The sequence below is a fragment of the Streptomyces sp. NPDC052101 genome (assembly GCF_040680235.1).
In the GTDB taxonomy this organism is placed as follows: Bacteria; Actinomycetota; Actinomycetes; order Streptomycetales; family Streptomycetaceae; genus Streptomyces.
The window spans coordinates 226,719-282,426 of the sequence record NZ_JBFAWH010000005.1 but is presented as its reverse complement, the minus strand read 5'-3'; the positions used below and the strand labels follow the sequence as shown (position 1 = coordinate 282,426).

At 72.0% G+C, this 55,708-nt stretch carries 53 protein-coding genes, 2 pseudogenes and 1 riboswitch (2 of these 56 only partly in view); of the genes and pseudogenes, 31 read left to right on the top strand and 24 right to left on the bottom strand.

The genetic code is table 11. The features are described 5' to 3' along the window. A protein-coding gene (locus tag AB0L75_RS13060) for a class II aldolase/adducin family protein (RefSeq protein ID WP_365179644.1) crosses the window boundary here: on the bottom strand, positions 1 to 332 show its 5' portion. 331 nt of this gene lie to the left of the window's left edge; only the first 332 of its 663 coding nucleotides appear in the window; its start codon is at positions 330 to 332; its stop codon lies beyond the left edge, outside the window. A gap of 189 nt (positions 333 to 521) precedes the next feature. Between AB0L75_RS13060 and AB0L75_RS13055 the strand changes: the two genes are divergently transcribed. From AB0L75_RS13055 to cobI, 10 genes are all read left to right on the top strand, one after another. Further along, positions 522 to 1,277, top strand: a complete 756-nt coding sequence (locus tag AB0L75_RS13055; RefSeq protein WP_365179641.1) for a lysozyme — start codon at positions 522 to 524, stop codon at positions 1,275 to 1,277. A gap of 154 nt (positions 1,278 to 1,431) precedes the next feature. Beyond that, positions 1,432 to 2,682: an inorganic phosphate transporter gene (locus AB0L75_RS13050; protein ID WP_365179638.1), complete on the top strand. Its 1,251-nt coding sequence runs from the start codon at positions 1,432 to 1,434 to the stop codon at positions 2,680 to 2,682. 31 nt (positions 2,683 to 2,713) lie between these two features. After that, a complete protein-coding gene (locus tag AB0L75_RS13045) occupies positions 2,714 to 2,941 on the top strand; it encodes a hypothetical protein (RefSeq protein WP_365179635.1) in 228 nt (75 codons plus the stop codon). A gap of 156 nt (positions 2,942 to 3,097) precedes the next feature. After that, positions 3,098 to 3,239: riboswitch (cobalamin riboswitch) on the top strand. Between the two features lie 97 nt (positions 3,240 to 3,336). Beyond that, the gene (locus tag AB0L75_RS13040) at positions 3,337 to 4,299 is read left to right on the top strand and encodes a cobalamin biosynthesis protein (RefSeq protein WP_365179632.1); all 963 of its coding nucleotides are present in this window, start codon (positions 3,337 to 3,339) and stop codon (positions 4,297 to 4,299) included. Beyond that, a complete protein-coding gene (locus AB0L75_RS13035) occupies positions 4,296 to 5,828 on the top strand; it encodes a cobyric acid synthase (RefSeq protein ID WP_365179629.1) in 1,533 nt (510 codons plus the stop codon). Before AB0L75_RS13040 ends, AB0L75_RS13035 begins: the two co-directional genes overlap by 4 nt. Further along, positions 5,825 to 9,493 carry a cobaltochelatase subunit CobN gene (cobN, locus tag AB0L75_RS13030; protein WP_365179626.1) on the top strand — a complete coding sequence of 1,223 codons (3,669 nt, stop codon included), beginning with the start codon at positions 5,825 to 5,827 and terminating at the stop codon, positions 9,491 to 9,493. Before AB0L75_RS13035 ends, cobN begins: the two co-directional genes overlap by 4 nt. Next, positions 9,490 to 11,496 (top strand): putative cobaltochelatase, encoded by a 2,007-nt coding sequence (locus tag AB0L75_RS13025; RefSeq protein WP_365179623.1) that lies wholly within the window; start codon positions 9,490 to 9,492, stop codon positions 11,494 to 11,496. The genes cobN and AB0L75_RS13025 overlap by 4 nt, the downstream gene beginning before the upstream one ends. Continuing rightward, the gene (gene cobO / locus AB0L75_RS13020) at positions 11,496 to 12,095 is read left to right on the top strand and encodes a cob(I)yrinic acid a,c-diamide adenosyltransferase (protein WP_365179620.1); all 600 of its coding nucleotides are present in this window, start codon (positions 11,496 to 11,498) and stop codon (positions 12,093 to 12,095) included. Before AB0L75_RS13025 ends, cobO begins: the two co-directional genes overlap by 1 nt. Next, positions 12,089 to 13,441, top strand: coding sequence for a cobyrinate a,c-diamide synthase (locus AB0L75_RS13015; RefSeq protein ID WP_365179617.1), 1,353 nt, complete (start codon positions 12,089 to 12,091; stop codon positions 13,439 to 13,441). The genes cobO and AB0L75_RS13015 overlap by 7 nt, the downstream gene beginning before the upstream one ends. Further along, positions 13,438 to 14,169 carry a precorrin-2 C(20)-methyltransferase gene (gene cobI / locus AB0L75_RS13010; protein WP_365179614.1) on the top strand — a complete coding sequence of 244 codons (732 nt, stop codon included), beginning with the start codon at positions 13,438 to 13,440 and terminating at the stop codon, positions 14,167 to 14,169. The genes AB0L75_RS13015 and cobI overlap by 4 nt, the downstream gene beginning before the upstream one ends. Positions 14,170 to 14,183: 14 nt before the next feature. On the opposite strand, the gene AB0L75_RS13005 is transcribed toward cobI, so the two are convergent. Next, entirely contained in the window at positions 14,184 to 14,918 is a 735-nt protein-coding gene (locus tag AB0L75_RS13005) for a ZIP family metal transporter (RefSeq protein WP_365179611.1), read from the bottom strand. Positions 14,919 to 15,079: 161 nt separating this feature from the next. Between AB0L75_RS13005 and cobM the strand changes: the two genes are divergently transcribed. Genes cobM through cobC form a run of 6 tightly spaced genes read left to right on the top strand, consistent with a single transcriptional unit; the run spans position 15,080 to position 21,394 of the window. Continuing rightward, entirely contained in the window at positions 15,080 to 15,898 is an 819-nt protein-coding gene (gene cobM / locus AB0L75_RS13000; protein ID WP_365179608.1) for a precorrin-4 C(11)-methyltransferase, read from the top strand. Next, positions 15,895 to 17,130 carry a precorrin-6y C5,15-methyltransferase (decarboxylating) subunit CbiE gene (cbiE, locus tag AB0L75_RS12995; RefSeq protein WP_365179605.1) on the top strand — a complete coding sequence of 412 codons (1,236 nt, stop codon included), beginning with the start codon at positions 15,895 to 15,897 and terminating at the stop codon, positions 17,128 to 17,130. Before cobM ends, cbiE begins: the two co-directional genes overlap by 4 nt. Further along, positions 17,127 to 18,818, top strand: a complete 1,692-nt coding sequence (cobJ, locus tag AB0L75_RS12990; RefSeq protein ID WP_365179603.1) for a precorrin-3B C(17)-methyltransferase — start codon at positions 17,127 to 17,129, stop codon at positions 18,816 to 18,818. Before cbiE ends, cobJ begins: the two co-directional genes overlap by 4 nt. Further along, positions 18,815 to 19,402 carry a precorrin-8X methylmutase gene (locus tag AB0L75_RS12985; protein ID WP_365179600.1) on the top strand — a complete coding sequence of 196 codons (588 nt, stop codon included), beginning with the start codon at positions 18,815 to 18,817 and terminating at the stop codon, positions 19,400 to 19,402. Before cobJ ends, AB0L75_RS12985 begins: the two co-directional genes overlap by 4 nt. Further along, entirely contained in the window at positions 19,399 to 20,340 is a 942-nt protein-coding gene (locus tag AB0L75_RS12980; RefSeq protein WP_365179598.1) for a sirohydrochlorin chelatase, read from the top strand. Before AB0L75_RS12985 ends, AB0L75_RS12980 begins: the two co-directional genes overlap by 4 nt. Beyond that, positions 20,330 to 21,394, top strand: a complete 1,065-nt coding sequence (cobC, locus tag AB0L75_RS12975) for an Rv2231c family pyridoxal phosphate-dependent protein CobC (RefSeq protein WP_365179595.1) — start codon at positions 20,330 to 20,332, stop codon at positions 21,392 to 21,394. The genes AB0L75_RS12980 and cobC overlap by 11 nt, the downstream gene beginning before the upstream one ends. Positions 21,395 to 21,488: 94 nt before the next feature. Here cobC and AB0L75_RS12970 read toward each other — a convergent pair whose 3' ends face one another. From AB0L75_RS12970 to AB0L75_RS12950, 5 genes are all read right to left on the bottom strand, one after another. After that, complete coding sequence (locus tag AB0L75_RS12970) at positions 21,489 to 22,391, bottom strand: SCO1860 family LAETG-anchored protein (protein ID WP_365179593.1); 903 nt, start codon at positions 22,389 to 22,391, stop codon at positions 21,489 to 21,491. 157 nt (positions 22,392 to 22,548) lie between these two features. Next, a complete protein-coding gene (locus tag AB0L75_RS12965; protein WP_365179590.1) occupies positions 22,549 to 23,640 on the bottom strand; it encodes an amidohydrolase family protein in 1,092 nt (363 codons plus the stop codon). 18 nt (positions 23,641 to 23,658) lie between these two features. Then, positions 23,659 to 24,453, bottom strand: coding sequence for an amino acid ABC transporter ATP-binding protein (locus tag AB0L75_RS12960; protein ID WP_365179588.1), 795 nt, complete (start codon positions 24,451 to 24,453; stop codon positions 23,659 to 23,661). Then, entirely contained in the window at positions 24,450 to 25,283 is an 834-nt protein-coding gene (locus tag AB0L75_RS12955) for an amino acid ABC transporter permease (RefSeq protein WP_365179586.1), read from the bottom strand. Before AB0L75_RS12955 ends, AB0L75_RS12960 begins: the two co-directional genes overlap by 4 nt. A 4-nt stretch (positions 25,284 to 25,287) precedes the next feature. Continuing rightward, on the bottom strand, positions 25,288 to 26,127 hold the full coding sequence (locus tag AB0L75_RS12950) for a transporter substrate-binding domain-containing protein (RefSeq protein WP_365179583.1): 840 nt from the start codon (positions 26,125 to 26,127) through the stop codon (positions 25,288 to 25,290). Between the two features lie 154 nt (positions 26,128 to 26,281). On the opposite strand from AB0L75_RS12950, the gene AB0L75_RS12945 reads away from it, so the two are divergent. The 6 genes from AB0L75_RS12945 to thpD all read left to right on the top strand — a co-directional run bounded on the left by AB0L75_RS12945 (position 26,282) and on the right by thpD (position 31,322). Then, entirely contained in the window at positions 26,282 to 27,331 is a 1,050-nt protein-coding gene (locus AB0L75_RS12945) for an aminotransferase class V-fold PLP-dependent enzyme (RefSeq protein WP_365179580.1), read from the top strand. A 60-nt stretch (positions 27,332 to 27,391) separates the two neighbouring features. After that, positions 27,392 to 27,919, top strand: a complete 528-nt coding sequence (locus AB0L75_RS12940; RefSeq protein ID WP_365179577.1) for a DinB family protein — start codon at positions 27,392 to 27,394, stop codon at positions 27,917 to 27,919. Positions 27,920 to 28,184: 265 nt separating this feature from the next. Next, positions 28,185 to 28,703 carry a diaminobutyrate acetyltransferase gene (gene ectA / locus AB0L75_RS12935; RefSeq protein WP_365179574.1) on the top strand — a complete coding sequence of 173 codons (519 nt, stop codon included), beginning with the start codon at positions 28,185 to 28,187 and terminating at the stop codon, positions 28,701 to 28,703. A gap of 13 nt (positions 28,704 to 28,716) precedes the next feature. Then, positions 28,717 to 29,988, top strand: a complete 1,272-nt coding sequence (gene ectB, locus AB0L75_RS12930; RefSeq protein ID WP_365179571.1) for a diaminobutyrate--2-oxoglutarate transaminase — start codon at positions 28,717 to 28,719, stop codon at positions 29,986 to 29,988. A gap of 29 nt (positions 29,989 to 30,017) precedes the next feature. After that, positions 30,018 to 30,422, top strand: a complete 405-nt coding sequence (locus AB0L75_RS12925; protein ID WP_365179568.1) for an ectoine synthase — start codon at positions 30,018 to 30,020, stop codon at positions 30,420 to 30,422. Between the two features lie 6 nt (positions 30,423 to 30,428). Continuing rightward, complete coding sequence (gene thpD / locus AB0L75_RS12920) at positions 30,429 to 31,322, top strand: ectoine hydroxylase (protein WP_365179565.1); 894 nt, start codon at positions 30,429 to 30,431, stop codon at positions 31,320 to 31,322. Positions 31,323 to 31,402: 80 nt separating this feature from the next. Here the strand turns inward: thpD and AB0L75_RS12915 are convergent, their stop codons facing one another. Then, complete coding sequence (locus AB0L75_RS12915) at positions 31,403 to 32,464, bottom strand: alkene reductase (RefSeq protein WP_365179562.1); 1,062 nt, start codon at positions 32,462 to 32,464, stop codon at positions 31,403 to 31,405. Positions 32,465 to 32,628: 164 nt separating this feature from the next. Between AB0L75_RS12915 and AB0L75_RS12910 the strand changes: the two genes are divergently transcribed. Next, on the top strand, positions 32,629 to 33,132 hold the full coding sequence (locus tag AB0L75_RS12910; protein ID WP_365179559.1) for a MarR family transcriptional regulator: 504 nt from the start codon (positions 32,629 to 32,631) through the stop codon (positions 33,130 to 33,132). A gap of 6 nt (positions 33,133 to 33,138) precedes the next feature. Here the strand turns inward: AB0L75_RS12910 and AB0L75_RS12905 are convergent, their stop codons facing one another. The 5 genes from AB0L75_RS12905 to AB0L75_RS12885 all read right to left on the bottom strand — a co-directional run bounded on the left by AB0L75_RS12905 (position 33,139) and on the right by AB0L75_RS12885 (position 37,791). Continuing rightward, positions 33,139 to 34,200 carry an aminotransferase class V-fold PLP-dependent enzyme gene (locus AB0L75_RS12905; protein ID WP_365179556.1) on the bottom strand — a complete coding sequence of 354 codons (1,062 nt, stop codon included), beginning with the start codon at positions 34,198 to 34,200 and terminating at the stop codon, positions 33,139 to 33,141. Positions 34,201 to 34,295: 95 nt separating this feature from the next. Beyond that, the gene (locus tag AB0L75_RS12900) at positions 34,296 to 35,009 is read right to left on the bottom strand and encodes a DsbA family oxidoreductase (protein WP_365179553.1); all 714 of its coding nucleotides are present in this window, start codon (positions 35,007 to 35,009) and stop codon (positions 34,296 to 34,298) included. Between the two features lie 77 nt (positions 35,010 to 35,086). Continuing rightward, on the bottom strand, positions 35,087 to 35,590 hold the full coding sequence (locus tag AB0L75_RS12895; protein WP_365179550.1) for a GNAT family N-acetyltransferase: 504 nt from the start codon (positions 35,588 to 35,590) through the stop codon (positions 35,087 to 35,089). A 69-nt stretch (positions 35,591 to 35,659) separates the two neighbouring features. Continuing rightward, entirely contained in the window at positions 35,660 to 36,262 is a 603-nt protein-coding gene (locus tag AB0L75_RS12890) for a DUF1349 domain-containing protein (RefSeq protein ID WP_365179547.1), read from the bottom strand. After that, positions 36,262 to 37,791 carry an aldehyde dehydrogenase (NADP(+)) gene (locus AB0L75_RS12885; protein WP_365179544.1) on the bottom strand — a complete coding sequence of 510 codons (1,530 nt, stop codon included), beginning with the start codon at positions 37,789 to 37,791 and terminating at the stop codon, positions 36,262 to 36,264. Before AB0L75_RS12885 ends, AB0L75_RS12890 begins: the two co-directional genes overlap by 1 nt. 121 nt (positions 37,792 to 37,912) lie before the next feature. Between AB0L75_RS12885 and AB0L75_RS12880 the strand changes: the two genes are divergently transcribed. The 7 genes from AB0L75_RS12880 (at position 37,913) to AB0L75_RS12850 (ending at position 44,382) form a co-directional block, all read left to right on the top strand. Beyond that, on the top strand, positions 37,913 to 38,686 hold the full coding sequence (locus tag AB0L75_RS12880) for an IclR family transcriptional regulator (RefSeq protein WP_365179541.1): 774 nt from the start codon (positions 37,913 to 37,915) through the stop codon (positions 38,684 to 38,686). 50 nt (positions 38,687 to 38,736) lie between these two features. Further along, complete coding sequence (locus AB0L75_RS12875) at positions 38,737 to 39,207, top strand: GNAT family N-acetyltransferase (RefSeq protein WP_365179538.1); 471 nt, start codon at positions 38,737 to 38,739, stop codon at positions 39,205 to 39,207. 181 nt (positions 39,208 to 39,388) lie between these two features. Continuing rightward, on the top strand, positions 39,389 to 40,678 hold the full coding sequence (locus tag AB0L75_RS12870) for a histidine kinase (RefSeq protein ID WP_365179535.1): 1,290 nt from the start codon (positions 39,389 to 39,391) through the stop codon (positions 40,676 to 40,678). After that, positions 40,675 to 41,334 (top strand): response regulator transcription factor, encoded by a 660-nt coding sequence (locus AB0L75_RS12865; protein ID WP_365179532.1) that lies wholly within the window; start codon positions 40,675 to 40,677, stop codon positions 41,332 to 41,334. Before AB0L75_RS12870 ends, AB0L75_RS12865 begins: the two co-directional genes overlap by 4 nt. A 54-nt stretch (positions 41,335 to 41,388) precedes the next feature. Continuing rightward, positions 41,389 to 42,843, top strand: a complete 1,455-nt coding sequence (locus AB0L75_RS12860; RefSeq protein WP_365179529.1) for a penicillin-binding transpeptidase domain-containing protein — start codon at positions 41,389 to 41,391, stop codon at positions 42,841 to 42,843. Positions 42,844 to 42,964: 121 nt separating this feature from the next. Further along, entirely contained in the window at positions 42,965 to 43,534 is a 570-nt protein-coding gene (locus AB0L75_RS12855) for a SigE family RNA polymerase sigma factor (RefSeq protein WP_365179526.1), read from the top strand. Then, the gene (locus tag AB0L75_RS12850; RefSeq protein WP_365179523.1) at positions 43,531 to 44,382 is read left to right on the top strand and encodes a hypothetical protein; all 852 of its coding nucleotides are present in this window, start codon (positions 43,531 to 43,533) and stop codon (positions 44,380 to 44,382) included. The genes AB0L75_RS12855 and AB0L75_RS12850 overlap by 4 nt, the downstream gene beginning before the upstream one ends. A 5-nt stretch (positions 44,383 to 44,387) precedes the next feature. Here the strand turns inward: AB0L75_RS12850 and AB0L75_RS12845 are convergent. Both AB0L75_RS12845 and AB0L75_RS12840 read right to left on the bottom strand, forming a co-directional pair. Beyond that, a pseudogene (locus tag AB0L75_RS12845) lies at positions 44,388 to 44,510 on the bottom strand (pectate lyase); the annotation flags it as partial. Between the two features lie 237 nt (positions 44,511 to 44,747). Continuing rightward, positions 44,748 to 45,545, bottom strand: coding sequence for an HAD family acid phosphatase (locus AB0L75_RS12840; RefSeq protein WP_365179520.1), 798 nt, complete (start codon positions 45,543 to 45,545; stop codon positions 44,748 to 44,750). A 310-nt stretch (positions 45,546 to 45,855) separates the two neighbouring features. Between AB0L75_RS12840 and AB0L75_RS12835 the strand changes: the two are divergent. Further along, positions 45,856 to 46,050 (top strand): annotated as a pseudogene (locus AB0L75_RS12835) (hypothetical protein); the annotation flags it as partial. A gap of 144 nt (positions 46,051 to 46,194) precedes the next feature. Here AB0L75_RS12835 and AB0L75_RS12830 read toward each other — a convergent pair. From AB0L75_RS12830 to araD, 9 genes are all read right to left on the bottom strand, one after another. Beyond that, on the bottom strand, positions 46,195 to 47,511 hold the full coding sequence (locus AB0L75_RS12830) for a pectate lyase (protein ID WP_365179517.1): 1,317 nt from the start codon (positions 47,509 to 47,511) through the stop codon (positions 46,195 to 46,197). A gap of 93 nt (positions 47,512 to 47,604) precedes the next feature. Further along, on the bottom strand, positions 47,605 to 48,288 hold the full coding sequence (locus tag AB0L75_RS12825; RefSeq protein ID WP_365179514.1) for a rhamnogalacturonan acetylesterase: 684 nt from the start codon (positions 48,286 to 48,288) through the stop codon (positions 47,605 to 47,607). Continuing rightward, positions 48,288 to 49,625: a sugar ABC transporter substrate-binding protein gene (locus AB0L75_RS12820; protein WP_365179511.1), complete on the bottom strand. Its 1,338-nt coding sequence runs from the start codon at positions 49,623 to 49,625 to the stop codon at positions 48,288 to 48,290. The genes AB0L75_RS12825 and AB0L75_RS12820 overlap by 1 nt, the downstream gene beginning before the upstream one ends. 37 nt (positions 49,626 to 49,662) lie before the next feature. Then, positions 49,663 to 51,165: a family 43 glycosylhydrolase gene (locus AB0L75_RS12815; RefSeq protein ID WP_365179508.1), complete on the bottom strand. Its 1,503-nt coding sequence runs from the start codon at positions 51,163 to 51,165 to the stop codon at positions 49,663 to 49,665. Continuing rightward, on the bottom strand, positions 51,162 to 52,043 hold the full coding sequence (locus AB0L75_RS12810) for a PmoA family protein (protein WP_365179505.1): 882 nt from the start codon (positions 52,041 to 52,043) through the stop codon (positions 51,162 to 51,164). The genes AB0L75_RS12815 and AB0L75_RS12810 overlap by 4 nt, the downstream gene beginning before the upstream one ends. Then, entirely contained in the window at positions 52,040 to 53,218 is a 1,179-nt protein-coding gene (locus tag AB0L75_RS12805) for a Gfo/Idh/MocA family oxidoreductase (protein WP_365179502.1), read from the bottom strand. The genes AB0L75_RS12810 and AB0L75_RS12805 overlap by 4 nt, the downstream gene beginning before the upstream one ends. An 11-nt stretch (positions 53,219 to 53,229) precedes the next feature. After that, complete coding sequence (locus AB0L75_RS12800) at positions 53,230 to 54,114, bottom strand: carbohydrate ABC transporter permease (protein ID WP_365179499.1); 885 nt, start codon at positions 54,112 to 54,114, stop codon at positions 53,230 to 53,232. Continuing rightward, positions 54,111 to 55,046 carry a sugar ABC transporter permease gene (locus AB0L75_RS12795; protein WP_365179496.1) on the bottom strand — a complete coding sequence of 312 codons (936 nt, stop codon included), beginning with the start codon at positions 55,044 to 55,046 and terminating at the stop codon, positions 54,111 to 54,113. Before AB0L75_RS12795 ends, AB0L75_RS12800 begins: the two co-directional genes overlap by 4 nt. 80 nt (positions 55,047 to 55,126) lie before the next feature. Next, positions 55,127 to 55,708: the 3' portion of an L-arabinonate dehydratase gene (gene araD / locus AB0L75_RS12790; RefSeq protein ID WP_365179493.1), read on the bottom strand. Its footprint extends 1,149 nt past the window's final position; the window shows 582 of its 1,731 coding nt (coding positions 1,150–1,731); its start codon lies off the right edge, out of view; its stop codon occupies positions 55,127 to 55,129.

Here is a 55,708-nt window from a genome sequence, read left to right as displayed (position 1 = left end):
AGCGTGGAGACCGCCGTCGCGTGCACGGCGTGGGTGTGGACGATCGCGCGGGCGTCGGTGGTGCGGTAGACGGCGAGGTGCATGGGCAGTTCGCTGGTCGGCACCAGCGTGCCGAGCACCTGGCGTCCGGTGAGGTCGACGCCGGTGATGTCGTCCGGGCCGAGCCGGTCGTACGGTACGCCCGACGGGGTGACCAGCACGAGGTCCCCGGCGCGTGCCGAGACATTGCCCGAGGTGCCGACCACCAGTCCGTCGGTTACGGTCCGCCGTGCCGTGGCGACCAGTTCCGCCCAGATGCGTTCCGGTTCCGCTTCCCGTCGCTGTTCAGCCATGCCGTGATCCTGCCAGCCGTGTTCTCGGACAGGGGGCGGACGGGAGCTTCCGGCCGGAAGTGCGTACCCCCGAATGGGCGGAAGTAGGGGTGAATCGCCGCAAATGGGCGTCGATTCGATGATCTTCAGGCCTTCAATGGACCCCCTTGCCCGCCGGACGATCCTCCGTCCGCCGACCCGGGGAGACACATGGCCCGTGTACGCACTCGTCCCCGTCGCCGCGCCGGTGTCCTCGTGGCGGCCACGGCGGCGCTCGCCCTCGCGAGCACCGGCACCGCGGCGGCCGGAACTCCGGCGCCGGCCACGGGCAAGCCCCGCGGCCACGACGTCTCGTCGCACCAGAAGCGCGTCGGCTGGCCGGCCGCCCGGTCCAAGGGCGCGCGGTTCGTCTACGTCAAGGCGACCGAGTCGACGAGCTACCGCAACCCCTATTTCGCGCAGCAGTACAACGGTGCCCGGAAGGTGGGCCTGGTCCGGGGCGCCTACCACTTCGCGCTGCCGGACAAGTCCTCCGGCGCCAAGCAGGCCGCGTACTTCGTGCGGCACGGCGGCGGCTGGCGGGCGGACGGCTGGACGCTGCCGCCCGCGCTCGACATCGAGTACAACCCGTACAACAAGAAGCACAAATGCTACGGGATGAGCAAGAAGCGGATGGTCCGCTGGGTCCGGTCCTTCAGCGACGAGGTCAAGCGGAAGACCGGCCGCCGCCCGGTCATCTACACGACGACCCAGTGGTGGAAGCTGTGCACCGGCAACAGCCACGCGTTCTCGAAGAGCAACCCGCTGTGGATCGCCCGCCACAGCACCAAGCGGCCGGGGACGCTGCCGGGCGGCTGGCAGTACTGGACCTTCTGGCAGCACAAGTCCCGCGGCCGGCTGCCGGGTGACCAGGATCTCTTCAACGGGTCCGCGAGCCGGCTGCGGGTCTTCGCGCGTAGCCGATAGCCAAGGGGCACCTGGGGCGCCGGTGCCGAACCGGAGGGAAACGGAACATCAACCCCTCCCCTCAGACACCCCCACGCCCGCCTCAGTTCACCTTCCGTTCATCCAGGTTGCCTACGGTCCAACAGCCAATGACCTCGAACGATTGCCTGGGTAAATGGAAAACTTCTCGCTGATCCTCGCGATTGTGGTGGTAACCGCACTCGCGTTTGATTTCACGAACGGTTTCCACGACACCGCCAACGCGATGGCCACGACCATCTCGACCGGTGCACTCAAGCCCAAGGTCGCGGTGGCCATGTCGGCCGCCCTCAACCTTGTGGGAGCTTTCCTCTCCGTGGAGGTCGCCAACACGATCTCCAAAGGTCTCGTCGACGAGCACGGCATACGTCCCGAGGTCATCTTCGCCGCCCTGGTCGGCGCGATCCTCTGGAACCTCGTGACCTGGCTGGTGGGCCTGCCCTCCAGCTCCTCGCACGCCCTGATGGGCGGTCTGATCGGCGCCACCGTCGCCTCCGCCGGCCTCGGTGCCGTGCACGGTGACGTCCTGGTCACCAAGGTGCTGCTCCCGGCCGTCGCCGCGCCGGTCGTGGCGGGCGCCGCGTCGATGCTGGCCACCCGCTTCTCCTACGGCATCGGCGGCAAGGCCGAGGGCGAGGCCACCCGCAAGGGCTACCGCGCCGGCCAGATCGCCTCCGCCGGCCTGGTCTCCCTCGCCCACGGCACCAACGACGCCCAGAAGACGATGGGCATCATCACCCTCGCGCTGATCGCGGGCGGTGCCATCTCCCCCGGCTCCAACCCGCCGGTCTGGGTCATCCTCTCCGCCGGTCTGGCCATCGCGCTCGGCACCTACATCGGCGGCTGGCGCATCATCCGCACCATGGGCACGGGCCTGACCGAGCTGGAGCCGCGCCAGGGCTTCGCCGCCCAGACCAGCGCCGCCACCGCCATCCTGGCCTCCTCCCACCTGGGCTTCTCCCTCTCCACCACGCATGTCGTCTCCGGCTCGGTGATGGGTGCGGGCCTCGGCCGCAAGGGCGGGGTGGTCCGCTGGTCCACCGCGACCCGTATGGCCGTCGCCTGGGTGCTCACCCTGCCGGCCGCCGCACTGGTCGGCGCGGGCGCCGAGTCCGTCACGGACCTGGGCGACTGGGGCACCGCCGCCGTCGCCGTCTTCCTGGTCGCCGCGAGCGCCGCGATCTGGAAGTACTCCCGCCGTGAGGTCGTCGACCACACCAACGTCGTCGCCGAGCCCACGGAGCCGGCCGGCGTGGTGACCACCGCCATCGCCGCCGTGACCCCGCCCCCGGCGGGCACGATCAGCGAGGGCCTGACGGCCACGATCGCCTCCCCGGCCGCCGCCGAGCCCGCGCCCCAGGCCGCCCCGCCGGCCGCCACCGTCTGACCCCGGCCACCCGGTTACCGAAGGAAGCATCATGAAGATCGACTGGGCGGCCCTCGGCTCCGTCTTCGGCGTCAGCCTCGTGTTCACCGTGGCCCTGGTGGCCCTGTTCACCCTCGGCGTCAACGGTCTGGCACGACGCGAGAAGGCCGCCGCGCAGGGCGGCTCCGCCAACCTCGCCGTCACCGGCGCCTACGTCTGCTTCGCCGCGTGCGCGGCGGCGGTGGCGTACGGCATCTACCTGATCGTCGCCAAGGCCTGACGGCCCGCCACGCATCACCCCCTGCGGACCAAGCGTCCCGAAGGCTCCCCTCCAGGCATCACGGAGGGGAGCCTTCGCCGTGCTCAAGAGCCTCGGGCGCCCCGCGATGTGGGGATCGGCACACTCTCCCCGTGCAGGTCAACGGCAAGTTGACGGCCGTTCCGGGCGCGTGGTGGACTGCCCACGCCATGTACGGCGGCAGGAGAGGAAGCCGGTGCGAATCCGGCGCGGTCCCGCCACTGTCACCGGGGAAGAACCCCGGAAGCCAGGAACTCTCACCGCCGAATCTCGTCGAACCAGGGCGCGGACACCCTGAGTGAGGACCCAGATCGCCATGCTCGGCTGCCGAAGGACCCCTGCCAGGCCTGCTCCTGTTCCCACGGCCGGCTGAACCGATGGGTGCCGATCGCACTTACGCGTACGGCGCCGCCGCCGGCCTTCTCGGCGACCTGCTCCTCGGCGATCCGCGCCGCGGGCATCCGGTCGCCGCGTTCGGTCGTGCGGCCGCTGCCGTGGACCGCGCGTTGTGGCACGACCACCGCGGCTGGGGCGCCCTGCACACCGTGGTGTGCGCCGGCGGCGCCGTCGCACTCGGCACGGCCGCCATACGCGCCGTACGCCCCTGCCCCGCCGCCTCCGTCGCACTGACCGCCGCCGCCACCTGGACTGTCGTCGGCGGTACGTCGCTCGCCCGCGAGGCCCGCACCATCGCAGGCGCCCTGGAACGCGGGGACGTCGAGGCGGCGCGGGCGCGGCTGCCGCATCTGTGCGGCCGGGACCCGCAGGCGCTGGACGCCGACGGGATCGCCCGCGCCGTGGTCGAGTCGGTCGCCGAGAACACCTCCGACGCCGTGGTGGGCGCGCTGGTGTGGGGCGCGGTGGCCGGAGTGCCCGGACTGCTCGGCTTCCGGGCGGTCAACACACTGGACGCGATGGTGGGTCACAAGTCGCCCCGGTACCGGCGTTACGGCTGGGCCTCGGCCCGGCTCGACGACCTGGCCGGCTGGCCGGGGGCCCGGCTGACCGCCGTACTCGCCGCCGCGGCCGGACCCGACCCGCGCGGTGCCCTGCGCGCCTGGCGGGCCGACGCCCACCGGCACCCGAGCCCCAACGCCGGCCCCGTCGAAGCGTCGTTCGCGGGCGCGCTGGGGGTACGCCTGGGCGGCACGTTGTCGTACGGCAGCCGGGTCGAGCACCGCCCGGTGCTCAACGGGGAGGCCGGACGCGCCGTTCGGCCCACCGACGTCGACCGCGCCGTACGGCTCTCCCGCCGCGTCGGTCTGCTCGCGCTCGGCACCACGGTCGCCGCGCGCCTGATGGTCAAGAGCGTCAAAGGTCTGAAGGGACGTGGGAAGTGAACGGGGGACTCCTCGTCGCAGGCACCACCTCCGACGCAGGCAAGAGCGTCGTGACGGCAGGGATCTGCCGGTGGCTGGTGCGCCAGGGAGTGAAGGTCGCGCCGTTCAAGGCGCAGAACATGTCGCTCAACTCCTTCGTGACCCGCCAGGGCGCGGAGATCGGACGGGCCCAGGCCATGCAGGCCCAGGCCTGCCGGATCGAGCCGACCGCGCTGATGAACCCGGTGCTGCTCAAGCCGGGCGGCGAGCAGAGCAGCCAGGTCGTGCTGATGGGCAGGCCGGTGGGCGAGCTGAGCGCGCGCGGCTATCACGGCGGGCGGCAGCAGAAGCTGCTCGGCACGGTGCTGGACTGCCTGGCCGAGTTGCGGGGCACGTATGACGCGGTGATCTGTGAGGGTGCGGGCAGCCCGGCCGAGATCAATCTGCGCCGGACCGACATCGTGAACATGGGGATCGCGCGGAACGCGCGGCTGCCCGTGCTGGTGGTGGGGGACATCGACCGCGGAGGCGTCTTCGCCTCCTTCTTCGGGACCGTCGCCCTGCTCTCGCCCGAGGACCAGGAGCTGGTCGCCGGGTTCCTGGTGAACAAGTTCCGCGGCGATGTGAGCCTGCTGGAGCCCGGGTTGGAGATGCTCCAGGGCCTCACCGGGCGGCGCACCTACGGCGTCCTGCCGTTCCGGCACGGGCTCGGCATCGACGAGGAGGACGGGCTCAGGGTCTCGCTGCGCGGCACCGTGCGGGAGTCGACCGTGACGCCCCCGGTCGGCGAGGACGTGCTGCGGGTCGCCGTGTGCGCGATCCCGCTGATGTCCAACTTCACGGACGTGGACGCGCTGGCCGCCGAACCGGGCGTCGTGGTGCGGTTCGTGGACCGCTCGGAGGAGCTGGCGGACGCGGACCTGGTGGTGATCCCAGGCACCCGGGGCACGGTGCGCGCGCTGGAGTGGCTGCGGGAGCGCGGGCTCACCGACGCCCTGGTGCGCAGGGCCGCCGAAGGCCGCCCCGTCCTCGGCATCTGCGGCGGCTTCCAGATCCTCGGCGAGCACATCGAGGACGAGGTCGAATCGCGCGCCGGCGCGGTCGACGGGCTCGGGATGCTGCCCGTGCGGGTGCGGTTCGCCCGCGAGAAGACCCTGACCCGGCCGGCCGGGAAGGCCCTCGGCGAGCGGGTCGAGGGGTACGAGATCCACCACGGCGTCGCCTCCGTAGAGGCAGGGGACGCGTTCATCTCCGACGACGAGGGACACAGCCTGGACGGCTGCCGGGTCGGCCAGACCTGGGGCACGCACTGGCACGGCTCGCTGGAGTCGGACGGCTTCCGCCGGGCCTTCCTGCGCGAGGTGGCCGCCGCCGCGGGCCGCCGCTTCGTGCCGGCGCCGGACACCTCTTTCGCCGCGCTGCGCGAGGAGCAGCTCGACCGGCTCGGCGACCTGATCGAACAGCACGCGGACACGGACGCGCTCTGGCGGCTCATCGAGTCGGGCGCGCCGCAAGGACTGCCTTTCATCGCACCGGGAGCGCCCGCATGAGCACAGTGTTGTTGTTGTCGACTGCCGACACGGATCTGCTGGCGGCCCGGGCCTCCGGCGCGGACTACCGTATCGGCAACCCGACCCGGGTGGACGTCACCGCGGAGCTGCCGGCGCTGCTCGACGGCGCGGACCTCGCCGTCGTACGGCTGCTGGGCGGCAAGCGAGCCTGGGAGGAGGGGCTGGCCGCGCTGAAGGCGGCCGGGATCCCGACCGTGCTGCTGGGCGGCGAGGCCGTACCGGACGCCGAGCTGATGGCCGAGTCGTCGGTGCCGGCCGGTGTGGTCGCGGAGGCGCTGAAGTACCTGGTCGAGGGCGGGCCCGCGAACCTGCTGGAGCTGTCCCGGTTCCTGTCGGACACCGTGCTGCTGACCGGCGAGGGCTTCGAGGAGCCGCGGAAGATGCCGGAGTACGGCGTCCACGGCTCGTACGAGATCCGGGACGGCCGTCCGACCGTGGGCGTGCTCTTCTACCGGGCGCACGAGCTGAGCGGGAACACCGCCTTCGTGGACACCCTGTGCGCGGCCATCGAGGCGCAGGGCGCCAATGCCCTGCCCGTGTACTGCGGTTCGCTGCGCGGTGCGGACGCCGGGCTGTACGAGCTGCTGGGGAGGGCCGACGCGCTGGTCGCGACCGTGCTCGCGGCCGGCGGTACACACGCCTCGCAGGCCTCGGCGGGCGGCGACGAGGAGTCCTGGGACATCGGTGCGCTCGCGGATCTCGACATCCCGGTGCTGCAAGGACTCTGCCTCACCTCCTCGCGGTCCGCGTGGGACGAGTCGGACGCCGCCCTCTCCCCCATGGACGCGGCGATGCAGGTCGCGATCCCCGAGTTCGACGGCCGGCTGATCACCGTGCCGTTCTCCTTCAAGGAGCAGGGCCCGGACGACGTCCCGGTGTACGTGGCCGATCCGGAGCGGGCCGCACGGGTGGCCGGAATCGCCCTGCGCCACGCCCGGTTGAAGCACAAGCCGAACGCGGAGAAGCGCATCGCGCTGGTCTTCACGGCGTACCCGACGAAGCACTCACGGGTCGGCAACGCGGTCGGCCTGGACACGCCCGCTTCGGCGGTGCGGGTGCTGGACGCGCTGCGGGACGCCGGCTACGCGCTCACCGAATACCCCTCCGGCGGCGACGAGCTGATCCACCGGCTGATCGAGGCCGGCGGCCACGACGTGGAGTGGCTGACCGAGGAGCAGCTGGCGGCGGCGCCCGCGCGGGTGCCGCTGGCGGACTACCGGGCGTGGTTCGAGAGGCTGGACCCGCAGCTGCGGGACGCGATGACCGAGGCGTGGGGCGAGCCGCCGGGCGGCCTGTACGTCGACGGCGAGGACATCGTGCTGGCCAGCCTCCAGTTCGGCAACGTCGTGGTGATGATCCAGCCGCCGCGCGGCTTCGGCGAGAACCCGATCGCGATCTACCACGACCCCGACATGCCGCCCTCGCACCACTACATGGCGGCGTACCGGTGGCTGGAGGCCGCACCATCGGAGGGGGGCTTCGGCGCGGACGCGATCGTGCACATGGGCAAGCACGGCACGATGGAGTGGCTGCCGGGCAAGGGGCTGGGCCTGTCGCGCGGGTGCGCCCCTGACGCCGTCCTCGGGGACCTCCCTCTCGTCTACCCGTTCATCGTCAACGACCCCGGCGAGGGCACCCAGGCCAAGCGGCGCGGGCATGCCACGGTGGTCGACCACCTGGTGCCGCCGATGGCCCGCGCCGACACCTATGGCGACCTGGCCAAGCTGGAGCAGCTGCTGGACGAGTACGCGCTCGTCTCCGACCTGGACCCGGCGAAGGCCCCGGCGGTCCGCGCCCAGATCTGGACCCTGGTCAAGGCGGCCGAGCTGCACCACGACCTGCATGTGGACGAGCAGCCGGGCGACGACGACTTCGACGAGTTCGTCATGCACATCGACGGCTATCTGTGCGAGATCAAGGACGTGCAGATCCGCGACGGCCTGCACATCCTGGGCGGCGGCCCGGTCGGCGAGCCGCGCGTGAACCTGGTGCTGGCCGTGCTGCGCGCGTCCCAGGTGTGGGGCGGTCAGGCGAACGCGCTGCCGGGACTCAGGGCCTGCCTCGCCGCCCATTTCGGGCTGGTCGAGAAGGAGCTGCTCGCCGAGCCGGGCGCCCCGGTGAAGGTGCCGGTGGAGCTGACGGACCTGGTGGACGGCCCGTCCCGTACGGCCTCCGACGCGATCGACCTGCTGGAGCAGCTGTGCCGGCGGATCGCGGAGGGCCTGGAGGAGCGGTCCTGGGAGCGGACGGCCGTACTCACCGTCCTGCGGGACGCGCTAGGCACCGAACTCCCCGATGCCGTCGCCGTGTTGGAGTTCGCGTGTGACGAGGTCGTACCCCGGCTGGCGAGGACCACGGACGAGATCGGGCACATCCTGCGGGCGCTCGCCGGCGGTTACGTCCCGGCGGGTCCGTCGGGTTCGCCGACCCGGGGTCTGGTCAACGTCCTGCCGACCGGCCGGAACTTCTACTCGGTCGACCCCAAGGCCATTCCGTCCCGGCTGAGCTGGGAGGTCGGCCAGTCGCTCGCCGACTCGCTGGTGCAGCGGTACCTCCAGGACACGGGCGAGCACCCGAAGTCCGTCGGCCTGACGGTCTGGGGCACGTCCGCGATGCGCACCCAGGGAGACGACATCGCCGAGATCCTGGCGCTGCTCGGCTGCCGCCCGGTGTGGGACGACGCGTCGCGCCGGGTCACGGGCTTCGAGGTGGTGCCGCTCGCCGAGCTGGGCCGGCCGCGCATCGACGTCACGGTCCGGATCTCCGGCTTCTTCCGGGACGCGTTCCCGCACGTCGTCGGCCTGATCGACGACGCGGTGCGGGCGGTGGCCGAGCTGGACGAGCCGGCCGAGAGCAACTACGTGCGGGCGCATGTGGATGAGGACGCGGCCGAGCACGGGGACCGGCGCCGGGCCACGGCCCGTATCTTCGGCTCGAAGCCGGGCGCGTACGGCGCCGGTCTGCTGCCGCTGATCGACGCCCGCAACTGGCGCTCCGACGCCGACCTCGCCGAGGTGTACGCCGTCTGGGGCGGCTACGCCTACGGGCGCGGGCTCGACGGGCGGGCGGCGCGCGGGGACATGGAGACGGCGTTCAAGCGGATCGCGGTGGCGGCGAAGAACGTCGACACCAGGGAACACGACTTGGTCGACGCGGACGACTACTTCCAGTACCACGGCGGCATGGTCGCGATGGTGCGCCATCTGACCGGCGCCAACCCCGAGGCGTACGTCGGCGACAGCGCCGTACCGGACCAGGTGAGGACCCGCACGCTGGGCGAGGAGACGCACCGCGTCTTCCGGGCGCGGGTGGTCAACCCGCGCTGGATGGCGGCCATGCGCCGGCACGGCTACAAGGGCGCCTTCGAGATGGCGGCGACCGTGGACTATCTGTTCGGCTACGACGCGACGGCGGGAGTGGTCGACGACTGGATGTACGAGAAGCTAAGCGCCGAGTACGTCTTCGACCCGGAGAACCGGGACTTCATGAAGAAGTCCAACCCATGGGCGCTGCGCGGCGTCACCGAGCGGCTCCTGGAGGCGGCGGACCGAGGGCTGTGGGCGGAGCCGGACACGGACACGCTGGAGCGGCTGCGCGCCACTTATCTGGAGCTGGAAGGCGATCTGGAGGGCGACGAGAAGTGACCACTCCCTTCCCTTTCACGGCTGTTGTCGGCCAGGACGACCTGCGGCTCGCGCTGCTCCTCAACGCGGTCAGCCCCGCTGTCGGCGGCGTGCTGGTGCGCGGCGAGAAGGGCACGGCCAAGTCGACGGCCGTACGCGCCCTTTCGGCGCTGCTGCCCGAGGTCGCGGTCGTTCCCGGCTGCCGGTTCTCCTGCGCCCCGACGGCACCGGACCCGAACTGCCCCGACGGCCCGCACGAGCAGCCGTCCGGCACCGCGCGTGCGGCGCGGATGGTCGAACTCCCTGTCGGCGCCTCCGAGGACCGGCTGGTCGGCGCGCTCGACATCGAGCGGGCGCTCGCGGAGGGTGTGAAGGCGTTCGAGCCGGGCCTGCTGGCCGACGCGCACCGGGGCATCCTCTACGTCGACGAGGTCAACCTCCTCCACGACCACCTGGTCGACCTGCTGCTGGACGCGGCGGCGATGGGGGCGTCCTACGTCGAGCGCGAGGGCGTCTCCGTGCGGCACGCGGCGCGCTTCCTGCTCGTGGGCACCATGAACCCCGAGGAGGGCGAGCTGCGGCCGCAGCTGCTGGACCGGTTCGGGCTCACGGTGGAGGTGGCCGCCTCCCGCGAGCCCGACCAGCGGGTGGAGGTCGTACGGCGGCGGCTCGCGTACGACGACGATCCGGCCGGTTTCGCCGCCCGGTGGGCCGAGGAGGAGGCCGCCGTACGACAGCGGATCGTGGCGGCACGGGAGTTGCTGCCGCAGGTGCGGCTGGGCGACGGTGCGCTGCGGCAGATCGCGGCGACCTGCGCGGCCTTCGAGGTGGACGGCATGCGGGCCGACATCGTGATGGCGCGTACGGCGACCGCGCTGGCCGCGTGGGCGGGGCGGACGGATGTGCTGGCGGAGGATGTGCGCCAGGCCGCGCTGCTGGCACTGCCGCACCGCAGGCGCCGTAGCCCCTTCGACGCGCCCGGTCTCGACGAGGACAAGCTGGACGACACGCTGGAGCAGTTCGCCGGGGACGACTCCGAGGGCGACGAGGATCCCGATCCGGACGGACCGGGTGGCGGCGGCGGTCAGCCGCAGCCCGACTCCGGCCCGCAGGGCGGCGGCGACACCGCCGCGCGGCCCGAGGCCGGCGAGGAGGGCGAGCCGCAGGCGTCCGGCGCGCGGGAGCAGTCGGCCGCACGGGCCGCCGAGCCGTTCCGCACCAAGGTGCTGAGCGTGCCCGGCATCGGTGAGGGTGCCGCCGGACGGCGGTCGCGGGCGCGCACCGAGCACGGGCGGACCACCGGGGCCAGGCGGCCCCGGGGCGCGCTGACCAAGCTGCACCTGGCCGCGACCGTGCAGGCGGCCGCCCCGCATCAGCGGGCGCGCGGCCGGTCCGGGCCGGGGCTGGTGATCCGCCGGGACGATCTGCGGCAGGCGACGCGGGAGGGGCGCGAGGGCAATCTCGTGCTGTTCGTGGTGGACGCCTCCGGGTCGATGGCGGCGCGGCAGCGGATGAGCGCCGTGAAGGGTGCGGTGCTGTCGCTGCTGCTCGACGCGTATCAGCGGCGGGACAAGGTGGGTCTGGTGACGTTCCGGGGCGCCGGCGCGGAGGTCGCGCTGCCGCCGACGTCGTCCGTGGATGCCGCCGCCGTGCGGCTGGAGTCGCTGCCGACCGGCGGTCGTACGCCGCTCGCGGCCGGGCTGCTGAAGGCGCACGACGTGCTGCGCGTCGAGCGGCTGCGGGATCCGGCGCGGCGGGCGCTGGTCGTGGTGGTGACCGATGGTCGGGCCACCGGTGGCCCGGAGCCGGTGGCGCTGGCCGGGCGGGCGGCGCGGCTGTTCGCGGCCGAGGGGATCGCCTCGGTGGTCGTGGACTGCGAGTCGGGGCCGGTGCGGCTCGGGCTCGCCGGGCAGCTCGCGGGTGAGCTGGGCGGCATGGGCGTCACGCTGGACGAGCTGCGTGCCGACTCGATCGCCGGGCTGGTCAGGGATGTGCAGGGGAACAGCAAGAGGAGGGCCGCGTAATGCCTCAGGGGCAGCCGAGTGTCGTACCCGATGATGGTCTGACGACTCGTCAGCGGCGGAACCGGCCGCTGGTCGTCGTGCACACCGGCATCGGCAAGGGCAAGTCCACCGCCGCGTTCGGGCTCGCGCTGCGCGCCTGGAACCAGGGCTGGCCGATCGGGGTGTTCCAGTTCGTCAAGTCGGCGAAGTGGAAGGTCGGCGAGGAGAACGCGCTGCGTGTGCTCGGCGCCTCCGGCGAGGGCGGCACCGTCGACTGGCACAAGATGGGCGAGGGCTGGTCCTGGGTGCAGCGGGATCAGCAGATGGACAACGAGGAGAAGGCCCGGGAGGGCTGGGAGCAGGTCAAGCGGGACCTGGCGGCCGAGACGTACCGGCTGTACGTGCTGGACGAGTTCGCGTACCCGATGCACTGGGGGTGGGTCGACACCGATGAGGTCGTCGACGTGCTCCGGAATCGGCCGGGGACCCAGCACGTCGTGATCACCGGGCGGAACGCGCCCGGGAAGCTGGTCGACTTCGCGGACCTCGTCACCGACATGTCCAAGGTCAAGCACCCCATGGACGCGGGGCAGAAGGGCCAGAAGGGCATCGAGTGGTGACATCGTCGGTGCCTCGGCTGGTCATCGCCGCGCCCTCGTCGGGCAGCGGCAAGACCACCGTGGCCACGGGGCTGATGGCCGCGTTCGCCGCGCGGGGGCTCGCCGTGTCCCCGCACAAGGTCGGGCCGGACTACATCGACCCCGGGTATCACGCGCTCGCGACCGGGCGGACGGGGCGGAACCTGGACGCCTACCTGTGCGGCCCCGAGCTGGTCGCTCCGCTGTTCCTGCACGGGGCGCGGGGGTGCGACCTGGCCGTGGTCGAGGGCGTGATGGGGCTGTACGACGGGGCGGCGGGGGAGGGCGAGCTGGCTTCCACCGCCCATGTGGCCAAGCTGCTGCGGGCGCCGGTGGTGCTGGTGGTCGACGCGTCGTCGCAGTCGCGGTCGGTGGCGGCGCTGGTGCACGGGTTCGCGTCGTGGGATCCGCAGGTGCGGGTCGGGGGCGTGATCCTCAACAAGGTGGGCTCCGACCGGCATGAGGAGCTGCTGCGGGAGGCGCTGGATTCGGCCGGGGTGCCGGTGCTGGGCGCCTTGCGGCGGGCTCAGCAGGTGGACACGCCTTCTCGGCACCTCGGGCTGGTGCCGGTTGCCGAACGGCAGTCCGCGGCGGTGGAGGCCGTACGGGCGATGGCTGCGCAGGTCGAGCAAGGGTGCGATCTGGAAGCCCTGTGGGGACTGGCGCGGAGCGCGGGAGCGCTGACCTGCGCTCCTTGGGAACCGCCCGTCACCACCACAGGGCAACGTGAGGTGGTCGCCGTTGCAGGCGGGCCCGCCTTCAGCTTCTCCTACGCCGAACACACCGAGCTGCTCGCCGCCGCAGGTGCCGAAGTCGTCGCCTTCGACCCCCTCCACGACGAGCAACTGCCCCAAGGTACGGCCGGGTTGGTCATCGGTGGCGGTTTCCCCGAGGTGTACGCCGCCGAGCTGTCCGCCAACGAGCCGCTGCGCAGGGCCGTCGCCGAACTGGCCCTCGGCGGCGCCCCCGTGGCCGCCGAATGCGCCGGACTGCTCTATCTGTGCCGGGAGCTGGACGGCCGGCCCATGTGCGGGGTGCTTGACGCCACCGCCCGCATGAGTGAACGGCTGACCCTCGGCTACCGGGACGCCGTGGCCGTCGGGGACAGTGTGCTGGCCGCCGCCGGGACGCGGATGCGGGGGCACGAGTTCCATCGCACGGTCGTCGAGCCCGGCGCCGGTGCCGCTCCCGCCTGGGGCGTGCGGGCGCCCGTGAGGCGGGTCGAAGGTTTTGTACAGCAGGGCGTGCACGCGAGTTATCTGCACACGCACTGGGCGTCCGAGCCCGGTGTCGCCCGTCGGTTCGTGGAGAGGTGCCGGACGTCATGAGCAGCAGGCTGATCGGTGTCGGGGTCGGTCCCGGTGACCCGGAGCTGGTGACCGTCAAGGGGGTCAACGCCCTGCGCGCGGCCGATGTCGTCGTCGTACCCGTGATGGATACCGGGGAGCGGGGGCGCGCCGAGGCGACCGTGTTGCACTATGTGCCCGAGGACAAGGTCGTCCGGGTGGTGTTCGCGCTGAACGAGCGGACCGACCGGGCGCGCCGGGAGGCGGCGTGGGACGCGGCCGGAGCCACCGTCGCCGGGCTGCTGGAGGAGCATGCGGCCGTCGCCTTCGCCACCATCGGCGATCCGAACGTGTACTCGACGTTCACCTATCTCGCGCAGACGATCGCCGAGCTGGTGCCGGGTGTCGTCGTGGAGACCGTGCCCGGGATCACCGCCATGCAGGATCTGGCGGCGCGCTCCGGTGCCGTGCTGACGGAGGGCACCGAGCCGCTGACGCTGGTGCCGGTGACGGCCGGGTCGGCGGTGCTGCAGGAGGCGCTGGCCGGGCCGGGGACCGTCGTCGCGTACAAGTTCGGGCGGCAGGCGGCCGAGGTGGCGCAGGCGCTCACGCGGACCGGGCGGCTCGGGGATGCCGTGTGGGGTTCGGCGCTGGGTCTGCCGGAGGAGTCGGTGCGGCCGGCCGCCGAGCTGGACGGGACGCCGCTGCCGTATCTGTCGACGCTGATCGCGCCGCCGCGCCGGGACGGCGGACGGGGCGGGAAGCTGTGAGGCGGCCGGTCGGGTCAGCCGCCGGAGAGGCCGACCACCAGCCAGATGAAAGCCGCGCCGGCCACCGTGCACAGCAGGGTGGAGCGCGCGGGGTGCTCATGGTGGGCCTCGGGCAGGATCTCGGCGGCGGCGAGGTAGAGCAGAACGCCGCCGAACAGGCCGAGGTAGCCGCCGAGCACCGGTTCGGGGATGTGGAAGAAGGCGGTCGACACCGCGCCCACCAGCGGTGCGCAGGCGTCGGCGACCAGCATCGCGATGGCGCGGCGGCGGGCGTTGCCGTACAGGCTCGTGATGGTGAAGGTGTTGAAGCCGTCGGCGAAGTCGTGCGCGATCACGGCGAGCGCGACGGACGTGCCCATGCCGCCGCCCACCTGGAAGGCCGCGCCGATCGCCACGCCGTCCATGGCGCTGTGTCCCACCATCGCGGCGGCGGCCGTCAGGCCCACCTCGGGCGCCCGGTGGTTGTGGCCCTCGGCGCCGCCGTGGGCGGCCTGGCGTGCGGCCAGCGTGCGCTCCACCAGATGCGCCAGCAGGAATCCGCCCACGAACAGCAGCAGGGCGGCGGGTACGCCGAAGATCTCGCGGTCGGCGGCGTGCAGCGCCTCCGGCAGCAGATCCAGGCCGACCACGCCCAGCATCAGACCGCCGGCCAGGCCAAGGACCAGGTGCCGACGGTCGGTCACGCGCTGTGCCGTCCAGCCGCCGGCCAGCGTCATCAGGAACGCGCCGAGCGCGACGAAGACCGCCATAGGCCCTTGCTATCCGATGGAGGTGCCTTCGCGCACATCCGGCGCCGATCGCACTCCCCCAGACCCTGACATTTCACCGATTCCGACTTGCGTTTCCGTCGTTCCCGCAGTTCCCACAGTTTCCGCAGTTCCCGCAGTTTCCGTACGAGAGGACCCCTCCCATGGCCGATGCCCCCACCGGCAAGGTGACGTTCGTCGGTGCCGGCCCCGGCGCCGCCGATCTGCTGACGTTCCGCGCCGCGCGTGCGATCGCCGAGGCGGACGTGGTGATCTGGGCCGCGAGCCTGGTCCAGGAGGAGGTCCTGGAGCACGCGCGTGCGGACGCGGAGATCCTGGACTCGGCGGCCATGCCCCTGGAGGACGTCGTCGCCGTCTACCGGCGTGCCCACGCCGAGGGTCTGAAGGTGGCGCGGATCCACTCCGGCGATCCGGCGCTGTGGGGCGGCACACAGGAGCAGCTGGACCGGTGCGCGGAGATCGGGATCGCGGCGGAGGTCGTGCCGGGGGTCTCGTCCTTCTCCGCCGTCGCCGCTCTCGCCCAGCGCGAGCTGACGATTCCCGAGGTCGCACAGTCCGTCGTGCTCACCCGGCTGGGCGGCGGCAAGACGCCGATGCCGCCCGGCGAGGAGGTGCGCGAGTTCGCCCGGCACGGCACCACCATGGCGATCTTCCTGTCGGCGGCGCGCAGCGGGCAGCTGGTGCGCGAGCTGCTGGAGGGCGGCTATCCGACGGACACCCCGGTGGTCGTGGCCTATCAGGCGACCTGGCCGGAGGAGCTGGTCGTGAAGTGCACGATCGGCACGCTGGAGGAGACCGTCAAGGAGCACAAGCTCTGGAAGCACACGCTCTTCCTGGTCGGCCCGGCGCTCGACGCGCAGGGCACCCGCTCGCATCTGTACCACCCGGGCCACTTCCACGGGTACCGCAAGGCCGACCCGGAGGCCCGGCGGGCCCTGCGCGAGCAGAGGGCGAAGAGTTGATCACGGTCGTCGGTACGGGGACGGGCGCACCGGTCGCCGAGGACGTCCTCGCGGGCGCCGCGCTGGTGGTCGGCGGGCGCCGGCACCTGGACGCGGTACGGCTGCCCGAGGGGGCCGAACGGGTGGTGCTCGGGCCGCTGGCGCCGGCGCTGGACACGATCGCCGAGTACGCCGGCAAGGAGCTGGCGGTGGTGGTGCTGGCCTCCGGGGATCCCGGGTTCTTCGGGATCGTACGGGCGCTGGCCGAGCGGTTCGGCGCCGAGCTGCTGGATGTGCGGCCGGGGGTGTCCTCCGTCGCGACGGCGTTCGCGCGGCTCGGGCTGCCCTGGGACGACGCGGTCGTGGTGAGCGCGCACGGCCGGGATCTGCGGACGGCGGTGAATGCCTGCCGGGCGCATCCCAAGGTGGCCGTGCTGACCGGCCCGGGCGCCGGTCCCGCCGAGCTGGGCGCCGCGCTCGGCGACGGTGACCGGGTGCTCGTCGTGGCGAGTGCGCTCGGTGACCCGGAGCGGGAGCGGGTGGAGCGGACGAGTCCCGCCGAGGCGGCGGCCCGGGACTGGGGTGCGGCGGTGAGCGTGGTGCTGTGCCTGGACGAGGCGCGGGCGCTCGGCGGGGTGCGTACCGTCGCCGGCGTGCCGGAGCGGCCGGCGCGCTGGGCGCTGGACGAGGGCGAGTTCGCGCACCGGGACTCGATGATCACCAAGTTCGAGGTACGGGCGCTGGCGCTGGCCCGGCTCGGTCCCCGGCTGGGCGACCTGGTGTGGGACGTGGGGGCCGGCTCGGGCTCCGTGGCGGTGGAGTGCGCGCGGCTCGGCGCGGCCGTCGTCGCCGTCGAGAAGGCGGCCGACGGGGTCGAACGGATCCGCGCCAACGCGCGGGCCCACGGGGTCGGGGTGCGGGTGGTGCACGGCTCGGCACCGGGGGCCCTGGACGGGCTCGACGATCCCGACGCGGTGTTCGTCGGCGGTGGCGGCCGGGAGCTGCCCGCCGTCGTCGCCGCGTGCGCCCGGCGGGCGCGGCGGACCGTGGTCGTCGCCATGGCCGCCCTCGACCGGGTGCCGGCGGCGCGCGAGGCGCTCACGGCGGCCGGGTTCCGCTGCGACGGGGTGCTGCTGCAGTCGTCGCGGCTGGCGCCGCTGCCGGGCGGGGTGACCCGGCTCGCGGCGACCAATCCTGTGTTTCTGCTCTGGGGCGTCAGGGCCCCGGCGTCATGTGAAGGAGTTGTCCAGTGATCGGCCTGATTTCCGCCACGGCGGCGGGGGCGGCGGCTCGGGACCGGCTGGCCGCGGCCTGGCCGGACCGGACGCGGGTGTACGAGGGTCCCGTCGGGGAAGCGGTACGGACCGCGTTCGCCGAGTGCGAGCAGCTGGTGTGTTTCCTGGCGACGGGCGCGACGGTGCGGCTGCTCGCGCCGCTGCTCGGCGACAAGACCGCCGACCCGGGTGTGGTGTGCGTCGACGAGGGGGGCCGGTTCGCGGTGTCACTGGTCGGCGGGCACGCCGGTGGCGCAAATGAACTCGCCCGCGCGGTCGGCGGGTTGCTGGGCGCCGAGCCGGTGGTGACGACCGCCACGGACTCCGTCGGACTGGCGGGCCTGGACACGCTCGGACTGCCCTGCGAGGGCTCGGTCGCACTGGTCTCCCGCGCCCTGCTGGACGGCGAACCGGTCGCCCTGGAGGCGGAGTCGCCGTGGCCGCTGCCCCCGCTGCCGACCTCGGCGCAGGGGTCGTACACCGTCCGGCTCACCGACCGGGACGTCGTGCCGGCGGAGCACGAGGTGCTGCTCAGGCCGCCGTCGCTGGTGGTCGGGGTCGGCGCGTCCAAGGGCGCGCCGGTCGAGGAGGTGCTCGGGCTCGTCGAGGACGCGCTGCGGGAGGCGGGGCTGTCGGCCAGGTCGGTGGCCGAACTGGCCACCGTGGACGCCAAGGCGGACGAGCCGGGCATCGTGGCCGCCGCCGAGCGGCTGGGCGTGCCGGTGGTGACGTACTCCGCCGAGCGGCTCGCGGCCGTCGAGGTGCCCAATCCGTCCGACGCGCCGCTCGCGGCCGTCGGGACGCCGTCCGTGGCGGAGGCCGCCGCCCTGGTGCGCGGCGGTGAACTCCTCGTGCCCAAGCGGAAGTCCACGGCCCGGCCCGCGATGGCGACCTGTGCGGTCGTACGGCGTCCGGGGCGCGGGCGGCTCGCGGTGGTCGGGCTCGGACCCGGCGCCCGGGACCTGCTCACCCCGCGGGCGGCGGCCGAGCTGCGCCGGGCCTCGGTGCTGGTCGGGCTCGACCAGTACGTCGACCAGATCCGCGACCTGCTCAGGCCCGGCACCCGGGTGCTGGAGTCGGGGCTCGGCGCCGAGGAGGAGCGGGCCCGTACGGCGGTCGCGGAGGCCCGCAAGGGGCATGCGGTGGCGCTGATCGGCAGCGGGGACGCGGGCGTGTACGCCATGGCCTCCCCGGCGCTCGCCGAGGCCTCGGACGACATCGACGTGGTCGGGGTGCCCGGGGTGACCGCGGCGCTGGCCGCCGGGGCGATCCTGGGCGCGCCGCTGGGCCACGACCATGTCTCCATCAGCCTGTCCGACCTGCACACGCCGTGGGAGGTCATCGAGCGGCGGGTGCGGGCCGCGGCCGAGGCGGACATCGTGGTCACCTTCTACAACCCGCGTTCCCGGGGCCGCGACTGGCAGCTGCCCAAGGCGCTGGCGATCCTCGCCGAGCACCGGGAGCCGGCGACGCCCGTGGGTGTCGTACGCAACGCCTCGCGGCCGGACGAGTCCAGCCGGCTGACGACACTGGCCGCGCTCGACCCGGCGACGGTCGACATGATGACGGTCGTCACCGTGGGGAACACGGCGACCCGGGACATCGCGGGGCGCATGGTGACGCCGCGCGGCTACCGCTGGCAGGCATCGCAGGAGGAGGCGAAGTGAACCGTGTGGTCCACCCGATCGAGCAGGAGTCCTTCCGGCGGCTGCGCGCCCGCCTGGACACCTCACACTTCCCTCCGCTGACCCGGGGGGTGGTGGAGCGGGTCATCCACTCCGCCGCCGACCTGGAGTACGCGACCGACCTCGTGACGGACGAGGACGACCTGGTGAAGGCGCATGCCGCGCTGCACGCCGGTGCGCCGGTCGTCGTGGACGTGGAGATGGTCGCGGCCGGGATCACCCGCCGGGAGACCGTCTGCCGGCTCAAGGACGCCGAGTCCGGGCCGGGTCTCACCCGGTCCGCCCATGCGATCCGGCTCGCCTACGAGCAGGTCGGTCCCGGGGCCCTCTGGGTGATCGGCTGTGCGCCGACCGCCCTGGAGGAGCTGCTCACCCTGGACGCCTCCCCCGCACTCGTCATCGGCCTGCCCGTCGGCTTCGTCGGCGCGGCCGAGTCCAAGGCCGCGTTGCGCGAGAGCGGGCTGCCCGCCGTGAGCAACGTGTCCGAGAAGGGCGGCTCGGCGGTCGCCGCCGCCGCGCTCAACGCCCTGCTGTACCACACCGTTTCGCCTGAGGAGACCTCGTGACCACCCCGCCCGCCCTGCTCATCGCCGGACACGGCACCCGTGACGACGCCGGAGCCGAGGCGTTCCGCGACTTCGTCCAGCAGCTCGGGCGCCGCCACCCCGAGCTGCCCGTCGCGGGCGGCTTCATCGAGCTGTCCCCGCCGCCGCTGGGCGACGCCGTCGCCGAGCTGGTCGAGCGGGGCGTACGGCGGTTCGCGGCGGTGCCGCTGATGCTGGTGTCCGCCGGGCACGCCAAGGGTGACATCCCGGCCGCGCTGGCCCGCGAGAAGGAACGGCACCCGGGCATCTCGTACACCTACGGCCGCCCGCTGGGCCCGCACCCGGCGCTGCTGAGCGTGCTGGAGCGGCGGCTGGACGACGCGCTCGGCGGTACGGCCCGCACGCCCGGGGACCGGGCGGATGTCACGGTGCTGCTCGTGGGGCGCGGCTCCACCGACCCCGACGCCAACGCCGAGGTGTACAAGGCGGCGCGGCTGCTGTGGGAGGGCCGCGGGTACGCCGGGGTGGAGACGGCGTTCGTGTCGCTGGCGGCGCCGGACGTGCCGAGCGGCCTGGACCGGTGCGTGGCGCTGGGGGCGCAGAGGATCGTCGTCCTCCCGTACTTCCTGTTCACCGGGATCCTGCCGGACCGGGTGCGGCAGCAGACCGAGGGCTGGGCGGCCGCGCATCCGGACATCGAGGTGCGCTCGGCCGATGTCATCGGGCCCGAGCCGGAGCTGCTCGACCTGGTGATGGAGCGGTACGAGGAGGCCGTCAAGGGTGATCTGCGCATGAACTGCGACTCGTGCGTGTACCGGATCGCGCTGCCGGGCTTCGAGGACAAGGTGGGGCTGCCGCAGCAGCCGCACTTCCACCCGGACGACGACGGCCACCACGGTCATGGGCACGGCCACGGGCACCACCATCACGGGGGGCACTCGCACAGTCATGCGCACTGAGGACACCGGCGCGTCCGGGCACGATCTGCGGCATCACGGGGACGCCGAAGTACGGGACGACGGGGCCGCGTTGGTCGATCTCGCCGTCAACGTGCGCGCGGACACGCCGCCGCCGTGGCTGCGGGAGGAGATCGCCGTCTCGCTGTCGTCCCTCGCGGCCTACCCGGACGGGCGGGCCGCGCGGGCGGCGGTGGCGGCGCGGCACGGGCTGCCGGTGGAGCGGGTGCTGCTGACGGCGGGCGCGGCGGAGGCCTTCGTGCTGCTGGCCCGCGCGTTGAAGGTGCGCCGACCGGTCATCGTGCACCCGCAGTTCACCGAGCCCGAGGCGGCGCTCAGGGACGCGGGGCACACCGTGGACCGGGTGCTGCTGCGGGAGGAGGACGGATTCCGGCTGGATCCGGCGGCGGTGCCGGAGGACGCGGACCTGGTGGTCATCGGGAATCCGACGAATCCGACGTCGGTGCTGCATCCGGCGGCGGCGATCGTTCGACTCGCCCGTCCCGGACGGGTGCTGGTGGTCGACGAGGCGTTCATGGACGCGGTGCCGGGTGAGCGGGAGGCGCTGGCCGGGCGGACCGATGTGCCGGGGCTGGTGGTGCTGCGCAGTCTGACCAAGACCTGGGGGCTGGCCGGGCTGCGGATCGGGTATGTGCTGGCTCCTTCGGAGATCGTCGCCGAGCTGGAGCGGGCGCAGCCGCTGTGGCCCGTCTCGACGCCGGCCCTCGCGGCCGCGCAGGCGTGCGTGGCGTCCCGGGCACTGGCCGAGGCGGGGCATGCGGCGCATCGCATCGCGGCGGACCGAGCCCATCTGGTGGCGGGGCTGCGGGCCTTCGCCGACCGGGGTGTCCGGGTGGCGGAGCCTGCGGAGGGCCCGTTCGTGCTGGTCCGGATGGCAGGCGCTGCCGAGGTACGGCACCGGTTGCGTGATCTTGGTTATGCGGTGCGGCGCGGGGACACGTTTCCGGGGCTCGGTGCGGAGTGGGTGCGGGTCGCCGTGCGGGACCGGGGCACGGTGAGCGGGTTCCTGTCGGCGCTGTCGGCCGCCCTGCTGTAGCAGCTGCCCAGGTGGGCGGCGACGCTCCGGTCGGGCCGGGAGGCCGCTCCCTGCCCGGTGTGACGGCGAGCGGGGAGCGGCTGGCGGCGCGGTGTCAGCCCTTGCGGCGGCGGGCCACCGTCACCGCTCCCCCGCCGGCCAGCACCAGCACCAGCGCGCCGCCCGCGATGTACGGGGTGGCGGAGCTGCCGCCGGTCTCCGCGAGGTCGGCCCGGGCGCCCTGCGGCTTCACACCGGCGGCCGGGTCGTGGCTCGGCACCGGGTGCCCGCTGGGCGGGGCCATCGGGGACTCGCAGGTCGCCTTGGCCAGGGTGACCGTTCCCTGAACGTCGGCCACGTTGAGCTTCAACGGGTTGACGGAGACTTTGAGTTCGAGGGCGGTGGCGGCGGCCGTGCGGGTCGTGGTGCGCCGCTGGGCGAGGTCGAGGCGGACCTCGCCGACGCCGGGCACCTTCACGTCGGTCGGGCCGCCCGCGGTGAGCGTGACGCGCTTGCCGAGGACCGTGACCGCGCCGAGGACGTTCGCCGTGGCGGCCGGTGCCCTGCCGGCCTCGCAGGTCGCCCTGGCGGTGACCGTGCCGACCTCGATCAGGGACAGCAGGGGCAGGCCGGGAACGTGCAGCCGGGCGTTGACGACCCGCACCGAGCCCTCGGCGCGCCGCGCTGTCGCGGTGGCCCTGGCGGAGGCGACGTCCGCGCCGAGGACGGTGAACGGCCGGCCGCCGGCCACCGCGTCGAGCCGGGCGGACAGCGCGGTCCGGTCGGCGCTCCGCGGTGCCTGGACCTCGTTGAGGGAGACCGCGAGCGGGACGTCGACGGTCTTGTCGAGAAGGGACACGTCGAGCCCGGTGCGCAGGACGACGGCGGAGGCGCGACCGTGGTCGGTGGTCGCGTGCGCGGCGCCCGCGCCCAGGACCGCGGGACCGGCGGCCAGGGCGGTGACCGTCGCGGCGGTGGCGAGACGGCGTGCGGGCATGCGGAAGTTGTCGCTGTTCAAGGTGGTGGGACCCCCAGAGGAAACATGCTTGGGACACGTCAACCTTGTACGCACTGTGGGTGAACGGTCAGCGATCCAGGGTCACTTCACTCAAACGTGGATATCCCGCACTCTCCTTCGAATCGCCGGGCACAGGCGTTCTGCGGGGGCCGTCCCGCTACTCGACCACGATCCCGTTCAGCACCACCCGGCGCGGCGCCGCCAGCACCCGTACGTCGGCGCGCGGGTCGCCCTCGTACACCACCAGGTCGGCCGGCGCGCCCTCCTGAAGGCCGGGGCGGCCGAGCCAGGCGCGGGCGCCCCAGCTGGTCGCCGACACGGCGTCCACGGCGGGGATGCCGGCGGTGACCAGCTCCGCCACCTCGCCCGCGACCAGGCCGTGGGCCAGGGAGCCGCCGGCGTCCGTGCCGACGTACACCGGGATCCCGGCGTCGTAGGCGGCGCGCACGGTGTCGTAGCGGCGTTCGTGCAGCCGCCGCATGTGCGCGGACCAGCGCGGGAACTTGGTCTCGCCGCCGGCCGCGAGCTGCGGGAAGGTGGCGATGTTGACGAGGGTGGGGACGATCGCGACGCCCCGCTCGGCGAAGAGCGGGATCAGCTCGTCGGTCAGGCCCGTGGCGTGCTCGATGCAGTCGATGCCGGACTCGACCAGGTCGCGCAGGGAGTCCGTCGCGAAGCAGTGCGCGGTGACCCGGGCGCCGAGGCGGTGGGCCTCGGCGATCGCCGCCTCGACCGCCTCGCGCGGCCAGCAGGGAGACAGATCGCCGAGGTCGCGCTCGATCCAGTCGCCGACCAGCTTGACCCAGCCGTCGCCGCGCCGGGCCTCCTGGGCGACATAGGCGACGAGGTCGTCCGGTTCGATCTCCCAGGCGTAGTTGCGGATGTACCGGCGGGTGCGGGCGATGTGCCGGCCCGCCCGGATGATCTTCGGGAGGTCGGCGCGGTCCTCGATCCAGCGGGTGTCGGAGGGCGAGCCCGCGTCCCGCAGCAGCAGGGCGCCCGCCTCCCGGTCGGTGAGTGCCTGCTTCTCGGCGGTGGCGGCGTCGACCGGGCCGTGCGCGTCGAGGCCCACATGGCAGTGCGCGTCGACCAGGCCGGGCAGGACCCAGCCCTCGACGGTGGTGATGTCGCGGACGCCGGCGGGGCGGTCGTAGGACACCCGGCCCCCGACCACCCACAGCTCGTCGCGGACGTCCTCGGGTCCGACGAGGACCCGCCCCTTCACATGCAGCACCGCGCCATCGCTCATGCACCGCACCTTAACGACCTACGGCCGGGCCTTCCCCACCTGGTCGGAGGTCTCCTCCTCCACTTCGGCCATGGCCGGGTCGAGGAGGCGGGAGAGGAAGTGGCGGGTGCGTTCGTGCTGCGGGTCGCCGATGACCCGGTCCGGGGTGCCGTCCTCGACGATCAGGCCGCCGTCCATGAAGACGACCCGGTCGGCGACCTCGCGGGCGAAGGTCATCTCATGGGTGACGACCATCATGGTCATGCCCTCGCGGGCGAGCCGGCGCATGACCGCGAGGACGTCCCCGACCAGCTCGGGGTCGAGCGCGGAGGTCGGCTCGTCGAAGAGCATCACCTGGGGGCCCATGGCGAGGGCGCGGGCGATGGCCACGCGCTGCTGCTGGCCGCCGGAGAGGGAGGAGGGGTAGGCCGCCGCCTTCTCCGAGAGGCCGACGCGGGCCAGGTTCTCGGCGGCGATCCTCGCGGCCTCGGCCTTGTCCCGCCTAAGGACCCGGCGCTGCGGGAGCGTGAGGTTCTCGGTGACGTTCAGGTGCGGGAAGAGGTTGAACTGCTGGAAGACCATGCCGATACGGCGGCGTACGGCGTCGATGTCGACGTCGGGGTCCGTCACCTCGGTGCCGCCGACGAAGACCTGGCCCTGGGTCGGCTCCTCCAGCAGGTTCACACAGCGCAGCAGCGTGGACTTGCCGGAACCGGAGGGGCCGATGACGCAGACGACCTCGCCCTGGCCGATCTCCAGGTCGATGCCGCGCAGGACGTGGTTGTCGCCGAAGGACTTGTGCAGGTCCTGGACGCTGATCTCGGGGCGGGTCACCGGATCTCCTTCAGGGCCTTGGATTCCATACGGCGCACGACGAGGCTGAGCGGGACGGTGATCAGCAGGTAGCACAGGCCCGCGACCAGGATCGGCGTGGAGTTCGCGGTCGAGCTGGCCAGGTCGTTGCCGAACTTGGACAGCTCGCGCTCCTCCAGGGTGACGCCGAGGAACAGCACCAGTGAGGAGTCCTTGAAGAGCAGGACGAGTTCGTTGGTCAGCGGCGGCAGGATGATGCGGAAGGCCTGCGGCAGGATGATGGAGACCATGGCCCGGGCCGGCGAGAACCCGAGCGAACGGGCCGCCTCCATCTGCCCCTTGGGCACGGCCTGGATGCCCGCGCGGATCGTCTCCGCCATGTAGGCGGCGGAGACCAGTCCGAGGGCGACGGCGACCTTGCCGTAGGTGCCCCCCGGGTACTGGATGCTCGGGAAGGCCAGCGGCACGCCGACGCCGACGAAGATGAAGATCAGCAGCGCGGGCAGACCGCGGAAGATCTCGATGTAGATGCCGGCGAGCCAGCGGTACGGCCCCACCGACGACAGGCGCATCAGGGCGATGACCATGCCCAGGGCCAGGCCGACGACAAAGCCGGACAGCGTGTACAGCACGGTGTTCTTGAGGGCCACCGTGATGAGGTCCGGGAACAGCTGCCTCGCGATGTGGGCCTGCGCGAACTGGTTCTGCAGCCGGCCCCAGTCCGCGGTGACCGCGAAGGCGATCACCGCGGCGGCGAAGACGGCGTACTGCGCCGCCCGCGAGAGCCGGCGCTTCTGCCGGCGGGTCAGCCCGGTCTTCTTCGGCTGGATACGTGTGTCCGTGTCGGTCATGGGGTCAGGAGGCTGCCGGGGAGGCGGCGGAAGCGTCGTACGGGCCGATCCACTGCTCGTAGATCTTCTTGTACGTGCCGTCGGCCTTGGCGTCCTTGAGGGCCTTGTTGATGGCGTCGAGCAGGTCCTTGTTGCCCTTCTTCACCGTGAAGCCGTACTGCTCGCCGGTCTTGAGGTTGTCGACGACCTTGAACTTCTCGGCGTTGGCCTTGTCCTTCAGCCAGCCCTGGACGACCGGGTAGTCGATGATGACGGCCTGGACCTGTCCGGTGCGCATGCCGTTGAGGACCGCGTCGGAGGAGGCGAAGGAGACCGGGTCGAAGCCCTTGCTCTTGGCGAAGTCCTCGCCGGTGGTCTGCGCCTGGGCGCCGAGCTTCTTGCCCTTGGCCTTGACGTCGGCGAGCGAGTTGATCCCGCTGTCCTTGTCGACCAGGACGGCCTGGGTGGCCTCGAAGTACGGGTCGGAAAAGTCGACGTTCTTCTTGCGCTCGGCGGTGATCGTCATGCCGGCGGCGGCCAGGTCGCACTGGCCGGAGTTCAGGAAGGCGCCGGTCTTGAAGTTCTCGAACGGCGTGTCGAGGATCTGCTGCTTGACGCCGAGGTTCTTGGCGACGAGGTCGATGAGGGAGACGTCGAAGCCCTGCACCTTGCCGTTGATCTCCGACTGGAACGGCGGGTACGGCAGGTGGGTGCAGGTGGTCAGCTGACCGGCCTTGACGATGTGGACACCCTTGACGGTCGCCGGGCCGCTGCCCGAGCTGGAGGAGCAGCCGGCCACGAGCACGAGCCCGGCCGTCGCGGTGGTGGCTGCCAGAAGGCGGGTCCGGCGTCCGAGCGTTTTCATGGGGTGATCTCCGTGTCGGGGAGCTTATGCGGGAACTGTGGGTTCCGATTATAAGGAAGAGTTTGAGTCTCTCAAATCAAACCCATGGTTTCCGGGCCATTGGACCTAAGATCAAGGGAGTCCCGACCTCCGTGACCGAAGAGAGAGCACCGCCGTGAGCCACCCGTTCCTCGATCTGCCCCCGCTCGGTGCCGAGCGCTTCGCCGCCATCGAGGACGGGATCGCCCGGCTGCTGGGCACCCGCCAGGACGTGCTGGTCACCCAGGGTGAGGCGCTGCTGCCGCTGGAGGGCGCGATCCGCGCGGCGGCCGGTCCGGGCACGGTGGCCCTGAACGTGATCACGGGCCCGTACGGCCAGACCTTCGGCGACTGGCTGCGCGCCTGCGGCGCGACCGTGCACGACTTCTCCGTCCCCTTCCACACGGCGGTCACCGCCGCGCAGATCCGGGAGGCGTTCGCCGAGCACCCGGAGATCGACTTCGTGTCGCTGGTGCACGCGGAGGCGGCGACCGGCAACACCAACCCGGTCGCGGAGATCGGCGATGCGGTACGGGAGCAGGGCGCGCTGTTCTACCTGGACGCGGTCGCCTCCGTGGGCGCGGAGCCGGTGCTGCCGGACGCGTGGGGTGTCGACCTGTGTGTGATCGGCGCGCAGAAGGCGATGGGCGGCCCGGCGGGCGTGTCGGCGATCTCGGTGAGCGAGCGGGCCTGGGCCCGGATGGCGGCCAACCCCCGTGCGCCGCGCCGTTCCTATCTGTCCCTGCTGGACTGGAAGGAGCGCTGGATCGACGTCGGCCGCCGGGTGCTGCCGCACGCTCCGGCCCAGTTGGAGATGCTGGCGCTTCAGGCGTGTCTGGAGCGGATCGAGTCGGTGGGCCTGGACGCGGTGATGGCCCGGCACCGCGACGCCGCACTGGCCACGCGGCAGGGTGCGGTCGCCCTGGGCGGGGGGCTTGAGCCGTATGTGTACGAGGAGAAGGACGCGGCACCGGTCGCCACGACCCTGCGGGTGCCGTCGGGGGCAGTGGCCTCGGAACTGGTGGCGCGGGCACTGGAGAGCGACCCCGCGCTGCCGCTCGCCGCCGGCGGGGGTGCGCTGGCCAAGGAGATGATCCGGGTCAACCACTACGGGGCGGACGCTTCGCCGGAGACTGTGCAGAGGTGCCTGGCGGCGATCGGCGCGGCACTCGGCGACGGGCGCTAGGCCCAGGGGGCTCCGCCCCTGAACCCCCGCGTTGTCAGTGGCCCGTGTCATCCTCGCCGCATGACCGACAACACGCCTCCCACCCTTCCCGACGGTCGTCCGGTCCCCGTCCTGACGGGTCCCGAACGCCCCATGCTGGAGGGCTGGCTGGACTTCCACCGGGCCACGCTGGAGCTGAAGTGCCGGGGACTGGACGACGGGCAGGTGCGGCTCGCCTCGGCGGAGCCGTCGCCGCTGACCCTGCTGGGGCTCGTCCAGCACCTCGCCGAGGTCGAACGGACCTGGTTCCAGCGGGTGTTGGCCGGACTCGACGTACCGCCAGTGTTCGAGGAGAGAACGGGGTACGGCCTCGATCCTGAGCGCGGGCTGGAGGAAGCCCTGGCCGTGTGGCGGGCGGAGATCACGCGCGGCCGGGAGCTGCTGGCCGAGCGGGATCTGGAGGATACCGGGCGGATCACCGACGCGCCGATGACCGGGGTCGAGGTCAGTGTGCGCTGGGTGCTCATCCATCTCATCGAGGAGTACGCCCGGCACAACGGACACGCCGACATTCTGCGTGAACGAATCGACGGAACCACCGGCGTCTGAATTCAATTTAGTTTCACAATTCCCGCCAATTCTCCGGACGATAGCTTCCCGTCTTCTTCTGCCCGCTTTTTGCAAAGCTAAACAGGGGATTTGTCAGCGGCTTTCTTGCGGATCATTGACGGTTTCCCTACTGTGACACACCCCACAGTAGGGTGGATTTGCCCTGATTCGCCATGGGGCAATCCGGGCATTTCACTGCACCCGCTGTGCGGCACAGCGACGGCGGCCGTGCATTTCCCAATTCGCCTCGCTAAATTCGTGCCGCATGACTGCCGCACCCGCAGACCTGCTCATCGACCAGCCGGCGGTGACCGACGGAGCCGCGCTCTGGCGTCTCGCCAAGGAATCGAAAACCCTCGACCTGAACTCTTCGTACAGCTATCTGCTGTGGTGCCGGGACTTCGCGGCCACCTCGGCCGTGGCGCGCGGTGCGGACGGGGAGCCGGTCGGTTTCGTCACCGGCTATGTGCGGCCGGAGCGCCCCCGCACCCTGCTCGTCTGGCAGGTGGCCGTCGACTCCGGCCACCGGGGCCTCGGTATCGCCGCCGCCCTGCTGGACGGGCTGACGGCACGGCTCACCGCCGAGCGCGGCATCACCGACGTGGAGACGACCATCACCCCGGGCAACACCGCCTCCGAGCGGCTGTTCACCTCGTTCGCCACCCGGCACGGCGCACACCTGGAGCGCGAGGTGCTGTTCCCCGCCGAGCTGTTCCCGGACGGTCCGCACGATCCCGAAGTCCTCTATCGCATCGGTCCGCTGACCGACATCACCGCCCACTGAGGAGCGATTCACCGTGACCATCACCCAGCCCGACCTCAGCGTCTTCGAGACCCTCGAGTCCGAGGTGCGCAGCTACTGCCGCGGCTGGCCCACGGTCTTCGACCGCGCGCAGGGCAGCCGGATGTACGACGAGGACGGTCATGCCTATCTCGACTTCTTCGCCGGCGCCGGCTCACTCAACTACGGCCACAACAACCCCGTACTCAAACGGGCGTTGATCGACTATCTGGCACGGGACGGAGTGACCCACGGCCTGGACATGTCGACCACGGCCAAGCGGTCCTTCCTGCAGACCTTCCAGGATCTGGTGCTGCGCCCGCGCGATCTGCCGTACAAGGTCATGTTCCCGGGCCCGACCGGCACCAACGCCGTGGAGTCGGCGCTGAAGCTGGCGCGGAAGGTGAAGGGGCGCGAGGCGATCGTGTCGTTCACGAACGCCTTCCACGGGATGTCGCTGGGCTCGCTCGCCGTGACCGGCAACGCCTTCAAGCGGGCCGGCGCCGGGATCCCGCTGGTGCACGGCACTCCGATGCCGTTCGACAACTACTTCGACGGCACGGTCCCCGACTTCCTGTGGTTCGAGCGCCTCCTGGAGGACCAGGGCTCCGGCCTGAACAAGCCCGCCGCGGTGATCGTGGAGACCGTGCAGGGCGAGGGCGGCATCAATGTCGCCCGGCCCGAATGGCTGCGCGCGCTCAAGGAGCTGTGCGAACGGCAGGACATGCTGCTGATCGTCGACGACATCCAGATGGGCTGCGGCCGTACGGGCGCCTTCTTCTCCTTCGAGGAGGCCGGGATCGTCCCCGACATCGTCACGGTGTCCAAGTCGATCAGCGGCTACGGGCTGCCGATGTCGCTGTGCCTGTTCAAGCCGGAGCTGGACGTGTGGGAGCCGGGCGAGCACAACGGCACCTTCCGGGGTAACAACCCGGCGTTCGTCACCGCCACCGCGGCCCTTGAGACGTACTGGGCCGACGGCTCGGCCATGGAGAAGCAGACCCGGGCCCGGGGTGAGCAGATCGAGCAGGCGCTGATCGCCATCACCGAGGAGAACCTCGCCGATGTGAAGGAGTACCGCGGGCGCGGTCTGGTGTGGGGCCTGGAGTTCCACTCCAAGGACCGGGCGTCGCGGGTCGCGCGGCGGGCCTTCGAACTGGGCCTGCTCATCGAGACGTCCGGCCCGGAGGGCGAGGTCGTCAAGCTGCTGCCCGCCCTCACCATCACCCCGGACGAGCTGGACGAGGGACTGCGCGTCCTCGCCCGTGCCGTCCGGGAAACCGTCTGAACCGCACAAGCCAGGAGGAAGAGCACCACGTGATCGTCCGATCGTTCAAGGACATCGAAGGCACCGACCGGCACGTCAAGGCGGAGTCCGGCACCTGGGAGAGCAAGCGGATCGTGCTGGCCAAGGAGCGGGTCGGCTTCTCCCTGCACGAGACCGTCCTCTACGCCGGGACCGAGACGTCGATGTGGTACGCCCACCACATCGAGGCCGTCGTCTGCACCCGGGGCGAGGCCGAACTGACCGACCGTGAGACCGGGGAGACGTACACCATCACGCCCGGCACCATGTACCTCCTCGACGGGCACGAGCGGCACACGCTGCGCGTCAAGGAGGACTTCCACTGCATCTGCGTGTTCAACCCGCCCGTGACCGGACGGGAGGACCACGACGAGAACGGCGTCTACCCGCTGCTCACCGAGCCCGAGGAGGTGTGAGAAGCCATGACCACTGCCCCCGTGAAGGATCTCTACCCGACCCGCGGCACCACCGAGGTGACTGTCCCGCGTCAGGACCCGGTCGTCTGGGGCTCCCCGGACACGCCGGGCCCGATCCCGTCGGCCGATCTGCAGGCGTACGAGCGTGACGGCTTCCTGGCCGTCGACCAGCTGATCACCCCGGCCGAGGTCGAGGTCTACCGGCGTGAGCTGGACCGGCTGGTCACCGACCCGGCGATCCGCGCCGACGGGCGCTCCATCGTGGAGCCGAAGTCGAAGGAGATCCGCTCGGTCTTCGAAGTGCACCGGATCAGCGAGGTGTTCGCGAACCTGGTGCGCGATGAGCGGGTGGTCGGCCGTGCCCGGCAGATCCTCGGCTCGGACGTGTACGTCCACCAGTCCCGGATCAACGTCAAGCCCGGCTTCGGCGCGAGCGGCTTCTACTGGCACTCGGACTTCGAGACCTGGCACGCCGAGGACGGCCTGCCGAACATGCGCACGGTGTCCGTCTCGATCGCCCTGACCGAGAACCACGACACCAACGGCGGCCTGATGATCATGCCGGGTTCGCACCGGACGTTCCTGGCCTGCGCCGGTGCCACGCCGAAGGACAACTACAAGAAGTCGCTGCAGATGCAGGACGCGGGCACGCCGTCCGACGAGGCGCTGACCGCGCTGGCGAGTGAGCACGGCATCCGGCTGTTCACCGGCAAGGCCGGCTCGGCGACCTGGTTCGACTGCAACTGCATGCACGGCTCCGGCGACAACATTACGCCGTTCCCGCGCAGCAACGTCTTCATCGTGTTCAACAGCGTGGACAACGCGGCCGTGGAGCCGTTCGCGGCGCCGGTGCGGCGGCCCGAGTTCATCGGCGCGCGGGACTTCACTCCCGTGCGCTGAACCCCGACGCGCCGCAGGGGCCTCCACCGACGTGGTGGAGGCCCCTGATGTGTGTCGGACGGTGTGTCACCCGGCGTGTGTCACAGTGCGGGATAGTCGGTGTATCCCTCAAGGCCGCCGCCGTAGAAGGTCGCCGGGTTCGCCGGGTTGAACGGGCCGCCCGCGCTCAGCCGGGCCGGCAGGTCGGGGTTGGCGAGGAAGAGCTGCCCGTAGGCGATGACATCGGCCGTGCCGTCGTCGATCAGCGTCAGCGCGTCCGGGCCGGTCGGGCCCTCGGTCGCCGGGTTGAGCACGAACACCCCGCCGAACCGCTTGCGCAGCGCCGCGGTCAGCTCCCGGCCGCCCGGGACCTCCATCACATGCAGATAGGCCAGGCCCAGCGGCTCCAGCGCGTCGACCAGCGCGGTGTACGTCGGCTCCGGCTCCGGCTCCTCGATGCCGTTGAACGGGTTGCCCGGGGACAGCCGCAGGGCGGTGCGCTCGGCGCCGATGGCCTCGGCGACGGCCGTGACGGCCTCCAGCGCGAACCGGATGCGGCCGGGCACGGAACCGCCCCACTCGTCGGTGCGCCGGTTGCTGCCGGGGGCGAGGAACTGGTGGATCAAGTAGCCGTTGGCGCCGTGGAGTTCGACCCCGTCGAAGCCGGCCTCGATGGCGCCGCGGGCGGCGGCCGCGAAGTCGGCGACGGTGGCGCGGACCTCCTCGGCCGTCAGTTCGCGGGGCGTGACGAAGTCCTTGGGGCCCTCGTGGGTGTAGACCTGGCCGGGCGCCGCCACCGCCGACGGGCCGACATTGACCAGGCCGTCCGGCAGCAGGGCGGGGTGGCCGATCCGGCCGGTGTGCATGAGCTGGGCGAAGATCCGTCCGCCGGCGCCGTGCACGGCGTCGGTCACCGTGCGCCAGGCGGCGATCTGCTCGGGCGTGTGCAGGCCCGGGGTGTCGGGGTAGCCCTGGCCCACCGCCGAGGGCTGGATGCCCTCGGTGACGATCAGACCGGCCGAGGCGCGCTGCGTGTAGTACTCGGCGGTGAGGTCGGTGGGCAGGCCGCCCTCCGCGGCGCGGCTGCGGGTCATCGGGGCCATGGCGATGCGGTTCGCCAGGCGGAGGCCGGGCAGGTCGATCGGGTCGAAGGCGGTGGTCATGGGGGCTCCCGGGTCCTTTTGTTGGTCGGCCAAGTAACAATGCCGAAGTCACTGTACTGCAATCATTGGCCGACCAAGTAAATTCCCCTGAGTAGGCTGCTGTGACGGTCGATGCGCAGTCGGAAGAGGTGTCGACGCGCAGTCGGGAAGGTGCGGGAGCAGCGATGGACGCCACCAGGGAACCCACCGCGGCGGGCACGGCCGGGCACGGCTGCACGCTGCCCGCCGCCGCCCAGGGCGGTCCGGTCAGCCATGCGCTGAGCCGGGTGGCGCGGCTGCACCGGACCGCCGCCGCCGGGCTGCTGCGCGAGCTGGGGCTCTATCCGGGCCAGGAGCTGGTGATGATGTCGCTGGGCGAGAGCGGGCCGGCCCGGCAGTCGGACCTGATCCGGATGCTCGGCCTGGACCCGTCCACGGTGACGAAGATGCTGCAGCGGCTGGAGCAGGCCGGGCATGTACGACGGCTGCCTGACCCGGTGGACCGGCGTGCGGTGCTGGTGGAGGCGACGGAATCCGGCGCCCGGCTGCTGGCCGAGGTGGGGCGGGTGTGGAGCGTGCTGGAGGAGGAGAGCCTCGCCGGGCTGGCCCCGGCCGAGCGCGAGCAGCTGCTCACCCTGCTCGGCCGGGTCGAGGCCAGCCTGTGCGAGCGAGACGCTCCGCGGGCCTGAGCGGGGTCAGCCGGCCAGGGCGTTCAGCAGGTGGTCCACGTCCGCTTCGGTGTTGTACAGGTGGAAGGCGGCACGGAGGTTCCCCGCGCGGTCCGAGGCCTCGATGCCTGCCCGGCTCAACTCCGGCTGGCGGACGCCGAGTCCGGGGACGGAGACGATGGCCGAGCCGGGGGCCGGCACCGGCTCGTGGCCGAGGGTGGCGAGGCCGGCCCGGAACCGGTCGGCGAGGCGCACGGCGTGGCCGCGCAGGGCGGACACCCCGATCTCCTGGAGCAGTTCGAGGGAGCTGCGCAGTCCGGCGTAGGTGAACAGGGCGTGGGTGAGGTCGAACCGCCGTGCGGAGTGGGCGAGTTCGGCCACCGGGCCGTAGCAGCTGTCCCACGGCGCCTCGCCCGCGACCCAGCCCGCGAGCAGCGGGGTGAGCCCGCCGAAGTCCTCGGGGACGGTGAGGAAGGCGGCGCCGTGCGGGCCGAGCAGCCACTTGAAGGAGACGGTGGCGGTGAAGTCGTACTGTGCGGCGTCGATCGGGAGCCAGCCGACGGCCTGGGAGAAGTCGACATAGGTGCGGGCGCCGTGTGCGCGGGCGGCCTCGCGCAGGGCGGGCAGGTCGGCGAGCCGCCCGTCGGCGGACTGGGTGGCGCTGACCGCCACGAGCGCGGTGCCCGGGCGGACGGACTCGGCGAGCCGCTCCAGCGGGACGGTGCGCACCTTGAGGTCGCCGCGGACGTGGAACGGGTTCAGTACGGAGGTGAAGTCGTCCTCGGCGGTGAGGACTTCGGCGCCCGCGGGCAGCGAGAGGGCGATGACGCCGGTGTGCGCGGCGACCGAGGCGCCCGCCGCGACCCGGCCGGCCGGGACGCCGGCGAGCCGGGCGTACAGCTCCCGGCAGATCTCCACGTTCTCGTGGAGCGGGAGCAGTGGGCGGCCCTCGGCCCGCATCAGCGCCGCCTCGTGCAGGGCGGCGACGGCGCGCGCGGGCAGCAGGCCGTTGCTCGCGGTGTTGAAGTAGCTGGTCCTCGGGGTGAACTCGGCGCGGACGAGGCTGTCGAACGTCTCCGTGGTGTCCATGGGACCACTCTGCGTCCCAGGGAACTACCCGTCCATTGCGAATTTTTACGTGGTTGGTCTTAGGAACGCTTATACGACCGCCCCGGCCTGCGGTTTCAGCCCTGCTGCGGCACCGCGCACCCGTCGGGTCCGCAGGCGTCACCCTGCTCGACCAGCGTCAGCGGGGCGCGCTCGCCCCAGGCCTCGGTCAGTGCCCGGGCGAAGACCTCGGCGGGCTGGGCGCCGGAGACGCCGTACTTGCGGTCGAGGACGAAGAACGGCACACCGGTCGCGCCGAGCTGCGCGGCCTCGGCCTCGTCGGCGCGGACCTCGTCGGCGTAGCGGGAGGGGTCGGCGAGCACCGCGCGGACGGCCTCGGCGTCCAGTCCGGCCTCGACGGCCAGCTCGACGAGCCGCTCGTCGCCCTCGGTGAACACGGACCGCTCCTCGGCGAAGTTCGCCCGGTACAGGATCTGGATCAGCGCGTCCTGCCGGCCCTGCTCCTTGGCGAAGTGCAGCAGGCGGTGCATGTCGAAGGTGTTGCCGTGGTCACGGCCCCGGGTGCGGTAGTCCAGACCCTCGGCGGCGGCCTGGGCGCCCAGGTTGTCCTCGCCGGCCTCGGCCTGCGCCTCGCTCATGCCGTACTTCCTGGTGAGCATGGTGATCACCGGCTGGACGTCGCCCTTGGCGCGGCCCGGGTCCAGCTCGAAGGAGCGGTGCACCACCTCGATGTCGTCGCGGTGCGGGAAGGCGGCGAGCGCCTTGTCGAAACGCGCTTTTCCGACATAGCACCAGGGGCACGCGATATCGGTCCAAATTTCGACGCGCATGTTTTCGGCTCTCTCCGGGTCTTACGGGCACGAAGACTCTCTCCGCGACCAGTACGTGAACGTTCAAACAGCCGCGTTCATTCCCCGGGCACGCGGTAGCGCAGGAAGAGGTGGTGGTCCCCCTCGGCCGGCGGGTTCTCCGGGTCGGGGACCCAGCCCTGGCGGGCGTAGAAGCCCTGGGCGCGCCGGTTGTCCACATGCACGTCGAGCACGGCCGTCCGCTTGCCGTCGGCCTGCCACTCCTCCACGCAGGCCGCGTGCAGGGCCGTACCGATGCCGGAGCGCCAGCGGTCGGGGTCGACGTGGAACTGGAACAGCTTGACCGTTTCCGCGGGTGCGCCGTCCGGGGTACGGAAGGAGGCGATCCCGGCGATCCGGCCCCGCTCGACGGCGCACAGCACATGGCCGTCGGGGCGCGCGATGGAGCCGCGCCAGGCCTCGTACCAGTCGAAGTCGGACGGGGGGACGCCGTCCGGGTAGTACGTCGAACGGGCGCGGAAGTGCAGATCGGCGATGGTCTCGGTCTCTGCGGGCAGGGCGGTGCGGATCATCAGACCGCCGGTCACGCGTTCATTGATCATGCAACGGAGGACGTGACCGCCTGCTGCCCGGTTCCGGGGCGGCAAAGGGAGTCGGCGGTGCCGCCCCCCTCAGCTTCCGTCTCGCAGGTCGGCCGGCCAATCGGTCCTGAACCGGATGCGATCGTAGGTCACCACGCACCCCTCCCCCAGCGGCGACTGGGCCATGAAGCCGACCAGCGCCGCACCGGTCTCCTGCTCGTCGCCGAGGGTGAACAGCCGGACGAAGGTCCACCGATCGCCGTCCCGCGAGGCGTGGAAGGCGAAGGCCCGCCCGGTCCGGCTGATCCGCAGCCACACCGAACTCCCCTCCACCGTGAAGGAGTTGCAGTCGTCGGAGTGCCCCCGGGTGACCACCGTGCAGACGGTGGGCACGTCCGGGGAGTACTCCAGGCACAGCTTGGCCCAGGCCCGGTCACCGACGTGGACGTACAGCACGCCCGCGTCGAAGGCCGCGCGGAACCCGACGGTGACCCGGGCGATCAGCTGGAAGTCCCCGTCCGGCGCGCCCAGCAGCCGGGGCGCGTCACCGGCGGGGTCCAGGGCCTCCCCGGTGGGTGTGACGAACCGGTCCTGCCGTGGCCCGGCCCACCCGGTCAGCACTCCGTCCTCGTAGGACCAGTGCCCGTCGGGCCCGTGGGTGCGCAGCGGGAAGGGGATCCCGGGGAGTTCCACTACCGCTCCAGAACCCCGTTGAACCGCCGGGGAAGCCCCAGGGCGTTCTCGTCGCGGAGTTCCTGGGGCAGCAGAGCGGCGGGCGCGTTCTGGTACGCCACCGGCCGCAGCCACCGCTCGATGGCCGTACCGCCCACGGACGTCGAGGTGGAGGTCGTCGCCGGGTAGGGCCCCCCGTGGTGCTGCGCGGGCGCCACCGCGACACCCGTCGGCCACGCGTTCACGACCACACGCCCGGCGAGCGGCGTCAGCTCGGCGAGGAGTTCCGGGCCCCGGCCTTCACCGGCCGCCTCCTCGGCCGACAGCTGGACGGTCGCCGTGAGGTTGCCCGGCAGCCGGGACAGCACCGCCGCGGCCTCCCCCTCGTCCTCGTAGCGGGCCACCACGGTGACAGGCCCGAAGCACTCCTCCAGGAGCTGGTCGTACGGCGCCTCCTCGGCCAGCCTGCTCGCCGGCACGGTGAGGAACCCGGCGCTGACGGTGTGCGCGCCGCCCGCACCCGGGGTGACCGGGGAGTCCACCTCGGGCAGCCGCGCGCGCTCGGCCACGCCCGCGATGAAGTTGTCCCGCATCCGGTGGTCGAGCAACACCCCGGACTCGGTGCTGCTCACCGCGTCCGTCAGGGCCTTGACCAGCCCGTCCCCCGCCGCGCCGGACGGCACCAGCACCAGCCCGGGCTTCACGCAGAACTGCCCGACGCCGAGCGTCATGGACCCGGCGAGCCCGACGCCGATCGTCTCGCCGCGCTCGGCGGCGGCGGCCTCGGTCACCAGGACCGGGTTCAGCGAGCCCAGCTCGCCATGGAACGGAATCGGCACCGGGCGTGCCGCGGCCGCGTCGAAGAGCGCCCGCCCGCCGCGTACCGAACCGGTGAAGCCGGCGGCGGCGACCCGGGGGTGCCGGATCAGCTCGACGCCCGCCTCGAAGCCGTGCACGAGGCCGATGACACCCTCGGGGATGCCGTGCTCGGCGGCGGCCCGGCGCAGCACCTTGGCGACCAGCTCGGACAGGGCCGGGTGGTCGGGGTGGGCCTTGACGACGACAGGGCAGCCCGCGGCGAGCGCGCTCGCGGTGTCGCCGCCCGCGACGGAGAAGGCGAAGGGGAAGTTGGAGGCGGAGTAGACGGCGACGACGCCGAGCGGCACCTTGTAGCGGCGCAGGTCCGGGATGGGCGGGGTCGCGGTGTCGTCGGGGTGGTTGATGATGACGTCGAGGAAGGCACCCTCGTCGACGATGTCGGCGAAGGCCCGCAACTGGTAGCCGGTCCGGGCGAGTTCGCCGGTCAGCCGGACGGGGCCGAGGGCGGTCTCGGCGTCGGCCGTCTCGATCAGGCCGTCCCTCGCCGCGTCGAGGGCCGCGGCGGCCGAGCGCAGGAAGGCGGAGCGCACGGCGCGGTCGGCGAGGGCGCCGCGGGCGGCGTACGCCGCTTCGACCGCGGCGTCCACCTCCTGGACCGTGGCCTCCACCGCAACCTGTTCACGCTGCTTCCCGGTGCGCGGGTCGACACTCCACACTGGTGCTGCTGCCACCACGGGTCCCTCCACGTATGTCTGGGTCAGTCACCAGGATCGTTCGATATACTGAACGCCGTCTCTGATGATGAATATGCTGTTGGAGACTATTTCCCGTCGAACGAAGGGGTCAAGGGCGATGTCGGCAGGCGACGCAGGCGGCGGGGCGCAGGTCAAGTCCGCGGTACGGACCGTTGAACTGCTGGAGTACTTCGCGGGCCGGCCCGGTATGCACTCCCTCGCGGCCGTACAGGAGGCCGTCGGCTACCCCAAGTCCAGCCTGTACATGCTGCTGCGCACCCTCGTGGAGCTGGGCTGGGTGGAGACGGACGCGACGGGCACGCGGTACGGCATCGGGGTGCGGGCGCTGCTCGTGGGCACGTCGTACATCGACGGCGACGAGGTGGTGACCGCGGCCAGGCCGACCCTGGACCGGCTCTCCGACGACACCACGGAGACCATCCACCTGGCCCGGCTCGACGGCACCAACGTCGTCTATCTGGCCACCCGCCAGTCCCAGCACTATCTGCGGCCCTTCACCCGGGTGGGGCGCCGGCTGCCGGCCCACTCCACCTCCCTCGGCAAGGCGATCCTCGCCACGTACGGCGACGAGCAGGTGCGCAAGCTGCTGCCGGAGACCCTGCCCGCGCTCACCGAGCACACCATCACCGACCGGGAGAAGCTCATCGAGGAGCTGCACCAGGTACGGGAGCAGGGCTTCGCGGTCGACCGCGAGGAGAACACGCTGGGCCTGCGCTGCTTCGGCGTGGCGATCCCGTACCGCACCCCGGCCCGGGACGCGATCAGTTGCTCGGTGCCGGTGGCCCGGCTGACGCCCGCCCACGAGCAGATGATCAAGGACGCGCTGTTCGACGCGCGCGACCGGCTGACGCTGGCGACGCGCAGGCTCTGAGCGCGGGCGGTCATGGGCCCGGTGCCCGTGCCGTCGTAGGCTCAGGCCTCATGGAGATCGCGCTGCGTGTCGTTCAGGACAGTGATCTGCCGCTGTTCTTCCGGCAGATGACGGACCCGGAGGCGCTTCGCATGGCCGCGTTCGGACCGCCGGATCCGGTCGACCGGGACGCCTTCGACGCCCAGTGGAAACGCATCCGCGCCTCCTGCGACGTGCCGCGCACGGTGCTCGCCGACGGGCGGGTGGTGGGCAGCGCCGCGGTCTACGGGGAGCCGGGCGAGCGCGAGGTGACGTACTGGATCGACCGCGCGTACTGGGGGCGCGGAGTCGCCACGGCGGCCCTGCGGGCCCTGCTCGCCGAGGTGCCCGAGCGCCCGCTGTACGCACGGGCGGCGGCCGACAACGCCGCCTCGCTGCGGGTGCTGGACAAGTGCGGCTTCCGCGTGACGGCCCGGGCCCGGGGGTACGCGAACGGGCGGGGACGGGAGATCGACGAGGTCGTGCTCGTCCTGGACGCCTGAGCGCCTCCCCCGTGCGGCGGAGCGGGATCCTCGCGCCGTACGAGGCGAACCCGCCGCTCGGCCGGGAGCCTTGGCGCATGACGACCCCACGGCTCGCCTACGCTGGGCGGATGACCGTCCGCTTGATCATGGTGACCGGCACCGGCCGCTTCCTCGCGGACCGGTCCGGCAAGGCCGCGCGATGACCCGGGTGTTGGGCCTGCTGCTCGGCAGGCGGGCGCGGCGCCGCTGGGTGCATCTGATCCTCGGCGGCGCGCTCTCCATGCCGTACCTCCTCGTCGGCTCGGTGATCGTCACGCCGCTCAGCGGCGTGACCGATGTCTTCACCTCGCTTCCGCTGCAACTCCTCGCGTTCGCCATCGGGTTGCCGATCGCCGCGCTCACCTCCCTGTTCCCGCTGACCCGGCCGCTGGAGTCGGGCGCCGCGCGCGCTCTGTGCGGGATCGACGGGGACGCCCTGGCCCACGGCCCGGCCCGCACCCGGGCCGCGCGGGCGCGTACGGCGGCCTGGTACACGCTGCATCTGGGGTTCGGCGGGATCTTGTCGGGCATGACGCTGGGCGTGGTGCCGCTCGCGGGGACGCTGATCGCCCTGCCCCTGTTCGCCGGGCTGCGCGACCCCCGGACGGGCTTTCCCGAAAGCTTCGACCGCCCCTGGGTGGTCGCGCTGTCCCCGCCGGCGGGCCTCGCCATGCTGCTTCTGCTCGCCGCGTGCACCGCCGGCTGCGGGGCGCTGCTGGCCCGCTGGGCACCGGCGCTGCTCGGGCCCACGCCGGCCGACCGGCTGGCCGCCGCCGAGGCCCGCGCCGCCGACCTCGCCGTACGCAACCGGCTCGCCCGCGAGCTGCACGACTCCGTCGGCCACGCGCTGAGCGCCGTCACCCTTCAGGCGAGCGCGGCCCGCCGGCTCCTCGACAGCGACCCGGAGTTCGTCCGTGAGGCGCTCGCCGCCATCGAGGACACCACCCGGCGCACGGTCGGCGAACTCGACGCCGTGCTGGGCGTGTTGCGGGACGGGGACGCGCCGGGCACCGCACCCGCCCCGACCCTCGCGAGCGACCTGGACGGGCTGCTGCGCCGCACCCGGGCCGCCGGACAGCCCGTGACGGCCGCCGTGGGCCCCGACCTCGCCGCGCTGCCCCCGCTGGTCTCCCGGGAGGCGTACCGGATCGTGCAGGAGGGCCTGAGCAACGCCCTGAAGCACGCCGGTACACCGGTCGCGGTCCGCGTCGCCACCACCGGCGGCCATCTGGAGATCACCGTCGAGAACCCCCTGGGCACCGCCCGGGGTCCACGCCCCGGCGGCGGGCACGGCCTGCGGGGCGTCGCCGACCGGGTGCGGCTGCTCGGCGGCACCGCCGAGGCGGGACCCTCGGCGGACCTGTGGCGCCTGTCCGTACGACTGCCGCTGACCGGATCCGCGACCGCGACCGGCGCACGCACCCCACCGCTGCTGAAAGGACCCGCATGACCCAGCCCGCCATCCGGATCGTCCTCGCCGACGACGAGCGCATGGTCCGCACCGCCCTGCGCGCCATCCTCTCGGCCGAACCGGGCCTGGAGGTGGCCGGTGAGGCGACGACCGGCGCCGAGGCCGTGTCGGTGGTCCGGGAACTGCGGCCCGACGTCGTGCTCATGGACGTCCGCATGCCGGAGATCGACGGCATCCGGGCCACCGAGCAGATCAACGCCACCCTGGAGCCGCCGCCCCGGATCGTCGTCGTGACCACCTTCGAGAACGACTCCTACGTGTACGACGCCCTGCGCGCCGGCGCCGCCGGATTCCTGCTCAAGCGGACCGACGCCGACACCCTGGTGCAGGCGGTACGGCTGGTCGCGCGCACCGACAGCCTGCTGTTCCCGTCGGCCGTACGGGACCTCGCGGCCGAACACGGGCGCCGGGCGTCCGCTCCCCCCGCGTGGGTGAGCAGGCTCACAGGGCGCGAGAGCGAGGTACTGCGGCACATGGCCGCGGGCCTCACCAACGCCGAGATAGCCCGGCGCCTCGACGTCGGCCCCGCCACCGTGAAGTCGCACGTGGCGGCGGTGCTGGCCAAGACCGGCACCCGGGACCGCACCCAGGCGGTGATCGCCGCGTACGAGGCCGGCTTCCTGAACGCCCGATGAGAAAACGGGGCGTACGGGAACGTTCGCCCCCTTCTCGATCGTCTTCGGAGCGGGATGAACAAGACGATCAGGCGAGCGTCCGTCTTCGCGCTGCTGCTCGTGCTCGCTCTGCTGGTCAGGGCGACCTGGGTGCAGTTCTACGACGGCAAGGCCCTCGCGGACGACAACGACAACCGGCGGAACGCGATCCGGACGTACTCGGAGCCGCTGGGGAACATCATCGTGGCCGGGAACGCGATCACCGGCTCCGCAAGGACCAAGGGAGGTGACCTCGCGTACAAGCGGACGTACACGGACGGCAAGCTCTACGCGGCCGTGACGGGCTACGCCTCGCAGGCCTACGCCCCCACGCAGCTGGAGGGCGTCTACAAGGACCTGCTCAACGGCACGGACACCCGGCTGAAGACCGTGATGGACACGCTCACCGGCAAGCGCGCCGGTCCGGGCAATGTGCTCACCACGATCGACCCGGGCGTGCAGAAGGCGGGCTACCGCGCGCTCGGTGACACGAAGGGCGCGGCCGTGGCGATCGACCCGAAGACGGGCAAGATCCTCGCCGCGGTGTCCACGCCGTCGTACGACCCTTCCTCGCTCACGGACGCCAACACGGCCGGGGGCGCCTGGAAGCAGCTCAACGCGGACAAGGACAAGCCGCTCACCAACCGCGCGCTGCGCCAGCCGCTGCCGCCGGGCTCCACGTTCAAGCTGGTCGTGGCGGCCGCCGCGCTGGAGAACGGGCTGTACAAGAACGTGGACGACCCCACCGACAGTCCCGACCCGTACATCATGCCGGGCACCACGCGCCCGCTGGCCAACGAGAACAAGTCGGCGCCCTGCAAGAACGCCTCGATCCGCACCGCCCTGCGGTACTCCTGCAACAACGTCTTCGGCCATATGGCCGTCCAGCTCGGCCAGGACAAGGTGAAGGCCATGGCCGAGAAGTTCGGCTTCAACGACGACAAGCGGGACGTGCCGGTGCGGGCCTACGCCAGCGTGTACCCCTCCGGCATGGACAAGGCGCAGACCGCGCTGTCCGGCATCGGGCAGTTCGACGTCACCGCGACCCCACTGCAGATGGCCATGGTCTCCGCGGCCATAGCCAACGGCGGCAAGCTGGTCTCGCCGCACATGGTGTCGCAGATCACCGACAGCGGCGGTGATGTGCTGCAGAACTACGACGACAGCGCGGACAGCAAGGAGATCGTCAGCTCCTCCACCGCCGAGCAGCTGCAGTCGGCGATGGAGACCGTGGTCAAGGACGGCACGGGCACGAACGCGCTGATCGACGGGGCCACCGTCGGCGGCAAGACCGGCACCGCCCAGCACGGCGAGAACAACAGCAAGACGCCGTACGCCTGGTTCACGTCCTTCGCCAAGTCCGACAGCAACGGCAAGGAGGTCGCCGTCGCGGTGATGGTCGAGCAGTCGGACGCGGCACGGTCAGAGGTCAGCGGCAACGGTCTGGCGGCGCCGGTGGCCAAGGCGATGATGCAGGCCGCGCTGAAGTAAGGCGCGGCGTCCCTCACTTCACCCCGAGCAGCATTCAGGTTTTCTCGGTGTTACGGAATCGGGTTCGAACTGCCATACGCTGTCCGACACCCCGTACGAAAGCATCGAGAAGAGGTCACGCGTGGGCACAGTCGTCGACGACGCCGCCGCCGCGGAGTTCCATGCCTTCTTCGAACGGCATCACGCCGAACTCGCCCGCCTCGCCCACCTGTTGACCGGTGAGAGGGACGCCGCCGACGACCTGGCGGCGGACGCGCTGCTGGCCCTGTGGCACCGCTGGGACCGGGTGCGCGCGGCCGACCATCCGGTGGCGTACGCACGGGGTGTGGTCGCCAACCTGGCCCGCACCCGGATCCGCAGCGCGGTGCGCGAACGCCGGCGGATCGCGCTGTTCTGGTCGCACCGCGAGGAGAGGACCGAGAACCCGGACGTGGCCGGGGTGGTCGACGTCCAGGAGGCGCTGCGCAGACTGCCGTTCCGCAAACGGGCCTGCGTGGTGCTGCGGCACGCGTTCGACCTCTCGGAGAAGGACACCGCGCTGGCCCTCGGGGTGTCGGTGGGTACGGTTAAGAGCCAGACGTCCAAGGGCATGGCCGAACTGCAGCGGCTGCTCGGCCCCCAGGGTGATCCGCGGCGGGTGCACGTGGCGATGGCGGCCCGGGGCGGCGAGAGCGGAGGAAGGAACCGATGAGGCGGCAGGACGTGCACGACGAGCTGCGCGCCCGGCTGCACGAGGCGGCCGAGGCCCATGAACCCGACCGCGCGCGCATCCTGGCCCGCGTGGAACGCGGCATGGCCGCGCAGTCCCGCCCGGACCGCCGGGCCGAGCGTCGGCCGGTCCTCGGCTGGGCGCGGGTGGCCGGCGCCACCGCGGCGGTCGCCGGGGTGCTCGCGGTCGGCGGATACGCGGTGGCGTCCGCGGTCCGCGGCGACCGGCCCGCCCAGCAGACGGTCGCGGTCTCCCCGACACCCAGCCCGTCGCCCACCGCGACGACACCACCGCCGGCGCCCTCCGGCTCCGCCGGCCCGGCCCCCGGCACGGGCGCCACGCATCCCTCCCGCACCCCGGCTGCCACCCCGTCCCGGACCCCGCAGGCCTCCGGGCGGCCGCCCGTCGCCCACGGCGAGCAGGACGGCCCGCTGTGGTCGGACGGTTCGGTGGATCCGCACAGCAACGACTACTGGGCGCAGAGCAATCTGACGCTGAAGGCCTCCGGGCAACTGACCTCCCTCACGGTCGAGTTGAGGGTCGCGCAGACCGGCGGGGTCTCCTCGACGGGTGCCTGGCGCTCGCTGCCGGAGGGGGATTTCACGCAGACGGTCGAGGAGAGGGGCGGGTTCGTCGTCTACACGTGGACCCTCAAGGAGGGCCGTACCGTCCCGGCGGGCCAGTGGGTGTTCGCCGGGCAGTACAACCACCAGCGCGGCGGCCGCGACGCGAAGCGCGACAGCTACACGATCACCGGTGCCGCCGGGGGGCGTTCCTACACGGTGACCGGTGACTTCGCCGCCCATGCCGGCTCCGGCGGTGACTCATAGGCTCGGTCCATGGTCGCCCCGATGGTGCTCGACCCGGTCGTCAGAAACGTCGTGGCCGGCAGCGAACCGTCGAAGCCGCGCGCCCCGTACGCCGTTGTCGCGTCCATCGACTTGAAGGCAGGGGTGGCCGTGGGGTAGTAGGTGCCGCCGCGGACCTGGATGACGGTGCCGGCGGCGGTTTTCTTGACCGCGGACTCCAGCTGGGCGGTATGACGCGCTCCAGTCGCCACCGCGGCCGGAAGAGGTTGCCGCGCCCGCACGAGAAACGACCGTGGGCGTCCGATGTGGCCGGCCCCCGCCACGGCACGGTGCTGCCGGTGACGGGGGCCGGGTACGAGCGGCTGCTCAGGACGTACGGCTGGGAATCAGCCTACGAAGTACGTCGGGTTCGGGATCTTGTACGTGCGGCCGGTGTAGCCGCCGTCGAGGTCCGAGTACTGGTCGCCGAAGTCGGCGATGATCTTGTATCCGAGGTCGTCCTCGATGTGCTTGCGGGTGCCGGACTTGTACTGCACGGTCGTGCAGTTCCAGGCGCCCGGGGTGGCGCAGTCACTCAGATAGGCCGGCGGGTTGGCCTTGTCCTTGAGGAACATGTGGTCGGCGTCGAGGTTCACATCGGAGCCGACCTTCTTCAGGTTGGCGACGGCGGCGGCGCGCTGGGCCTCGCTCAGGCCGGAGTTGTAGAAGACCTCGACACCCTTGGACGCGGCGTACTGCACCAGCTCCGGGGTGCCGAAGACGGCCGGGCGGTCGGCGCGGTTCACGTAGTCGTTCCACGTGGTGGGGTTGAACGTGTAGTTGTAGCGCTTCTCGTAGTCGAGGCTGAGCAGCAGGGTGTCGTCGATGTCGAAGACGACGGCCGGCTTCTCGCCGTGCCGGTGCGCCTTGCGGGCCGCCCTGTCCATGTACCGCTTGGCGGCGGCGTCGATGTCGGCCAGGTCCTTGGCGTACGGGCTGTCCGGGGACGCCTGGTAGACGCCGTTGCTGTCGGCGGTCGTGCCGTAGTAGGTGTCGATGTCCTTCACCAACTGCCCCATGTTGTAGGGCTCGTGGGTGGAGTTCGCCGTCGACTGCCCGGCGCTGGCCGCACCGGCGCCGTACAGCGCGACACCGGCAAGTGCGCAGGCAGCACCGGCGGCGACGACTCTGTGGGACTTCCGCATGGATTCTCCGGATCTGGTGAATGAGAGTGATGTACCAGGTCAGAGACTGTCTACGCGCATAACACCTCGGTCTGCGAGGGCTGTTATCCGATTGATACACATTTCCTGCCGCCTGGGCGTTGCCCGCGCATGACCTTTGCGTGACTCACCCCTTGCCCCCAAGGGTCGGACCCACTTGCACGAACGGGGGTTCGCTGATGAGCGACGGCAAAGTCCCTGGCAAGGTGCTGGACATCAAGACCGCCGACCCGGCCGCACCAACGGCGCCGGGGAGACGCTGCGCTTCGCGAGGGACCCGCTCGGGCGGGTCGTGGAGCAGCGCTCGGACACAGGTGATGTCACGACGTTCGCCTACGGTCCCGAAGGCAGACTGTGCCGGGCGGCCAACGCGGACGCCGAGCTGGTCTATGAGCGGGACCGGCTCGGCAGGGTCCTGTCGGAGACCGTGAACGGCCGTACGACCACCCATGCCCACGACGCCGCCGGCCGCCGCACCCGACGGGTGACGCCTTCCGGACTGGCCCAGGAATCTGGAGGGCGTGCTCCTTCGGGATGCGGCTCTGAGCGGAGGAGAAAGGGCCGGGACGCGGACTCGGACTCGGATTCGCATCCGGACTCGGATTCGGTCCCGGCCAGGGACGGGGAGGGGTCAGCTCAGGTGCCCGGCGCCCGCGCAGTGGTCGACGATGCCGGGTACGGCCCGGGCCGGGTCGATCCTCGTGCGCAGAGTCGGTGTCCAGCCGGCGCCGGACTGCAGGATCTCGCCCGGCACCTGGGTGTTGTGGACGGCGATCAGGTCGGTCAGGACGCCGTTGACGTAGTTGTCGGCGGCGGTGAGCGGCGCTTCCTTCCACTTCTTCAGGATCGTGCCGGCCTTGACGCCGTCCGGCAGGGTGAACGCGTTGTGCTCGGCGACGATCTGGGACTCCATGCCGATGCCGTAGCTGTACACGTAGTCGTCGCCGCCCGCGACGAAGTGGTTGTTGTAGGAGTCCACCTTGCCGAAGCGGACGCGCGGGGCGCGCTCCAGCACGTTCCGGTACAGGTTGTGGTGCAGGGTGACCCTGAGGTGGCCGCGGTCGACGGCTGCCGTGGCGGCGCCGTCGCTGTTGCCGATGAGGGTCGTCTTGTCGTGGTCCTCGAAGACGTTCCAGGAGGCGGTGATGAGGTCGGAGCCCTTGACCATGTCCAGCTCGCCGTCGTGCTGTTCGTAGATCCGCCCGTAGTAGGACGGCAGGGAGCTGTCGGGGTGGGCGCCGTCGGTGAAGGTGTTGTGGTCCATCCACACGTGTGTGCCGCCGTAGACGGTCACGTCGTCGTACTCGGAGTTCCAGTTGCCGACGGCGGTGTCGGTCGGGTCCCACTGCGGGAAGCAGTCGAGGGCGCTCTCGAAGCGCAGATTGCGCACGATGACGTTGTCCACGCCCTTGATCATCAGGTTGGCGCCCGTGAACCCGGCGTCCTCGCCGATGCCGACGATCGTCGTGTTGGCCGGGACGTTCGCCTCGACGTACGCGGCCTGGGCGGCCGCGGAGGCGCGGCGCAGGCCCTCGGGGCTGTCGGCGGGCTCGTTGTCCAGGTTCCTGATGCGGCCCCACACCGCCGGGTCGTAGGTCTTCAGGTAGGTGGCGAAGTCGTAGCCGGGTACGGCGAACGAGGCACAGCCGGGCTCGTCGGCGTGGATGGTGCCCTGTACGCGGATGATCTTCGGCGCGCTGCCGCCGTCGGCCAGGGCCGCCTTGAACTGGTCCCAGGTGGTGACGGTGTACACATGCGCGGAGTCGGCAGCGGCACCGCCGGTCGTCCCCGTGCCGTACGCCGCCCAGCCGTCCTGCGCGGCCAGCACCTGCCGGTCGAGGCCGTCCCGGAGGCCGGGCCGCGCGGTGGCGGAGGTGGTGGCGGTGGAGGCGGTGGCGGAGGCGGTTCCGGTGACGGTGAGGACCAGGGCCGTGCAGCCCACCAGCATTGCTATGACACGTCCATGACACATCTGTGTACGCACTGTGCGGGTCTCCTCAAGGTGACGGGCAAGGTGACAGGCAAGGTGACAGGCGAGAGGTCAGGATTCCGGTGCGGGCGGCCAGGTGATCCAGGACACCGGGACGTCCTCGTGCAGCCGTACGACGTCGCGCCGCGCCAGTACCCGGGTGCGCAGCACCTCCTGCGCCACGAGCCGGGCCACGGCGATGGCGCCGGGCGGGTTGAAGTGCGTGTTGTCCTGCTCGGTGGCGGTCCAGTTGAAGTAGGTCTTCGTCTCCTCCACCCCGAGGCGCTGCCACAGCGCGAGCGACAGCGCCTCGATGTCGAGCAGTGCGACGCCCTCCTGCCGGGCGAGCGCCCGCATGGCCGCGGGATAGTCGCCGTGGGTGGGCAGGGCGTTGCCGTCGGCGTCGAACCGGCGGCGCTCGACCGGGGTGGCGAGGACGGGCCGGGCGCCATGGGCCCGGGCGCCCTCGATGTACAGCCGCAGACAGTCCTGGTACGTCGTCCACGGCTCGGTGTAGCGGGTGGGGTCGCCGGCCTTCTCGTCGTTGTGCGCGAACTGGACGAGCAGGAGATCGCCGGGGCGGATGACGGAGAGGACGGCGCCGAGCCGGCCCTCGTCGATGAAACTCTTCGAACTCCGGCCGTTCACGGCGTGGTTGGCGACTGGCACGTCCTTCCGGAGGAAGAAGGGGAGGGCCGTTCCCCATCCTGTCTCGGGGGATTCGCCGGACGTCACCCGTCTGCGCGTCAGGGGCATCAGTGGTTCTTCTTCCAGTCCGCCTGCGCCTTGTTCAGCTGGTCGGCGAGGGTGTCCAGGAACTGCTTCGCGCTCGCCTTCCCCAGCAGCAGCTTCTGGAAGGCGGGCTCGTTGTCGGACTTGGAGATCGTGTTCCAGTCGGGCAGGTAGTACGGCAACTGCACGATCTTCGTGTCCGCCCCGTTCAGCGCCTGAGCGGCGAGTTTCGTGGGCTCGGCCGACTGGACCCAGGCGTCCTTCGCGGCGTCCGTGTTCGCCGGCACCTGCCCCGCCGACCGGTTGAACCTGGAGTTCTCCGGGGCGGAGACGGCGAACTCGATGAACTTCCAGGCGGCGGCCTTGTTCTCGCTGGACCTGAACAGGCTCAGCCCGTCCACCGGGTTGGACACCTGCACCCGGGTGCCGTCGTCCCGCGTGGGGTTCGGAATGCCCCGGAACCTGTCCTTGCCCAGTGCCTTCACATGGTCCTGGTAGGAACCCAGGTTGTGGCTCAGCATGCCGATCGTGCCGCTGTCCCACTGGGCGACCATCTTCGTGAAGTCGTTGTTGACGTCGGCGGACGGGGTGTCCTTCTTGTAGAGCGCGACGTATTTCTCCAGCGCGGTGACGTTCCTGGGGTCGTTGACGGTGGTCCTGTCGCCGTTCCAGAAGGAGGTGATGCCGCTCTGCCCGTACACCGCGTCCAGCGCGGGCGCGATGGAGCCCTTGCCGCCCCGGATCGTGAACCCGAACGCGTTCCTGCCCTTGTCCGTCAGCTTGTCCGCCGCCGCGTAGAACTTCGACCAGGTCGTCGGCGCGTCCAGGCCCGCCTTCCGGAACAGGTCCGTCCGGTACCACAGCGTGCCGTTGTTCGCGGAGGTCGGCACCTGGTACAGCGTGTCACCGCCGCCGGCCGCCTTGCTGACGTCGATGAGATTCTGGCTCAGCTTCCCGTTCAGGGTGCTCTTCGCCAGCCGGGAGTCCAGCGGCTCCAGCGCGTTCTGGGCCGCGACCTCGGCGAGCATCGCGGTGCCCACACCGCCGACGTCGGGCAGACCGCCGCCCTGGATCGCGGTGTCGTATTTGGACTGGGCGCTCGCCGCCGGTATACCGACGTAGTCGACCTTGATGTCCGGGTACTTCTTCTCGAAGTCGGCGATGATCTGCTTCCAGATGTCGGTGCGGACACCGCCGTTGTCGTCCCAGAAGGTGATCGTGCCCTTCCCGGAGCCCTCGCCTCCCTTGTCGCCCGCGCTGCCGCTGCCGTCGTCGCCGCAGGCGGTGGCGGTCAGCGCGAGGACGGAACCCAGGGCGAGGGCCGTGATGGTGCGTCTGCTTCTGCGGATGCTGCTCTTCATACGTCGGCTCTTTTCTTCTCAGGACACTGCGGAAGGACTACAACGACGTGATCCGGAACCGGGTGAAGGCCGCCGCCCCCGCGTGCCCCGGTCCCTGTGGCGCGACGGCGAACAGGCCGAGCAGGGCACCCACCCAGCGCCACGGCGTGGCCGCGGAGACGGGACCGGAGGGGCGAAGGCCGTCCCCGGTGTCGTAGGCGAACCGGCAGCGCGCCCCCGCGCCGATCTCGATCCGCAGCCGGGCCCGCCCCTCGGGTGCGAGGCGGGGCACCCCGGCGTCCCGTTGACGGTCGGCCACCGCCTCCGCGAACCGGTGCACGAGCCGGACCGTCCCGTCGGCCGCCCGCTCCAGGCCGATCCAGCAGAACGCCTCCCCGAGCACCACGAGCCCCGCCCGCGCCCCCGGTTCGGTGCCCTCCAGCCGCAGTTCGACCTCCGCCACGGACGGACGGCCGGGCAGCCGCTGGGTGAGCACGTTCGGGAGCGCGCGCACGTCATGGTCGTCGGCCGAGCGCACGCAGGTCAGCCGCAGGCCGTCCGCGGAGTGCTGGACGGCGAAGCCGTCGCCCGGGTTGGCGGTCCACTGCCACTGGCGGCCGTACCGCCCGCCGGGGAAGTCGTCGTCGGTGGCGGGCGCCGCGGGCCGCTGCGCCGGCAGGGCGGGACGCCGGTGCGCGGCGACGGGGGCGCCCTCGTCACCGAGGACCGGCCAGCGGTCGTTCCCCCAGCGCATCGGCTGGAGGTGGACCACCCTGCCGTACGCGCCGCGCTGCTGGAAGTGCACGAACCAGTCCTCGCCGGCGGCCGTGCGCACCCAGGCGCCCTGGTGCGGCCCGTTGACCTCGGTGTCCTGCTGTTCCAGGACGATCCGCTCCTCGTACGGCCCGAAGAACCCGCGTGCGCGGAAGGCGCCCTGCCAGCCGGTCTCCACTCCCCCGGCGGGCGCCAGGATCCAGAACCAGCCGTCGTGCCGGTGGAGTCTGGGGCCCTCCAGGGTGAACCAGCCGGGGATGCGGTCGCCGTCGACGATGACCTCTCCCGCGTCCAGCAGTGAGGTGCCGTCGGGGTGCATCCGGTGGCCGGTGAGGCGGTTCTTGATGCCGGAGCGGGACTTCGCCCAGGCGTGCGCGAGGTAGGCCTCGCCGGTCTCGTCGTCCCACAGCGGGCACGGGTCGATGAGGCCCTTGCCCGCCTTGAGCAGGTGCGGGCGGGTCCACGGCCCCCTGATCTCCGGGGAGTTGATCTGGAAGATGCCCTGGTCGGTGTCGCCCCAGAAGATCCAGAAGCGGTCGTCGTGGTGCCGGATCGACGGTGCCCAGACCCCGCAGTCGTGCCGGGGACGGGCGAACTCCTCCTCCGGGTGGAGGCGTTCGAGGGCATGGCCGACGAGGGTCCAGTGGACGAGGTCGCGCGAGTGCAGCAGGGGCAGGCCGGGGACACGGCCGAAGCTGGAGGCGGTGAGGTAGAAGTCGTCGCCGACGCGGACCACGTCCGGGTCGGACCAGTCGGCGTCCAGGATCGGGTTCGTGTACGTCGTCACCGGGTCACCGCCTTGCGGACCAGCGCGGCCGCCTCGTCCCGGTCCAGCCGGCCGTCGGCGACGACGGTGACGATCCGCCGTACGACGGTGCCGCCGGGCTCGACGGCCAGCCGCTCGGTGTGCGCCAGCGACGAGCCGACGCCCGGGTACTCGGCGGCGCGCACGAACCACGGGTCACGCCGGGTCTCCTCGGTGGCCCCGGCGAACACCAGCGTCCAGCCTCCCCCGCTCCCGGCTCCGCTCGATCGGGGGGACCCCCACCCGGCGAGCGCCAGCCAGTCGGCGCGGCTGCCGTGTATCCCGGTCTCGCCCTCGCGGCCGGCGGTGAAGACCTGCGGCGCCCGGTCCTCCCTGCGGGCCCGCCAGAAGAAGCCGCCGTAGGCCGCGCCGGGTCGCCCGTTGGTGGCGGGGCTGCCGATCGACAGCGGGTCGGGGGTGACGTTGGTGAGGGAGAAGGTGAAGTCCAACGCCCAGGCGGAGGAGGTGAGTTCGCAGGCCGCGACGGTACGGCGTTCGCGCAGCAGCTCGGTTCCGGCGACGACCCAGCGCAGCTCGGCCACGAACCCGTCGGGGTCGCGGAGCTGGAAGGAGGTGTGCCGCTGGGTGCCGTGGTCGTCCAGCTCGGTCGGCCCCCGGTCGCGTACGAAGGTGCGTCCGCCCCAGAAGTTGTGCCCCTCGACGTCGGGAACGGCGACACCGACGCCGAGGTGGTGCGGGTGGTCGGCGGGGCTCAGCTCGGTGACCGGCGTGCCGGCCAGGGTGGTGACGGGGTGCAGGAAGGGGCGCGGGGAGAGCCGGGCGGGCAGCTCGGGCCGGATGAGGTACCGGGCGACCGGGCGGCCCTCGACGCGCAGGACCAGGGTGTCCGAGGGGGTCATCGGGGGCTCACCTCGTCCGGCGCCTTCGGTGCTCTCGGTGTCCTCGGTGCTTTCGGCAGGGCCCAGTCGGCGCCCAGCTCGGAGTAGAGGGCGAGGGTGTCGGCGGCGGCCGCGACCAGGCCGTCGATGCCGGGCACGACCCGGCGGTGCTCGGCGGGCAGCGGCCGCCAGACGCCCTCCGGGAGCGGGGCGGGGTCGGGGGCGGTGCGGATGGCCTCGACGACCCGCATGAAGGCACCGGTGGTGTCCGGCGGGACCAGCAGGTCCGCACCGCCCTGAAGATGCCCGACCAGGTTCCGCAGCAGGTCGGTACGGCCGTACCCGGTCTCCTCCGGGCCGTGTCCGGCGCGCTGGAGCAGCACCCGGTCCTGCTTGTACCAGAAGGTGATCCGGCCGCTGCTGCCGTGCACCAGCACATACGGCTCGGCCGCTTCCTCGGCGCACAGGGTCGCGGCGACCGTGACCGGGCCGCGCGGGGTGCTGACCCTGACGCACGAGGTGTCGTCGGACTCGATGGCATGGGCGCGCCGCAGCTCGGTCTCGATACCGGTGACGTCCTCGGCGCGGGTGGTGCCGAGCAGGGCGAGGCCGGTGGCGACGGCGTGCGCGAGCGGGTTGGTGAGGACACCGTCGACCACGTCGACGCCGTTCAGCCGCCGCCGGCCCGCCCAGGGCGCCCGCCGGAAGTAGGCCTCGTCCCGGACCCAGGCCCCGGCGCCGCCGACGCCGATGACCTCGCCGACGGCGCCCTCGGCGATGAGCCGCCGGATCGCGGGCACGGCGTGCGAGCCGAGCGACTGGAACCCGATCTGGCAGACCACCCCGGCCTTGTCGACGCCGTCGGCCAGGCGCCGGAACTCGGCGTACGACGGCGCGGGCGGCTTCTCCAGCAGCAGGTGCACGCCCCTGCGCGCGGCTTCCAGCGCGAGGTCGGTGTGGGTGGGGATGGGGGTGCAGATCACGGCGATCCGGGCGCCGGTGGCGTCGAGCAGCGCGCCGAGGTCGGCGGACTGCGCGGGCGTGCCGAGACCGTCCGGGATCTCGTCGGGGGTGAGCGGGGTCAGCTCGCAGATACCGGCGAGGCGGACGAGGCCCTGCCGCTGGAGCCTGCGGATGTTGTCGAGGTGCCAGCGGCCATGGCCGCGCGCTCCCGCGAGGACGATGTCGATGCTCATCCCTTCACCGCTCATCCCTTCACCGCCCCCGCGCTGAAGCCGGTGATCAGCCACTTCTGGATGAAGGCGAAGACGATCACGACGGGTACGGCCGCGATGATGCCGCCGGCCGCCAGCGCGCCCAGGTCGACGCTGTCGGCGCTCATCAGGGTGTTGAGGCCCACCGGGATGGTCTGCTTGCTCTGGTCGGAGAGGAACATCAGGGCGAAGAGGAAGTGGTTCCAGGCGTGCACGAAGGCGAAGGAGCCGACGGCGATCAACCCGGGCCGCAGCAGCGGCAGTACGACGATCCGGAAGGCGGTCAGCCGGTTGCAGCCGTCCACCCAGGCGGCCTCCTCCAGGGAGTACGGCACGTTCCGGATGAACCCGCTGATCAGGATCATCGACAGCGGGAGCTGGAAGACGGTCTCGGCGATGATCACGCTCCCCAGCGAGTTGATCATCGACAGCCCGGCGAAGATCTGGAACAGCGGGACGAGCAGCAGCGCGCCCGGCACGAACTGCGAGCAGAGCAGGGCCAGCATGAAACCGCGCTTGAGACGGAAGTCGAAGCGGGCGAGCGCGTAGCCGCCGGCCAGCGCGACGGCCGTGGTCAGCACCAGGGTGGCGAGGCCGACGTAGACGCTGTTGGCGAAGTAGGTGCCGAAGCTGCGCTCGGTCCACACCTTCTGGAAGTGCTCGAAGGTCATCGGCCAGGGCACGAGGGAGGTCGAGCCGGCCGGGCGCAGGGCGAAGAGCAGGATCCAGTAGAAGGGGATCAGGGTGAACAGAAGATAGATCGACAAGGGGACATAGATCTGCCAGCGCGGGACCTCGTCCCAGGCCCGGCGCTTCTTACGGGCCTTGACGGGCTCGGCGGCCACGCGCTCGGGCGCGGGAGCGATCTCGGTGATCACGTGGGCTCACCTCCGAACTTGCTCAGCCGCAGATAGGCGATCGAGCAGAAGAGCAGGATCACGAACGCCACCGTGGTCAGGGCGGAGGCGTAGCCGAAGTTGTGCGCGTCGACGCTGGTGTCGGCGATGTAGAGGGGCAGGGTCGTCGTCTCCCCCGCAGGGCCGCCGCCGGTCAGGGTGTAGAGCAGGTCGACGTTGTTGAACTCCCACACCGCGCGCAGCAGCGTGGACAGCACGATCGCGTCCTTCAGATGGGGCAGCGTGATGTGCCGGAACTGCTTGATCCTGCCGGCCCCGTCGACCTCGGCGGCCTCGTACAGGTCCTTGGAGACGGACTGGAGGTCGGCGAGGATGAGGATCGCGAAGAAGGGCACGCCCCGCCAGAGATCGGCGACCACCGCCGCCGGGAAGACGGTGGACGTGTCCGAGAGCCAGCTGGTGCCGTACGACCCGAGCCCCGCGTCGGCGAGGTAACGGGTGACGCCCGTCTGGGAGTTGTAGAGCAGCACCCAGATCGCGGACGTCAGTACGCCGGAGACGGCCCACGGGGAGAAGACCAGGGCCCGGCCCACCGCCCGCCCGACGAAGCTCTGGTTGACGATGAGCGCCAGCGCCAGCCCGCACAGCAGCTGGAGCCCGACCTCCACCGCGACCCACTTGGCGCTGAAGGTCAGCGTGTCCCAGAACTGGGGGTCGTGGGCGAAGGCCTGGGTGAAGTTGCCGAGGCCCGCGAAGCCGTTCCGCCACGGCTTGGTCGGGTTGTAGTTCTGCAGGCTGTAGTAGAAGACGCTGAGCACCGGGTAGGCGATGAAGCCCAGCATCAGCAGGGCCGCCGGGGCGATCAGCAGGTACGGCAGCCTGCGCGGGGTCGCGGAGGCGCGGCGCCGCCGGGGTGGCGCGGGCGGTTTCGCCACGGCTGCGGCTTGGGCCATGACTGTTCTCCGTTCTGGGTGAAGCGCTTTCCGGTCGTTGTTCGACATCTCGGCCATACGGAGCCGCCGCGAGGGCGAGGTCAGCCGGCGTACGGGTCCGGCACCTTGCCCGGCCGGGCGAGGAACTCGAAGTCGCAGCCGGTGTCGGCCTGGGTGATCTGCCCGTTGTAGAGGACGCCGTAGCCGCGCTCGTACCGGGCGGGCGGGGGCGTCCACGCCACCCTGCGCCGCGCCAACTCCCCGTCGTCCACGTGCAGATGGAGGCTGCGCGCCGCGACGTCCAGGGTGATGAGGTCCCCGGTGCGCACCAGCGCCAGCGGGCCGCCGATGTACGACTCCGGGGCCACGTGCAGTACGCAGGTGCCGTAACTCGTGCCGCTCATCCGGGCGTCGGAGATGCGGACCATGTCCCGCACGCCCTGCCTCAGCAGGTGGTCCGGGATGGGGAGCATGCCGTACTCGGGCATGCCGGGGCCGCCCTTGGGTCCGGCGCCCCGCAGCACCAGCACGCTGTCGGCGGTGATGCCGAGCGCGGGGTCGTCGACGGTGCGCTGCATGGTCCGGTAGTCGTCGAAGACGACGGCCGGGCCGGTGTGCTTCAGCAGGCGGGGCTCGGCGGTGATGTGCTTGATGACCGCGCCGTCCGGGCAGAGGTTGCCGCG

What these genes read in the sequence shown, in the direction of transcription:
- AB0L75_RS13055 (WP_365179641.1), top strand. Translation starts at nt 522, where the DNA reads ATGGCCCGTGTACGCACTCGTCCCCGTCGCCGCGCCGGTGTCCTCGTG.
- AB0L75_RS13050 (WP_365179638.1), top strand. Translation starts at nt 1,432, where the DNA reads ATGGAAAACTTCTCGCTGATCCTCGCGATTGTGGTGGTAACCGCACTC.
- AB0L75_RS13045 (WP_365179635.1), top strand. Translation starts at nt 2,714, where the DNA reads ATGAAGATCGACTGGGCGGCCCTCGGCTCCGTCTTCGGCGTCAGCCTC.
- AB0L75_RS13040 (WP_365179632.1), top strand. Translation starts at nt 3,337, where the DNA reads ATGGGTGCCGATCGCACTTACGCGTACGGCGCCGCCGCCGGCCTTCTC.
- cobN (WP_365179626.1), top strand. Translation starts at nt 5,825, where the DNA reads ATGAGCACAGTGTTGTTGTTGTCGACTGCCGACACGGATCTGCTGGCG.
- cobO (WP_365179620.1), top strand. Translation starts at nt 11,496, where the DNA reads ATGCCTCAGGGGCAGCCGAGTGTCGTACCCGATGATGGTCTGACGACT.
- cobI (WP_365179614.1), top strand. Translation starts at nt 13,438, where the DNA reads ATGAGCAGCAGGCTGATCGGTGTCGGGGTCGGTCCCGGTGACCCGGAG.
- AB0L75_RS13005 (WP_365179611.1), bottom strand. Translation starts at nt 14,918, where the DNA reads ATGGCGGTCTTCGTCGCGCTCGGCGCGTTCCTGATGACGCTGGCCGGC.
- cobM (WP_365179608.1), top strand. Translation starts at nt 15,080, where the DNA reads ATGGCCGATGCCCCCACCGGCAAGGTGACGTTCGTCGGTGCCGGCCCC.
- cobC (WP_365179595.1), top strand. Translation starts at nt 20,330, where the DNA reads ATGCGCACTGAGGACACCGGCGCGTCCGGGCACGATCTGCGGCATCAC.
- AB0L75_RS12965 (WP_365179590.1), bottom strand. Translation starts at nt 23,640, where the DNA reads ATGAGCGATGGCGCGGTGCTGCATGTGAAGGGGCGGGTCCTCGTCGGA.
- AB0L75_RS12955 (WP_365179586.1), bottom strand. Translation starts at nt 25,283, where the DNA reads ATGACCGACACGGACACACGTATCCAGCCGAAGAAGACCGGGCTGACC.
- AB0L75_RS12950 (WP_365179583.1), bottom strand. Translation starts at nt 26,127, where the DNA reads ATGAAAACGCTCGGACGCCGGACCCGCCTTCTGGCAGCCACCACCGCG.
- AB0L75_RS12940 (WP_365179577.1), top strand. Translation starts at nt 27,392, where the DNA reads ATGACCGACAACACGCCTCCCACCCTTCCCGACGGTCGTCCGGTCCCC.
- ectA (WP_365179574.1), top strand. Translation starts at nt 28,185, where the DNA reads ATGACTGCCGCACCCGCAGACCTGCTCATCGACCAGCCGGCGGTGACC.
- thpD (WP_365179565.1), top strand. Translation starts at nt 30,429, where the DNA reads ATGACCACTGCCCCCGTGAAGGATCTCTACCCGACCCGCGGCACCACC.
- AB0L75_RS12915 (WP_365179562.1), bottom strand. Translation starts at nt 32,464, where the DNA reads ATGACCACCGCCTTCGACCCGATCGACCTGCCCGGCCTCCGCCTGGCG.
- AB0L75_RS12910 (WP_365179559.1), top strand. Translation starts at nt 32,629, where the DNA reads ATGGACGCCACCAGGGAACCCACCGCGGCGGGCACGGCCGGGCACGGC.
- AB0L75_RS12905 (WP_365179556.1), bottom strand. Translation starts at nt 34,200, where the DNA reads ATGGACACCACGGAGACGTTCGACAGCCTCGTCCGCGCCGAGTTCACC.
- AB0L75_RS12900 (WP_365179553.1), bottom strand. Translation starts at nt 35,009, where the DNA reads ATGCGCGTCGAAATTTGGACCGATATCGCGTGCCCCTGGTGCTATGTC.
- AB0L75_RS12895 (WP_365179550.1), bottom strand. Translation starts at nt 35,590, where the DNA reads ATGATCAATGAACGCGTGACCGGCGGTCTGATGATCCGCACCGCCCTG.
- AB0L75_RS12880 (WP_365179541.1), top strand. Translation starts at nt 37,913, where the DNA reads ATGTCGGCAGGCGACGCAGGCGGCGGGGCGCAGGTCAAGTCCGCGGTA.
- AB0L75_RS12875 (WP_365179538.1), top strand. Translation starts at nt 38,737, where the DNA reads ATGGAGATCGCGCTGCGTGTCGTTCAGGACAGTGATCTGCCGCTGTTC.
- AB0L75_RS12870 (WP_365179535.1), top strand. Translation starts at nt 39,389, where the DNA reads ATGACCCGGGTGTTGGGCCTGCTGCTCGGCAGGCGGGCGCGGCGCCGC.
- AB0L75_RS12865 (WP_365179532.1), top strand. Translation starts at nt 40,675, where the DNA reads ATGACCCAGCCCGCCATCCGGATCGTCCTCGCCGACGACGAGCGCATG.
- AB0L75_RS12860 (WP_365179529.1), top strand. Translation starts at nt 41,389, where the DNA reads ATGAACAAGACGATCAGGCGAGCGTCCGTCTTCGCGCTGCTGCTCGTG.
- AB0L75_RS12850 (WP_365179523.1), top strand. Translation starts at nt 43,531, where the DNA reads ATGAGGCGGCAGGACGTGCACGACGAGCTGCGCGCCCGGCTGCACGAG.
- AB0L75_RS12840 (WP_365179520.1), bottom strand. Translation starts at nt 45,545, where the DNA reads ATGCGGAAGTCCCACAGAGTCGTCGCCGCCGGTGCTGCCTGCGCACTT.
- AB0L75_RS12830 (WP_365179517.1), bottom strand. Translation starts at nt 47,511, where the DNA reads ATGCTGGTGGGCTGCACGGCCCTGGTCCTCACCGTCACCGGAACCGCC.
- AB0L75_RS12825 (WP_365179514.1), bottom strand. Translation starts at nt 48,288, where the DNA reads ATGCCCCTGACGCGCAGACGGGTGACGTCCGGCGAATCCCCCGAGACA.
- AB0L75_RS12820 (WP_365179511.1), bottom strand. Translation starts at nt 49,625, where the DNA reads ATGAAGAGCAGCATCCGCAGAAGCAGACGCACCATCACGGCCCTCGCC.
- AB0L75_RS12810 (WP_365179505.1), bottom strand. Translation starts at nt 52,043, where the DNA reads ATGACCCCCTCGGACACCCTGGTCCTGCGCGTCGAGGGCCGCCCGGTC.
- AB0L75_RS12805 (WP_365179502.1), bottom strand. Translation starts at nt 53,218, where the DNA reads ATGAGCATCGACATCGTCCTCGCGGGAGCGCGCGGCCATGGCCGCTGG.
- AB0L75_RS12795 (WP_365179496.1), bottom strand. Translation starts at nt 55,046, where the DNA reads ATGGCCCAAGCCGCAGCCGTGGCGAAACCGCCCGCGCCACCCCGGCGG.